The organism is Streptomyces sp. NPDC049879, assembly GCF_044461265.1.
Lineage (GTDB): Bacteria > Actinomycetota > Actinomycetes > Streptomycetales > Streptomycetaceae > Streptomyces.
The window spans coordinates 56,685-107,714 of record NZ_JBITKT010000013.1; the positions used below are offsets into that span (position 1 = coordinate 56,685).

Consider the following 51,030-nt stretch of genomic DNA (forward strand, 5'->3'; position numbering starts at 1 on the left):
TCGCGTACCAGGCGGGGAACCGGGAGTTCAACGAGCGCAGCGTCGGCATCGAGCACGAGGGCTGGGCCGACGACCCGTCGTATCTCACGGACACGATGTACGAGTCGTCGGCCCGCCTGGTGGCCGGTATCTGCGCCCGGTACGGCATACCGGTGGACCGGCAGCACATCGTGGGGCACAACGAGGTGCCGGACGTGGTGCGGATCTGCCCGGGGCCGCACTGGGACTGGGACCGGTACATGGCGATGGTCCGGTCGGCGGCGGGCGTCAGCTGAGGGTGCCGAGCCTGCTCAGTTCCTGGGCGCAGCGCTCGGCGTCCGCCTCGCGTTCGAAGATCGCCGCCCGGAGGTGGTGGGTGTCCGGGTCGGGGACGTGGGCGAGGTGCCCCTCGTCGGAGACGACATACCAGCCGCGCTCCTCGTTGTGCCGTGCCTCGTAGCGCATGGGCCCACGGTAGCCGCAGTGCTACTCCCAGATGCCGTCGGCGGGCACGATCACACACTGGGGGCCACGGTCGTGGAAGAACAGGTAGTCCACGCTGTCCATGTCCTCGTTGTTCATGATGGCGATCGAGTCGTCGGGCCCGAGGTCGATGGTGAACGGATCGCCCGCCTCCAGGGGGAAAGGGTTCCCCTCCGGACTTTCCTGGTAGTACGGGTACGGCGGGCTGGCGGCCATTCCGGACTCGTCGGTCGTCGGCACCCACGTCGCGATGCCGAAGATGACGTCGTAGTAGGGGTTCTCTCCCGTCCTTTCGAGCCTCTCCATTTCCGACGGCGACCCGCCGAGGCCGCAGACCTCCCGCCCCGTGGGGAACACGACTTCGATCCCGACTTCCGTCATCTCGGTGGCGAACGCCTGCTGCTCCGCCCTGTCCACCGTCATCTCCTCGGTCATCACCAGGGTGACGCGGCCTTCGTCGTCCTGCTCCACCGCGTAGGCGGGGGACGTGGTGCCGCCGGGGAAGGCGAGCGTGCTGCCCGCGATGGCGGCGGTGGCGGCCAGGCCGGTCGCGATGCGCAGCCGGGTGCGCCGCGCGCGGGGGGCGGGTGCGGGGTTCTCGGCGGTGGCGAGGTGGGCCTCGCGCTGGAGTTCGGTGAGGAGGCGGTCCTCGAAGGTGCTGGTCATGCGGCGCTCCCGGCGGCGAGTGAAGAGGTGTCGGGGACGGGGTGCGGCGGGTTGTCGGTCTCCCGCTCGGCGGTGGGGCGTGTCGCGCGGGCGAGGGACTTGCGCGCGCGGTGGAGGCGGACCCGCGCGGTGACCGGGCGGATGCCCAGGGCGCGCGCCGCCTCGGTGACGGTGAGCTGATCGACGGCGACCAGTTCGAGGACGGCCCGTTCGCCGTCCGGGAGTTCGGCCATCGCGAGGAGGGCGCGGCGGCCGTCGTTCTCGGCGACGAGCTTCTCCTCAAGGCGCGTGATGTCGTCCTGTTCGAGGAGCCTGCGGCCCGCGATGCGCGTGCTGAGCGCCGACTCCCGTGCGGCGCGGCGGCGTTCGGCCGAGACGGTGTTGCGCGCGATGCCGTACAGCCACGCGGTCTCGCTGCCGCGCGCGGCGTCGTACGTGTGGGCCGAGTCGATGACGGCGAGGAAGACCTCCGCCGTCAGGTCGGCCACGGTGTGCGGGTCGTCCACGCGCCGGGCGAGGAAGCGCGTCATCGCGTCCACATGCCGCCGGTAGAACTCCTCGAACAGCGCGGGGTCACGAACCACGGCGGCAGGACCGCCGCGGCTCGTGCTGGGTATCTTCACGTGCGGGACTCTCCCGTCCTCGTCCTGCTGAACACCTGTACTTGGCAGGGGGACGGGAGAACGTTACGGCCGCCGCTCAGGAGGGCCAGTACAGGGACTCGGCGCGCGCCCAGTCCACGGTGAGCGGGCCGTCGCCGTAGTGCATGACCTCGACACGGACGCGGCCCTTGTCGGTGGCGGAGATGAAGCCCGTCCAGGTGTACGTGAAGTGGCCGTCGCCGCCGTCGTGGACCGGGGAGTTGATCGGCATGCCGCCGGTGCGCTCGTACTTCCCGTCCGCGCCGGCCCGGTACTCGGCGAGCCTGATCTGGAACTCCTGGCCCTTCGCCAGCCCGACCACGCGCACGCCGACCGACGCCGTGTAGTGGCAGCTGCCGAACAGGATCGACGGCTCGGCCTCCTTGTCCACCCACTTCTTGCCGTCGTGCCGCCGGTTGAACTGGAGCGTGGTCCAGGCGCCCGGCGGGACGGTCCTGACGTAGTCGGTGGTGCCGTAGACGGACCACTGGGGCATCTCGTCCTCCTCCGCGGATGACGCCGGGCTCCACCCGGCGGAGTGCCTGAGACGTTCGGCCACCCGCGCCCGGACGTCCTTCATGGTGATGCCGGGGCCGCGCGGATCGATCTTGCCCGGCTGCCACTCCAGGTGGCCGATGACGCTGGTGTCGCCGTCCTTGCCCCAGCCGTGCGCCCGGCACAGCGCCGCCGACGCGCGCACGATCGCCTCGACCTGGGCGGCGGGCCAGGGGTCCTTGTTGTCGCCGAGGTTGACGGCCTCGAAGCCGTAGAAGTGCGTGTTGCCGTCGGCGTTCGTCTCGTTGTCGGCGGGCAGGGCCTTCTCGGCGACGACGGCGTTCAGGACGTCCTGGTCGCCCGCCCCCGCGTGGTTGGCCCTGCCGTGGCCGACGAGATAGACCGTGCCGTCCTTGGCGACCACCCCGTGGCACAGCGGCCCGGGGAGGTCGGACCTGCCCCCGTAGCAGAGATCGACGGTTCCGCTGGTCCCGGTGGTCACCGTGTGGTGCACCATCACTCCGTGGACGGGACCCCACGAACCGACCTTGTTCCGATTGTTCGTTCGCCAATTCTTGTGTTCGACGACTTTGACTCCCTCGTCCGTGAGGGCCTTCAGGAGTTTGTCGGCGGAAAGCGGAGTGGCCATGTCGCGTAATCCCCCGATCGTCCGGTGCGTGCCGCCGTACGAGATGTACGTCGTGGGCGCGCCGACGCGCAAGAGCGCCGGTCCGGCGGCCCTTGCGATGATTGTCCAATCAACCGTTCTTTACCGGTAGTTGGCACCGGGGACCGGAATGTGAAAACGCCTCGTGCGACCGGTGGATTCAACAGGCGACCGGTGCACGGGATTTCCGCGCGGGGCGCCATCGGTAATTCGTCCGCCGTTCGGCGCCGCGTCGCCCGCCCTCTCCGGGGGGCACACGGGCGGCCGCCAGAGTCGTCCGCGCGACAGACAGGCACCACACATGTGCGATCGAAGGGATGTACCCATGGCTGTGACACGACGGGGCGTACTGGGAGCGACGGGCGCGGCGGCCGGGCTGCTGGCGATGGCGGGCACGGCGGACGCGGCCGGGCCGCGCGCCGGGGAGCGTACCGGGGGGCGCGGCGGGCGCCCGCTGATCGGCCCGGCGACCGGCGACCGGCTGCACGTCATGTCGTTCAACATCCGGTACGACGCGAAGGCCGCGCCCGGCACGCCCGACTCCTGGACCGACCGCCGCCCGGTGCTCGCGGACTTCCTGAACCTGGAGCAGCCGACCGTGCTGGGCGTGCAGGAGGCGCTGTACCAGCAGGTCAAGCAGGTGGACGCCGACCTGCCCGACCGGTACGACTGGATCGGCCTGGGCCGGGAGGGCGGCGGGCGCGGCGAGTTCATGGCCGTGTACTACGACACGCGGCGTCTGGAACCGCTCGACTACGACCACTTCTGGCTGTCCGACACCCCGCTGGTGATCGGTTCCGCGTCCTGGGGCAACTCGGTGGTGCGGATGGTGACCTGGGTCCGCTTCCGCGACCTGCGCACCGGCCGGGAGTTCGTCCACGTCAACACCCACTTCGACCACCAGTCCGAGAACGCCAGGCAGCGTTCGGCCGCCCTCGTCAGGGACCGGATCGCCGGTTTCGACCCGGCGCTGCCGGTCGTGCTCACCGGCGACTTCAACACCCCGGCGGAGCGCTCCGAGTCGTACCGCCTCCTCGTCACGGACGGCGGCCTGACGGACGGCTGGACCGCCGCCGCGCGGCGGCTGACCCCGGCGTGGGGGACGTTCCCGAACTACCGCGAGCCGGTGGAGGGCGGCGACCGCATCGACTGGCTCCTCGTCGACGGCGGTGTGGAGGTGGAGCGCGCGGCGATCAACACGTACCGTTCGCGGGCGGGGCGCTACCCCTCGGACCACGCGCCGGTGCACGCGCTCGTACGCCTGCGCTGAGCGGCACGGCAGCGCGTGCGGAGGTCCGCGCGCTCCCTCGTCCGGGGGATTCGCTGGAGGAAAATGTTGTCTTCGGTCCAGCGCGGGTAGGCGATGGACACCCCCCACGGACCCCGGGCGGGCCGTCGGACCTGGATCTCCCCCACCGGCGGATCGCGCCCCGGTCCCGGTCCCCGCCGCGCGGCGGGCGCCGGGACCCCACGGGTTCCCCCGCCCGGCGGCCCCCACGGCCGCCGGGCGGTTTCGTGGTCACGCGGCGCCGGGACTTCAGGCGGTACGCGGGCGCAGACCGTCCATCAGCAGGTCGAGCAGCCTGCCCGCCGTCGCACGCCCGTCGGGGCCGGTCGCCAGCCCGACGCCGCTGACCGCCGTCAGCACGTCCACCGGGTCCACGTCGTCCCGCACCGTCCCCGCCGCCGCCCCCGCGCCGAGCAGCGCGCTGACGGCCTCGCCGAGGCGCGCGCGACTGGTGGCGAACGGGTCGCCGCCCGACGCGATCACCGCGCGCAGGGCGTCCGCCATGCCGTGCTTGGTGGCGGTGTAGTCGATGAAACGGTCCATCCACACGCGCAGGGCCCGGTCGGGCGGCAGCTCGGCGAGCAGGCCGGGGACGCCGTCGCACAGCCGGGCCAGCTCGTTGCGGTAGGCCGCCTCGATCAGCGCCTCGCGGGTCGGGAAGTGGCGGTAGAGCGTGCCGATGCCGACGCCCGCCTCGCGCGCGATGGCGTCGAGCGTCGCGTCGGGGCCCTGCTCGGAGAAGGCCTGGACCGCGCACTCCAGGAGGCGGGCACGGTTGCGCTGGGCGTCGGCGCGCATCGGGCGGGCGGCGTCTGGCGGCGGCGGCACGGCGGCACTCCTCGGGCGAGCTTGCTTACCGGAGCATCCTCCGCTTACAGTCGGAAGGCGGTAGCGGAGGGCCCTCCGGTTGAATACGCGTTCCATCGTACCGGCCGGACCGGCGCCCCGTACCGCCCCGCACCCCACGCCCCCGGAAGGACCCGCAGCGTGACCACCCCGCTCACCACCCCGTTCTCCGCCTCCTCCACCGCCGCCGAGGTCCTCGCCGGTACGGACCTCACCGGCCGCCGCGCCGTCGTCACCGGCGGCGCCTCCGGCATCGGCGTCGAGACCGCGCGCGCCCTGGCCGGCGCGGGCGCGGCCGTGACGCTCGCCGTCCGCGACACGGCGGCGGGCGACCGCACCGCCGACGACATCCACGCGACCACCGGCGCGCGGGACGTCACCGTCGCGCACCTCGACCTGGCCGACCCGTCGTCGGTCGCCGCGTTCACCTCCGCGTGGGAGGGGCCGCTGCACATCCTCGTCAACAACGCGGGCGTCATGGCCGCGCCCGAGACCAGGACCCCGCAGGGCTGGGAGCTGCAGTTCGCCACCAACCACCTCGGCCACTTCGCGCTGACGACCGGCCTGCACCGGGCGCTCGCGGCGGCTGACGGGGCGCGCGTGGTGTCGGTCAGTTCGAGCGCGCACCTGCGGTCGCCCGTGGTCTTCGAGGACATCCACTTCCGCGAGCGGCCGTACGAGCCGTGGGCGGCGTACGGCCAGTCGAAGACGGCGAACGTCCTGTTCGCGGTCGGCGCCACCGCCCGCTGGGCGGACGACGGCATCCTCGTCAACTCCCTGATGCCCGGCGGCATCAGGACCCGCCTCCAGCGGCATGTGAGCGACGAGACGCTGGAGCGGATGCGCGCCCGCGTGGGCGCCGGGGCCCCGAACTGGAAGTCCCCGGAACAGGGCGCCGCGACGTCCGTGCTGCTCGCGGCGTCCCCGCTGCTCGACGGGGTGTCCGGCCGGTACTTCGAGGACTGCAACGAGGCGGCGCACGCCGAGCCCGGCGCCGCGCGCGGGGTCGCGCCGTACGCCCTCGACCCGGAGGCGGCGGCCCTGCTGTGGCAGGTCTCGCTCGACACGCTCGCCGCGTAAGTCCCGTACGCGCGGGGCCCGGCACCCCTGCGGCTTCGTGCCCGGGCGGGTAACGTACCGTGCGGAAGCTGTGACGGACACCGCCGCGGCCTGGCTTCACCACCGCCCGCGGAGAGACCCTGAAGACGCCCGGCGGACCGCGCGAGCGAGGGAACAACTGGATGGCTGAGACGGCGGACGACTGCCCCGGACCGCACCGGCAGTGCCAGGCGTGCACGGGGCAGTGCGTCGAGTTCCGCGAGACGCTGTACGTGCCCGCGTCCGGGCCGGGGCAGGGAGTGGCCGCGCCGCACCTGTGCTGGCACTGCAAGGGACGCGGCCACCACTGCCAGGCGACGCCGCCCTGCACGGCGCCGCACGAGTGACCGTCAGACGGTGAGCCCCCGAACGACGTCGGGCGCCCACCCGGTGAGCCGCGCGACCTCCGCCTCGCCGTCCGGTCCTGGCTCCTCACGCAACAACCGGACGGCCTCGGCCCGCACGTCCTCACGCGCGGCGACGACACCTTCCTCGGCTTCACGGCACCGCTGCACGGCGAGTTCAAGCTTGGCACTGTCCATACGGACAACGTGCCCCGCCCTGCTGCGCCCAACCTGGGGCGACGGGCCGAAGGCCGGGGCCGTCCGTTCCCACGTAGCGGGGAGGCAGGTCGTCCGTGGCGTGGACGAACAGCACCCCCCGGAGCGACCCCCACGCGGGCGGGGAGCAGGGCATGACAAAGGCCCCTGTGGTGGGGGCTTGGGGGCCAACCCCGCGCATGCGGGGAGCAGAACAGCACGGACCGCAACAGCACGCTGGCGAAAGGGCCAACCCCGCGCGGGCGGGGAGCAGAGTCTTTGTACTGCGGGTTTGCTGGCGTCAGGGCCGATTTTGCTCAGCTTTGCCAAACGCCGCGCCAGCGTGCCGAGCTCCCGCCCCCTCGTGCGTGGTGCGCGTGGAGCAGCCCGTACATCCGCCCGTAGGGGGATGGGTGCAGTCGTGAGTGACCAGGTGACGTGCGGGCGCCCCTGCCGGGCTCCCCGAGGGGAGGCGGCAGGGGCGGGGGCACGCCGGGTGGGGTGGGTCAGGAGGCGTTCTCCGCTTGGAACATCCAGTGGTGCTTCTCCAAGTCCTGCGTCACCGCGATCAGGATGTCCTCCGTCACCCGGTCCGCCTCCGCGACCTCCGCCATCCGGTCCCGCATCCGCACGATGACCGCGCCCAGCGCGTCCACCATCGTGCCCACGGCCTCGGTGTCCCGCTGCCAGCTCTCGGGAGCCTGCGCGATCCCGGTCCCGGCGGCCACGGCGTGGGCCCGCCCGTCCGGCGAGATGCCCAGCGCCGCCGCGCGCTCGGCGACGGTGTCGGAGTGCGTACGGGCCGTGTCGACGACCTCGTCCAGCTGGAGGTGCACCGAGCGGAACCGGGGGCCGATGACGTTCCAGTGCGTCTGCTTCGCGACCAGCGACAGGTCGACCAGGTCGACGAGCGCACCCTGCAGCGCCTCCCCGACGGTCTTCCGAGCGGCGTCGGGCAGCGTGCTCTTCACGGCGTTCATACGGCGTCCCCTTTCATGTTGCTGTGTCCTACCTCGCTCCGGTTACCCCGGATGCGGGTGCGCAACCGGGGGCTCAGTGCGGGCGCGGGTAGCCGTAACCGCCGCCGCCCGGGGCGTCGCGGTCGTAGAACGGGCGTGCGTTCGCCCGCAGCCACATCGCCACCGGGTCGTAGCCGTCCGCCATGGCGACCGTGCCGACCGGCAGGCCGTCCGGGACGGAGCCGATCGCCTCCAGCATCATCTGCCGCACCGCCTCGGCGGTCCGCTCCCCCGGGTCGTCCACGTCGAGCCCGATGACGAGGTACGCCTCCCCCAGCGCGGGCCGCACCCAGCCGCGCCGCAGGCTGCGCACCACGGACGTGCGGCCCGCGAGGGCGACGAGCTGCGCGTAGAACGCGTCGGCGCGCACGGCCGGTTCGCCGATGCGCAGCGGCCCGGCGGGCAGCCGGTCCAGGCCGCCCGCTATGCGCCGCAGGTCCAGCCAGGGGACGCCGAGGCCGCCGCCGGGGGCGTGCGGGTTGAGCCACAGGCCCCAGTGGTCGGGGTAGAGGGCGGCGGCGATGTCGAGGCCGCCGACGACCTCGTGCTCGCGGTTCCAGCCGCTGGCGGCCAGTTCACGTTCCGAGGTGACGCAGGGGGCGTAGCCGTGCCCCGCGACCTCGATGCTGCCGTACTGTGCCTGCGGTTCGCCGGGGCGGCCGTGCCACAGCAGCATCCAGACGTCCCCGGCGGCCAGGGCGGCCAGCAGCTCCTCGTAGGCGTCCAGGCGGTCGGCCGTGATCCGGGGGAGCAGTTCCTCAACGCCTCGCACCGCACTCACCTGGGCCTGTCCTCCTCGCTCTCGACGGCGCCGCGCATGCCAGGCTCGGCAGCGTGCGAGGTGTGCCCCCGCGTGACCTGGTCCCCGGCGCCTCAGGCATCGCGGGTGTAGAACGGCTGCACGCACACCCGGAGCCAGTCCACCACAGGGTCGTCGGCCGCATCCAGAAGGACCAGTTGTACCGGCCAGACGACGGGCTGCCGCGCCAGGGCCCGGCCGAGCGCCTCGTGGACGACGGCGCGTGGCGCCTCCTCCAGGGTGTCCAGCTCTATGCCGACGAAGAGCGACGGCGCGCCGCCCTCGGCGCTCGCCAGGCCGCGGCGCGCGGACCGTACGGCGGGCAGGACGGCCAGCTCGCCCGTGACGGCGCGCAGGAAGTCGATGGGGTCGTCCTGCCAGTCCGGCTGGAAAAGGCGCATCCGCGCGCCGCTGGGCACGCCGGGCGTGCGCTCCCCCGGGGTGGCGCGGCACAGCTCGGCGACGGCGACGGGCGGCACGGGCACGCCGACGGTCCCGCCCGGGTTGAGGGCGACGCCGACGCCAGGCGGCAGGCCGCGCGCGAACTCCCAGGCGGGCGCGACGGCGAACGGGAGGTGCGAGGCGCCGCCCAGGTGCAGCTGCTCGGCGGAGCTGAAGACGGGGACGTACGGGCCGCCGTTCAGCTGGACCGTGGGGAGGTCCAGGTGCGTGCTCTCGCGGCTGCCGCCCTCGGGCAGCGGCACCCACAGGGCGCTGCGCGCGAGGACCTTCAGCAGTCTCGGGCCCGCGTCGGCGACGCCGAGCGACACGGCGAGCGTCTCTTCCAGCTCGTTGCTCGGCCACCCTCCGCCGAAGCCGGGCTGCTGCCTGGGTACGGTCATGCACGCACCCTAACGGCTGCGCCCGTCCGGCCGTGCCCGCAGGTTCGTGCGATGATGTGCCGACAACCGCATACCAGCCGTTCGACCGCGCGCGGGAGAGTTCCCGCCGCCGTGCGGGGCGCCGAAGGAGCAAGTCCTCCCTTGAATCTCTCAGGCCCCGATACCGCGTGCGGAAGGCGAATCTGAAAAGCGGACCGCGCCCCCGCCGGGCGCGTTCCCACCCACGGTGCAAGCCACCGGCCCCCGGCCGCGGCGAACCTCTCAGGTGCAGATGACAGATGGGGAGGACCGGGCCGTACGCCGTCCCGCCGTCCTCCACTCGCATCCGAGACCATCCGCCGACCGCAGCCGCACCCCGGGAGCCCGCCCATGACGGACGCCACCTCTGCCGCGCCTTCCCCGGCGCCCCTCAGGACCACCGCGCTCGACGCCGCGCACCGCGCGCTCGGCGCCACGATGACCGACTTCGCCGGCTGGTCCATGCCGCTGCGGTACGGGAGCGAGCGCGCCGAGCACGCGGCGGTGCGCGGGACCGCCGGCCTCTTCGACCTGTCGCACATGGGCGAGCTGACGGTGACGGGCCCGGAGGCGGGCGCGTTCCTCGACCACGCGCTCGTCGGGCACCTGTCGGCGCTGGCCGTGGGGCGCGCGCGGTACACCATGATCTGCGACGCGGCCGGGGGCATCCTGGACGACCTGATCGTCTACCGCCTCGCCGACGACCGCTACCTGGTCGTCGCCAACGCCTCGAACGCCGAGACGGTCCTCGCCGCCCTGACCGCCCGCACGGCCGGTTTCGGCGCCGAGGTGCGCGACGACCGCGACGCGTACGCCCTGATCGCCGTCCAGGGCCCCCGCTCCCCCGGCATCCTGGCGCGCCTCACGGACGCGGACCTGGCCGGGCTGAAGTACTACGCCGGGCTGCCCGGCACGGTCGCGGACCGCCCGGTCATGATCGCCCGCACCGGCTACACCGGCGAGGACGGCTTCGAGCTGTTCTGCGACCCCGCCGACGCCCCCGCCCTGTGGGCCGCGCTGCTCGCGGCGGGCGACGAGGACGGCCTCGTCCCCTGCGGCCTCGCCTGCCGCGACACGCTGCGCCTGGAGGCGGGCATGCCGCTGTACGGGCACGAGCTGACGACCGCCACCACCCCGTACGACGCCGGGCTCGGGCGGGTCGTGAAGCTCGCGAAGCCCGGCGACTTCGTGGGCCGCACCGCGCTCGCCAGGGCGGCGGAGGAGGCGGCCGCGCGCCCGCCGCGCGTGCTGACGGGCCTCGTCGCGCGCGGGCGGCGCGTGCCGCGCGCGGGGTACGCGGTGGTGGACGCGGCGGGCGCGGTCGTCGGCGAGGTGACCTCGGGCGCGCCCTCCCCGACGCTCGGCCGCCCGATCGCGATGGCGTACGTCGACCCCGCGCTCGCGGCGCCCGGCACCGAGGGCGTCCACGTGGACATCCGGGGCGCGCGGGAGCCGTACGACGTGGTCGCTCTGCCGTTCTACCAGCGCCAGAAGTAGTCCAGATCCAGGAGAATCACCCCATGAGCAACCCCGAGCAGCTCCGCTACAGCAAGGAGCACGAGTGGCTGTCGACCGCCGATGACGGCGTGGCGACGGTCGGCATCACCCAGTACGCGGCGAACCAGCTGGGCGATGTCGTGTACATCCAGCTTCCCGAGAACGGCGCGGCCGTCACGGCGGGCGAGCCGTGCGGCGAGCTGGAATCGACAAAGTCGGTCAGTGACCTCTACTCCCCGGTCAGCGGGACGATCACCGAAGTGAACCAGGAGGTCGTGGACGATCCGTCGCTGGTCAATTCCGAACCGTTCGGCGACGGCTGGCTGTTCCGCGTACGCGCCGGCGAGGCGGCGGGCGAACCGGCGGACCTGATGACGGCCGACGAGTACACCGCCTTCACGAACGAGTGAACGGCTGACCGCGGTGGCCCTCTCCGCCTTCGACCTGTTCTCCATCGGGATCGGCCCGTCCAGCTCGCACACGGTGGGCCCGATGCGCGCCGCGCGCCGCTTCGCACGGCGGCTGCGGAGCGAGGGGGCGCTCCCCGCGACCGCCTCGGTGCGCGCCGAGCTGTTCGGCTCGCTCGGCGCCACCGGGCACGGCCACGGCAGCCCGAACGCCGTCCTGCTCGGCCTCGCCGGGCACGCGCCGGACACGGTGGACGTGGACCGGGCGGACGCGGAGGTGGCCGCCGTGCGCGCGTCGGGCACGCTGCGGCTGCTCGGCGCGGAACCGGACGGCGGGCACCCCGTGCCGTTCGCCCCCGACACGGACCTGGTGCTGCACCGGCGGCGCTCGCTGCCGTACCACCCCAACGGCATGACGTTCCGCGCCGCCGACGCGGCCGGGCGCACGCTGCGGGAGGCGACGTACTACTCGGTGGGCGGCGGCTTCGTCGTGGACGAGGACGCGGCGGGCGCCGACCGCGTCGTGCCGGACGGCACCGACCTGCGCCACCCCTTCCGCACCGGCGCCGAACTCCTCGCCCGCGCCCGCGAGTCGGGCCTGTCCGTCTCCGGCCTGATGCTGGAGAACGAACGGGCCTGGCGCGACGACGCCGAGATCCGCGCCGGACTGCTGCGGATCTGGGAGGTGATGCGCCGCTGCGCCGAGGACGGCATGGCGCGCGAGGGCATCCTGCCGGGCGGGCTCAAGGTGCGCCGCCGGGCGGCGGCCTCGGCGCGGAAACTGCGCGGCGAGGGCGACGCGGCGGCGCGGGCCATGGAGTGGGTGACGCTCTACGCGATGGCGGTGAACGAGGAGAACGCCGCCGGGCGCCGCGTCGTCACCGCCCCGACCAACGGCGCGGCCGGGATCATCCCGGCGGTGCTCCTCTACTACGTCAACTTCGTGCCGGGCGCCGACGAGGACGGCGTCGTCCGCTTCCTGCTGGCGGCGAGCGCGGTGGGGATGCTCTTCAAGGAGAACGCGTCGATCAGCGGCGCCGAGGTCGGCTGCCAGGGCGAGGTGGGCTCGGCCTGCTCGATGGCCGCGGGCGGCCTCGCGGAGGTCCTGGGCGGCACGCCGGAACAGGTCGAGAACGCCGCCGAGATCGGCATCGAGCACAACCTCGGCCTGACGTGCGACCCGGTCGGCGGCCTGGTGCAGATCCCGTGCATCGAACGGAACGGCATGGCCGCCGTCAAGGCGATCACCGCCGCCCGCATGGCCCTGCGCGGCGACGGCCGCCACCACGTCTCCCTGGACCAGGCGATCCGCACGATGAAGCAGACGGGCGCCGACATGAGCGTCAAATACAAGGAGACGGCACGCGGCGGCCTCGCGGTGAACATCGTCGAGTGCTGAACCCAAGGCCCTGACCAGCACGTTCGGCTCGTCCCGCGCTGGTCGGGGCCCTTCCCTCCCGGCGGGTGTCAGCGCGCCGGGGTCGGCTGGGTGAGGTTGACCGGGTTGCCGTCGGGGTCCTTGATGTGGGCGACGCGCTGGCCCCACGGCATGTCGTTGGCACCGCCCCCGACCGAGCCGCCCAGCGCCTCCACCCGGCCGAGCGCCTCGTCGACGTCGGCGACGCCGATGCTGAGCAGGACTCGCGGCGCCGCCACGGTCCTCGCGTCCGCGTCGGCCACCAGCCCGAGGTCGGAGTCGCCGATGCGCAGGCCGAGGTAGAAGACCGGACCCTCCTCCGGTACGCGGAAGGTCTCCTCCGCGCCGAACAGCTGCGTGTAGAAGCGGAGCAGGACGCCGTGGTCGGCTGTCACGATCACCGGCTGGATGGTGGACATGGCACCCCTCTCGGGAACGGTCGTGTCGCCGGGTAGACCGTCCGGGGACGGTGAACTCATCGGCGCGACCGCCCCCGGGGGAAGGGGCGTCGCAGATCCGGACGGACCGTCATATGACGGGCCGGGCAACGGCGATCGCTGTCCCGCTGTGGGCGATCCGGCGGGATGGGCTGCGCGGAAAAGTTGGTTACTGCGTATTTACATCGATGTACTCCTGCGCGACTCTGCTTCGTGCTCACGTTTCCTCCCCCCGACCCGCAGGAGGACCGCTCGATGACCCTTCGCCGGCGCGGAGTCGCCTCCGCCGCCCTGGCGGCGGCGATAGCGCTGACCACGGGGGGCTTCGCCCCCCAGGACCGTGCGGCCCCCGAGGCCGCCGACCGCCTCGACCAGCCCCTCTTCGACCACTCCGACAAGATCGCGGGACTCCCCGAGCAGTCGTGGTTCGAGGAGTCGATCCCCTTCGTCGACCTCCCGGACCAGGGCGCCACCATCGAGGAGATCTACTACTACCGCTGGTCCGTGACCAAACGCATGCTCCGCTACGCCGGGCCCGAGAACGGCTGGTACGACGCGGTGTTCGTCTTCGGACCCTGGATGGGGCCCAACGCCATGCGCGACCTGCGCTGGCTGCGCCACCCCGGCATCGTCGAGAACGACGTGGCCACCCACCAGATCACCGAGGGCCTGCGCTACACCGACCCCACCGCCGACAACGTGTACCAGTACGCCCTGGCCACCGGCCGCACCGACCTGCTCACCGAGGCGCTGCCCGACCTCGTCGAGCAGTGGCACGCCCGCGACGCCTACTTCGACGAGGACACCGGCCTCTACTGGCACCAGCCCGTCTGGGACGCGACCGAGCACACCATCGCCGCCAAGAAGACCGACTTCACGGTCCCCCGGGACGTCCAGTTCCCCGACCCGGAGGACTTCCTGCTCCCGCTCAACGAGTTCTTCGGCGGCTGGGGCTACTCCACCCCGCTCAACACTGCCCAGGCCGCCGACGCCCGGGTCATCGCCGAAGCGGCGCGGATGGCCGGGGACGAGGAGCTGGCCGCCGAGTACCAGCGGCGTTCCGACGACCTGGCCGAGCGGATGGTCGACCAGCTGTGGGACGACGACCGCGACTTCTTCTACCACGTGATGCGCGACAACGAGGCGCAGGGCTACCGGGCGCCCGACGGCTCGGTGTACCCCGAGGGCACGAAGCTGTCCGGGCGCGAGATCTGGGGCTACTACCCGTGGCAGTTCGGGCTGGTGCCGGACGACGCGCGCTTCGCGGACGCCTGGAGCTTCCTGGAGGACCCCGAGGGCTTCGGCACCCCCTACGGCCCCTCCACCGCCGAGGTCCGCGACCCGGACACCGACACCTCGGGGGCCTACAGCCCCGACAAGGAGAACGGCAACTGCTGCCGCTGGGACGGCGCCGCCTGGCCGTACAGCCACGCCCGCACCCTCGTGGCGCTCGGCAACGCGCTGACCGACTACGACCACCTCACCCCCGAGGGCGCCGACGCCCCGGTCGTCACGGTCGACGACTACGTCGAACTGCTCGACCGCTACGCCCGGCTCCAGCACAAGGACGGCGAGCCGTACGTCGCCGAGGCCGCGGACTCCGTCACCGGCCAGTGGATCTACGACCAGCCGCAGCGTTCCGACCACTACAACGCCTACCCGTACACCGACCTGGTGCTCAACGGCCTGCTCGGCATCCGCCCGCAGGCCGACGACACCCTGGACCTCGCGCCCCTGATCCCGGCGGACTGGACCCACTTCGCCGCCGAGAACGTCCCGTACCACGGCCACGACCTGGCCCTGGCCTGGGACGAGGACGGCAGCCACTACGGCCGCGGCGCCGGTCTCTCCGTCTGGATCGACGGGGAACTCGCGGGCCACCGCGACGACCTCGGCGAACTGACCGTGGACGTCGGCCCGGTGCGCGTCCCCGAGGCCGCGCCGTACTCCACGGCCAGCCGCTACGACGGGTCCCGCGCCAACTGGGCCGCGGGCACCTCCGCGTCCTATCCGCGCTTCGACGCCTCCTACCCCGGCTACGACAACAGGCAGGACGGCGGCGAGTTCCGGCAGGCCGAGGAGGTCCGCAACGCCTTCGACGGCGCCGCGCTCTACGACGAGGACCTGGACTTCGCCAAGTGGTCCACCCGCGCCTCGCCCCACGGACAGGACTGGCTGTCCGTGGACTTCGGGACCGCGCGGCGCCTGGACGAGGTGCGCGTCGCGGTCTACGAGGACGCGCGGATCCAGGCGCCCGCGTCCCTGCGCCTCGAATATCTCGACGGCGAGGAGTGGCGCGAGGTCCAAACCGCGCCACCCGCCCCGATCGCCGGGGACGACGTGGTGTCGCTGCGCTTCGACCCGCTCGAGACCACCGCGCTGCGCCTGGTGGTGCCGGGCGGGGACGCTCCGGCGGGCATCGCGGAGTTCGAGGCGTGGGGCCCGTCCGACCAGCTCGCGGAGCCGGTCAACTGCCCGACGGCCGGGCCGCTGCACTACGAGGCGGAGGCCGCCGTCGTCAACCTCGGCGCGAAGCGCGGGAGCGACACCGCCTGCGGCTTCGGCTTCGTCGGCGGTCTCGACACCGAGCGGTCGTTCTTCGTGGACGACTGGTCGGCCGTCCGCCCGGGGGACTTCTCCGGCACGGTCACCGGCCCGCTGTGGCAGGGCTTCAACGGCACGAGCGAGGTCACCTTCCACGTGGACGTGCCCGAGGCGAGGGAGTGGACGGTCACCGTCCGCTACGCCAACGGCATCGCGGGCAGTGACGGCGCCTACTGGCTCTCGGCGAACGGCGGGGAGCGCACGGCCGTCCGGCTCCCGGACACCGGCGGCTGGAGCCAGAGCCCGGGGGCCATCGGCACCGCCGTCTTCACGGTGCCGCTGGAGGCGGGGGCCAACACCCTCACCTTCACCAAGGGCGGCGGATTCGCGGAGTTCGACGCCATCGACCTCAGCTGAACGGAACCGTCCGCGCCCGTCCGGGGGCCGCCGCCCCCGGACGGGCGCCTCGGCGTGCCCGCGGGCCGCCGAGTGGTGGTGCGCGAACCTGGTGGAAGGCTGCGTGAGAAAAAGTGGGAAAACCCTTTCCTATCTCTTGACGGCGGTAGAGGGTGCTCCTTACAACGATGGAACACATTCCAGCCGCCATCGAACAGCGCGTCCGATCCTCCGTCCCTCCCTCACCGGAGCCGGGAGACGCAGCCGCGGAACGGATCGAGAAGGCATGACCCACAGCAGAGACATCTCCAGACGGCGCGTGCTCGGCATGACCGGCGCCGCCGTCCTCGGCGCCGGCGTGCTCGCCGGCTGCTCCTCGGACGACGACGGGGCGGAGGCCGCCGCCGAGGCGCCGCCGGACCAGTACGCCGGGGAACGCGTCGACGGGCCCACGCTCGTCGTCTGGGCCGACAGCGCCCGCGTCCCGGCCATGGTCGAGGCGAGCGCGGCGTTCACCCGCGACTACCGCGTGAACGTCCGCTACCAGCCCCTGGCGTTCAACGACATCAACGCCAACTTCCAGAAGGCGGGCCCCGCCGGGGGCGGCCCCGACCTGCTCGACGGCAACATCGACTGGATGGGCACCCTGACGCGCTCCGGTCTGCTCGCCCCGGTCGAACTGGGCACCAGGGCCGCGACGTTCGACCCCAGGGCGCTGGGCGGCTGGACCCTGGACGAGACGCTGTGGGGCGTGCCGTACGCGGTGGAGAGCCTGGCGGTCTTCCGCAACCCGGCCGTGGTGCCCGAACCCGTCACCAGCTGGCAGCAGTTCCTGGAGCTGGCCCCTGAGCTGACCGACCAGGGCGTCGAGTACCCGCTGCTCATGGACGCGGGCAACGCCTACTTCTTCCCGGGCATCCTCACCGCCTTCGGCGGCTACGTGTTCGGCGAGAGGAACGGGCAGGCCGACGTGGACGACGTCGGCCTGGACAGCGAGGGCGGCCTGGCGGCCGGGCGCTTCATGGAGGAGCTGGTCCGCAACGGCTGGCTGCGCCCCGGTGTCACGGACGACGTCGCGGTGTCCGTCTTCCCCGAGAACAAGGGCGCGCTGCACCTGACCGGCCCGTGGATGGCGGCGCGCTACGCGGAGCTGGGCATCGAGTACGTGATCGACCCGCTGCCCGCCGGGCCCGCCGGTCCCGGCCGCCCCTGGCTGTCCGCCCGCGGCTTCATGGTCAACCGCAACTCCGAGAACCTCGCCCTGGCGCGGACGTTCCTCACCCAGTACCTCGCCGCCACCGAGCCGATGCGCACCATGGCCAGGTCCCTGGCCCAGGAGTCGTCCTGGCTGGAGGCGAGGACCGGTGAGGACAACCCGGACATCGCCGCGCTCAGCGAGGCGGGCGCCGAGGCCGAGCCCATTCCCTCCGCCCCCGAACTGGCCACCTACTGGGAGGCCATGGGCAACGCACTGACTTCGATCGTCAATCAGCAGCAGGGTTCCGACGACGCCATGCGAGGCGCCGCGCGGCGGATGCGCAACGCGATCGCCGAGAGCTGAGGAGCCGACATGTCCCTGACCACCTCACCGGAAGCCCCCGCCAGAGCCCCGGCGCCGCGGCGCCCCCGGAAGACGAACGGCTCGGCGGCCATGACGGCGGCCCGCACCCGTTCCCCGCTCGCGTGGGCGATCACCATCGCGGCGCTGGTCGTCGCCGACCTGATGACCCTGGCCGCCGTCACGAGCTTCTTCAGCGAGGGCACCTGGTACCTGGCCGCCGCCATCACGGTGACCGTGGCCGGCATCAACGTGGTCGCCCTGGTGCCCCGGCTGATGCCGATGCGCTGGCTGGCGCCTGGCATCGCCCTGCTGCTGCTCCTCACCATCGCGCCCCAGGCGTACAGCTTCTACATCGCGTTCACCAACTACAGCTCCGACCACCTGCTCACCAAGTCCCAGGCGATCGACGCCCTGGAGTCGGTGACCTACCTGCCCGAGGGCGCCGCCACGTACGACTGGCGCGCCTACGGGGACGGCGGCGAGGACACGCTGCTGGTCGTCCGGTCCGCCGAGGACGCGGCGGCGGCGCCGATGGTCGCGGAGGAGGGCGAGCCGCTGCGGCCGCTCGACGCGGGCGGCGCGGCCGGGGACGGCTTCCCGGCCGAGGTGGACGGCATGGCCCAGCTCGACACGGCCGCCACGGCCGCGGCCCTGGACGGCCTGGCGGGCACCGAGTTCGGCCCCGAGGACGCGCCGATCACCATCCAGTCCATGGGGCTGGCCGGGGAGTACGCCGACCGGTACGCGTACGAGGACGGCGTCCTCACCGACCAGCTCAACGGCCGCGAGTACCGGCCGGTGGAGGGCACGTTCACCACCGCCGACGGGCAGTTCGAGGTGTCCCCGTCCTTCCAGACGACCGTCGGCTGGGACAACTTCACCGAGGTCTTCAGCAACCCGAAGATCCGCGGACCGCTGCTGGAGATCTTCCTGTGGACGGTGGTCTTCGCCGTGGTGGTGGTCGTCGGCCAGCTCGTCATCGGCATGATCATCGCCCTCGCGCTCAACAGCCGCGACGTGCCCAGGCGGCTCGCCAAGTTCGTCCGCTCGCTGCTGCTGCTCCCCTACGTGGTGCCGATGTACCTGACGGTGCTGGTCTTCGCGTCGATGATGAACCCCAACCTGGGCATCCTCACCGAGCTGGGCGAGAACCTGTTCGGCCTCGACCGCAACTGGTTCGGCGATCCGACGATGTCCCGCATCGCCCTGGTGTGCGTCACCTTCTGGCTCGGCTTCCCGTACTTCCTGCTGATCGTCTCCGGCGCGCTCCAGGCCATCCCGGACGACCTGCTGGAGGCCGCCGAGGTCGAGGGCGCGGGCTGGTGGGCGCGCTTCCGGCTGGTCGTGTTCCCGCTGCTGATGCGGATGATCTCGCCGCTGATCGTGCTCGGCATGGTCGCCAACTTCAACAACTTCGTCGTGACCTTCCTGCTGAACAAGGGCGGTCCGCCCATGACCGACACCGACACCCCGGCGGGCTCCACGGACCTGCTCATCTCGTACACCTACAAACTCGCCTTCGTCTTCGGCAACGGCTCGGACTACGCCCAGGCCGCGGTGATCACGATGCTGATCTTCGTGGTGCTGATACCCGTCGTGGCCTCGCAGTTCCGCAGGTACGCCGTCTGGGCAGAGGAGAACTGACATGGCGACCCTCGCCAGATCCCGCCGTATCCGCGTCCCCGAGGCCCAGCGGGCCCGTATCCCCCGGAGCCCCCGGGCACGGATGCTGCGCCGCCTGCGGCTGACCGGCATCACCGCGCTGCTGCTCGGCGCGCTGGCCTTCGTCCTCTTCCCGCTCTGGTACGTGCTGGTCGCGGCCCTGGACAACAGCAACGCGCTGGGCACCTCGGGGCTGTGGCCGCGCTCCCTCTCGCTGGACAACTTCCGCGTGCTGGTGGACGACCCGACGTTCCCGTTCTTCCGCTGGCTGTGGAACACACTGCGGGTGTCGTTCCTGGTGGCCGGCATCTCCGTGGTGGTCACCACGATGGCCGCGTACGCCTTCTCCCGGTTCCGCTTCCGGGGCCGCCAGCAGCTGATGCGCGCGATCGTGCTGGTCCAGCTCTTCCCCAACCTGCTGGCCCTGATCGCCCTCTACCTGATGGTGCAGGAGGCCGGGCGCCTGCTGCCGGTGCTCGGGCTGAACAGCAACTGGACGCTGGTGCTGATCTACCTCGGCGGCGTGCTCGGCGGCAACGTCTGGCTGGTCAAGGGGTACATCGACTCGCTGCCCAGGGAACTGGACGAGTCCGCCATGGTGGACGGGGCGACCCACGCCCGGATCTTCTGGACGATCATCATCCCGCTGGCCCGCCCGATGCTGGCCGTCGTCGCCGTGCTGTCCTTCGTCGGCACCTACGGCGAACTGATCGTGGCCAGCGTCCTGATCACCGACTCGCCCGAGATGACGCTGCCGGTCGGCATGTGGAGCTACCTCACCGGCGAGTACACGAACCGCTGGGGCCCCTTCGCCGCCGGTGCCATCGTCGCCTCGATCCCCGCCCTCGTGTTCTTCTACCTGCTCCAGGACTGGCTGGTGCGGGGCCTCACCTCAGGAGCCGTCAAGTCATGACGCCCGCCCCCGGGCTGCGCCCGGCCGACCCGTCCCGCGTCCGGCTGCTGCCAGGACCCTTCGCCGAACGCGCCGCGCACGCCGCCGAGGTGTACGGCGGCCTCACCCCCGACGACCTGCTCAAGGGCTTCCGCCGCAACGCCGGCCTGCCCGCCCCCGGCACCGACCTGCCCGGCTGGGCCAGCCGCACCACCGAGGCCACCTTCGGCCAGTGGGTCGGCGGCCTGGCCCGCCTGGCGCACACGCTGGGCGACCCGGCGCTGTCCGCCCGCGCCGTGGAACTCGCCGACGGCTGGGCCGCCACCCTGCCCGCCGACGGCGACGCCCGGATGGCCACCTACGGCTGGGAGAAGGCCGCCTGCGGCCTGGTGGACGTCGCCGAGTACGCCGGGCACACGGACGCCCTGGGCACGCTGGCCAGGATCACCGAGGCGGCCGCCCGCACGTTCGACCGCAGCCGCAGCCCGGCCACCCGCACCGACCGGGACGGCCGCAAGCCGCACGGCACCCTGGAGTGGTACACCCTCGCCGAGAACCCCTACCGCGCCTACCGGCTCGGCGGCGATACGTCCTTCCGGGACTTCGCCGCCCTGTGGCACTACGACGCCTACTGGGACCACTTCGCCACGCGGCCCGCCCCCGGCGAGCGCTGGGACGTGCCGGTCTGGCTGCACGCGTACAGCCACGTCAACACGTTCTGCTCCGCCGCCGAGGCGCACGCCGCCACCGGCGACCCGCGCATGCTGGACATCGCCGTCAACGGCCTCGACTGGGTACGGGAGACCCAGGCGTACGCGACCGGCGGCTACGGCCCCGGCGAGTGGTCCGTCCCCGACGACGGCACGCTGGGCCGCGCGCTGGAGTGGCGCACCGACTCGGCCGAGATCCCGTGCGACACCTGGGCCGTCTTCAAGCTCTCCCGCCGCCTGCTGGCCGCCACCGGCGACGCCCGGCACGCCGAACTCGCCGAACGCCTGCTGTTCAACGGCATCGGCGCCAGCCTCCCCATCCAGGGCGACGGCCGCTCGTACTACTACGCCGACTACCGGCTCGGCAACGCCACCAAGCTGCGCCACTGGGACGCCTGGCCCTGCTGCTCCGGCACGTACCTCCAGGCCGTGGCCGCGATCCCCGACCTGGTCTACTGGCTCTCGGACGACGGCATCTCCGTCGCCCAGTACCTGCCCGCCGAGACCTCCTGGCGGCAGGGGGAGACCGAGGTGACGCTGCGCCAGCACACCGCGTTCCCCGAGACCGACCACACGGCGCTGACCGTGGAGACCGCCGCCCCCGTCCGGTTCACGCTCCGGCTCCGGGTGCCCTCCTGGAGCAGCGGCCTCGCCCTCACCCTGAACGGCGAGCGGCTCGACCCGCCCCCCGCCGCGGACGGCTGGGCCGCCGTCGAGCGCGAGTGGCGTACGGGCGACCGCCTGGAGGTCACCCTCGGCGCCGGGCTGCACGCCGAGGCCGCGGACCGTGAACACCCGCTGCGGGCGGCCCTGTTGCACGGGCCGGTCGTCCTGGCGCAGGAGGGGGTGTTCTCCGCGCCGTTCTCGCTGGACGGCCCCCCGTCCCCCGACGCGCTGGCCGCCGCGCTGCGGCGCACCGACCCGGACGGCGGCGACGGCCCCTTCGCCGCCCGCCTGCGCTACGAACCCACCGACCGCGGCCGGGAGGAGCAGCCGGTCGGCGCCTTCCGCGCCCTGTCCGGGGTACGCGAACGGGCGCCGCACCGGGTCTACCACGACCTGGACCGGCCGCGTTTCATCTGACCGCAGGAGAACCGCCATGCCGCAGCGCTTCCTGACCGACCTCCACTCCCCGACCCGCCTCGCCGCCTCCCTGCCCGCCCCGGGCACGTGGCGCCCCCTGCCCCAGGCCGCCGACCGCGCGGCCTGGGGCGGCCTCCCCGACGCCGAGCACGCCCGGCTGCGCGAGGCCGCCCACCGCGAACTCGCCCGCCCCTGGGCCGGCCTGCCGCCGGACGGCTTCACCGCCTACGGCACCACGGGCGACCGGGAGACCTACGAGGTGGCCTACTTCGCCCGCCGCACCCGGCTCATCGCGGCCGTCCTGCTCACCGTGCTGGACGGCCCGGGGAGCGCCGCGGCCGTCCTCGACGAGGGCGTGCGGCTGCTGTGCGAGGAGCGGACCTGGTGCCTCCCGGCGCACGAGCTGTCCCACGACGCCGACGGCATCCCCGCCCCCGACCCGGGGCGGCCCACGGTGGACCTGTTCGCGGCCGACACCGCCGCGCTGCTGGCCTTCACCGACCTGGTCGCGGGCGAGGAACTGGGCCCGCGGCGCCGCGCGGACCTGGGCGAGGCCGTGCGCGAACGGGTCCTGCGCCCGTTCCGCGAACGCGACGACTGGTGGTGGCTCGGGCTGCACGGCGAGGAGCTGAACAACTGGACCACCTGGATCCTCTCCAACGTGCTGCCCGCCTCCCTCCTGCTGGACACCGCGCCGCAGGACATGCTGGCCACCGCCACCCGGACCGTCGCCGCCCTGGACCGCTACGTGGAGTGCGCCCCGGCCGACGGCGGCTGCGACGAGGGCATCGCCTACTGGTGGCGCTCCGCCGCCTCGTACTTCGAGTGCCTGGAGCACCTGTCCTCCGCCACCGGCGAGGACGCGCCGCTGCGGCACCCGCTCACCGCCGCCATGGCCCGCTACCCGCTGGCCACCCACATCGGCGGCGACTGGTACGTGAACTTCGCCGACGGCCGCCCCCTGCTGCCCCAGGTGGAGCCGGGGCTGCTCCACCGCTTCGGCGCCCGCACGGGCGAGCCTGAGGTGTGCGCCCACGCCGCCGCGATGCCACCGGCCGCCGGACTCGCCTCGCCGGACGTCTCCCTCGCCCGGCTGCTGACTCCGCTGCTGGACACCGCCTGGCAGCGCGCCAGGACCACCCCGGGCGCCCCACCGCTGACCGCGCGCACCTGGCTCCCCGACACCGGCGTGCTGACCGCCCGCACACGCCCCGGAGAGGAACGCGGGCTGTTCCTCGCCGCGAAGGCCGGGCACAACGGCGAGTTCCACAACCACAACGACACCGGCTCGTTCATCGTCGCGCTCGACGGCCGCCCGGTCGTCATCGACCTGGGCGTGGGCACGTACAGCAAGGAGACGTTCGGCCCGGACCGCTACCGGATCTGGACCATGCGCTCCTCCTGGCACAACCTCCCCCTCGTCGGCGGCCACGAGCAGGCGACGGGGCACGAGCACGCCGCCCGCGACGTGTCCGCCCGCCTCGACGGCTCGGGCAGCTCGCTCACCATGGACCTCGCCCCGGCGTGGAACGCCGCCGCGGGCCTGCTCGCATGGCGCAGGACCTGCACCCTGGAGACGGCCCGCGTCACGGTGGACGACACGTGGCGGCTCGCCGCCGCGCCCACCGCGCTCGCACTGCACCTGGTCACGACCGGCCCGGTCACCGCGGGCAACACCCCGGGGACGCTGCTCCTCGGCCCGCCGGCACACCGGCTCCTCCTCCACTACGACGCCGGGGACTTCGACGCGGAGACGGACGAACAGCCCGTCACCGACCCCAAGCTGGCCGCCGTCTGGGGCACCGCCGTCCACCGGATCAGGCTGACCGCCCGCACCCCCGCCGCCACCGGCCACAGCACCCTCGCCCTCACCCCCGCACCGGACGCCGCCCATGACTGAACTCCCCGCCGACGACCGGACCCTCTCCCCCTACACCGGCTGGACCAGGGAACACCTCGCCCGGCACGCCGACGTGCTGCTGCGCGCCGTGCGCCCGTACGCGCGGGCCGGGCACGCCCTGATCGACCTGCCGGGCCCCGCGAGCGCCGCCGGACGCCGCAGCGACGGCCTGGAGGGCTACGCCCGCACGTTCCTCCTCGCCGCCTTCCGCCTCGCGGGCGAGGACGGCGACGACCCCCTCGGCCTGGCCGACTGGTACGCCCGTGGGCTGGCCGCCGGGACCGACCCGTCGCACCCCGGGCACTGGCCGCTGCTCACCGAGGTGCCGCAGGCCCGCGTCGAGGCCGCGTCCGTCGCCCTGGGCCTGCACCTGACGCGGCCCTGGATCTGGGACCGCCTCGACGAGGAGGTACGCGAACGCACCGTCGCCTGGCTCGGCGGCAGCGTCGGCCTGACGTACTACCGGACCAACTGGATCTGGTTCCAGAACATCACCGAGGCGTTTCTCGCCTCCGTCGGCGGCCCCTCCAGCGAGGACGACCTCCAGCGCAACCTCGCCACCCACGAGGAGTTCTGGATCGCGGACGGCTGGTACGGGGACGGCGGGCGCACCGCCCTCGACCACTACAACGGCTGGGCCCTGCACCTCTATCCCCTGTGGTGGTGCGCCATGGCCCCCGGGCACCCCGAGGCCGCCGCCCTGCGCGACACCTGGCGCGGACGGCTGCGGCGCCACCTGGAGGACCTCGTCCACCTGGTCTCCGCCGACGGCGCGCCGCTCCACCAGGGCCGTTCGCTGACGTACCGCTTCGCCGCCGCCGCGCCGTTCTGGACGGGCGCGCTGTTCGACGCCACCCCGCTGGAGCCGGGGCTCACCCGCCGCGCCGCCTGCGGCATCGTGCGGCACTTCGCCGACCACGGCGCCCCGGACGCGGACGGGCTGCTGACCCTCGGCTGGCACCGGGCGCTGCCCTCGATCCGGCAGGGCTACTCGGGCCCCGGATCGCCCTATTGGGCCAGCAAGGGCATGGCGGGCCTGCTGCTCCCGGCGGCGCATCCCGTGTGGACGGAGCCGGAACGCCCCCTGCCGGTGGAGCGCGCCGACACGTCCGTCACCATCGGGCCCGCCGGGTGGCTGGTCCGCGGCACGCGCGACGACGGCGTGGTCCGGGTCTACAACCACGGGACCGACCACACGCCGGAGGGCGCCGCCCGCTGCGACGACGCCGTCTACTCCGCCGTCGGCTACTCCGGCACGACCGCCCCCGGCACGCGCCGCGCGGCCCACACGGACCCCCTGGAGTCGGCGGTCTGCCTGCTGGACGCGTCCGGCCGGGCCTCGCACCGCCGCAGTTTCCGGGCGCTGTCGCTGACCGGGGACACCGCCGTGTCGGCCGGCCGCGCCCACTGGGTGCGGATGGCCGACGGCCAGGAGCTGCACGAGGAGCCCGTCGAGGTCGAGCCGGGGCCCGAGCTGTGCCTCGCCTCGGTGGCACGGGGCCCGTGGGAGGTGCGTCTCGCCCGGGTCGTCCCGGGGACGGGCGCGGCGGCCGGGCACCGGGTGCGCTTCGGCGGCTGGCCGCTCGCGGGGGAACGGCCGCCGCGTGAGCTGGTCTCCCGGCCGTCCGCCGCCGGGGAGGTACGGGCGGCGGCGGTACGCGCGGACGGCGCCGTCTCCGTGCTGCTGTCGCTGCGCGCCCTGGACCGGGCGGGCGTCACGGCGTTCACCGGGGACAACCCGCTGGGCGAGCACAGCGCGGTGCCCTGGCTGGCGACGGAACTCCCCCTGCGCCCCGGTGAGGTGGCCGCCGCCCTGGTCGGCCTCGGCGGCGCGGGCGGCTCGGTCGGCGCGGAGGAAGCGCCGCCGGTGTCCCTGGACGTCGAGGGCGCGCGCGTGGTGGTCCACTGGCCCGGCGGCGGAACCGACGCGGTGACGCTGGACACCGGGACGGGGTGAGCCGCCGCCCGTCGTGCACGCGGGAAGAACGCGGGAAGGGGGACCCGGATCGTCCGGGTCCCCCTTCCCGCGTCGCCGGGCGCCTCAGCGGGAGGGCGCCGCCTCCACGCCGTCCGCCAGCGGCAGCCACACCTGCATGGGACCGGGCTCGCGGTTCGCCCACAGGTAGTAGGGGACGGCCGTGACGTCCACCGGCCGCGCCTCCGGCCACGGTTCACCGGCCGGGCGGTACAGCGGCCCGTCCGCCGCCTCCGCAGGCGGGGCCCAGCCCGTGCCGCGCAGCGTCACCGTGCCGCCGAGCAGGTCGGGGCGCGGGTCGGCCGTCCAGTCGCCGTCGGCCGTCACCGCGATGTCGCGGACGTCGGCCGCCTCGTGGTCGGCCTGCTCCAGGCAGAAGACCAGCGGCCCGCGGGTGAGCGCGATCCTGCCGTGCGCGGCACGCACCCGGGGGTGGGCGGCCAGCGGGCGCACCGGCATCCGGTAGCCGCCCGTCAGCTTGTCCCCGGCCTGCCACCGGCGGTGCAGGACCGCGAAGCCGTCCGCCTCCTCGAAGGGGAGGTCCGCGCCGTCCAGCGACCAGGAGGCGCCGTCGGCCCAGTCGGGTATCGGGAGCGCGACACCGCACGGCTCCTCGGGCGCCCGCAGCACCTCCACGACGACCTCGCCGTCCAGCGGGTAGCGCGTGCTGATCCTCAACTCCAGCGCTCCGCCCGCGAGTTCGGTACGGACGGTGCCCTCCGTCAGCAGCAGCGTCCACAGCGTGTCGCCGCTCGTCGCGTACGTGTAGGCGGGCAGGGAGCCGACCAGCCGCGCGAGGTTGGGCGGGCAGCAGGCGGTGCCGAACCAGGGGCTGCGGCGATGGCGGCCGTTGTCGGCGAGCGGGTTGACGTAGAAGAAGTCCTCGCCGTTGTCGCCCAGGCCGGACAGCAGGCCGTTCCACAGCACCTGCTCCATCGCGTCGCGGAACTCGCCGCGGCCCGTCAGCAGGAACATGCGCCAGGCGAACTGGAAGTGCGCGACCGACGCGCAGCTCTCCGCGTAGGCGCGCTCGTCGCCCAGCTCCCACTCGGCGCCGAACGCCTCGTAGTCGTGCCGCGCACCGGCGCCGCCCGTCACATAGCGCTTGCGGTCGGCGAAGTTGCGCCACAGCCGCTCCAGCGCGGCCATCAGCCCGGCGTCCGGCTCCTCCGCCACCACGTCGGCGGCGCCCGTGTACAGGTACAGCGCGCGCACCGCGTGCCCGGTCACCTCGGGCTGCTCCGTCAGCGGCGCGTGGTCGAGGTGGTACTCCCGGCCGCCGATCGCGGCGGGCGTGCGGCCGTGCTGCTCGACGAACCAGCGGGCCTGCTCCAGGAACCGCCGCTCCCCCGTGGCCCTGGACAGCTCCACGAGCGCCGTCTCGTACCCGGGGTGGCCGTCGGCGCCCGGCCTGCGCCCGGGGCCGAAGACGGTCCAGACGTGGTCGGCGAAGCGGACGGCGACGTCGGTCAGCGTGCGCTCGCCGGTGGCCCGCAGATGCGCGACCGCGGCCTGGAGCAGGTGCCCGCCGCAGTACATCTCGTGCCGGTCGGTGATGTTCTGCCAGCGCTCGGCCGCGCGCTCGCCCATGAAGAAGGAGTTGAGGTAGCCGTCCGGCTGCTGGGCCGCGGCCAGCAGCTCCACGGTGGCGTCGATCCTGGCGCGCAGCGCCGGGTCGTCCGGCTCCTCGGCCAGGTGCCAGCAGGCGGCCTCCAGCCACTTGTGGACGTCCGAGTCGGCGAAGAACTCGCCCCGGAACTCCGCCACCGGGTCACCCGGCAGCAGACCGGCCGCCCGGCGCAGGTTGTCCAGGGCGCCGCACTCCTCGCAGCGCAGGTAGATCGTCTCCAGGGTCACCTCGCGGGTGCGCCGGCGCACCGAGGCCAGCGGGCCGCCGTCCACCGACGACATCCCCAGCGGCACCGGGATCCTGTGGACTCCCGGCGCGCCGCGCGGGTCGGCCGGGGCGCGGAAGGGCGTGGAAGGGGAAGCGGGCATGGGAGATCCGTCCTTGGCGTTCGGGGTGAGGGGCAGACGCGGGGCACGCCGTCGGAACCCGCGGGAAGATGGCGCCGGGCTCGGTGTCAGCTCGGCTCCGGCTTGGGGGCGAGCGGCCGGACGGCCTGCGGCTCAGGGGCGCGGACGCCGCTGGACTCGCGTACGACCAGCCGGCAGGGGAGCCGTACGAGGCCCGACTCGCGGTGCCCGTCGATCATGGACAGCAGGCGCCGGGCGGCGTGCGCCCCGAGGGCCTGCAGGTTCATGTCCACAGTGGTCAGCGGCGGCCGGGCGTCCAGGGCGAGCAGCTCCCAGTTGTCGAAGCCGACGATCGCGACGTCGTCCGGTACCCGCCGCCCCAGCTCGCGCAGCGCGTCCATCACGCCGCGGGCGAGGTGGTCGCTGCCGCAGAAGATGGCGTCCGTGTCGGGGTGCGCGGCCATCAGGTCGGTGGCGGCCCGCCGGGCGAACGCCTCGTTCCACGGGCCGGAGTACACCCGATCGTCGGGTAGTTCACGCCCGGCGTCGCGCAGCACGGCGCGGCAGCCCGCCAGCCGGTCGCGCACCGCCGAGAAGTCCATGGGGCCCGTGATGTGCGCGACGCGGGTGCGCCCGGCGGACAGCAGGTGCTCGGCAGCCAGGCGCCCGCCCTGCTCGTCGTCGGGCAGCACGGACAGGTCCGACGGGTCGGTGGACCTGGTGTACGCGTAGACCACCGGCACCGGCAGCGAGGTGAGCGACAGCGGCGGCCTGGTGTCCGTGCGCACGCCGGTCACCACGATGCCGTCCACCCGGCGGGCCAGCAGCGATTCGAGGTAGAAGCGCTCGCGCAGCGGGTCGGCGCGGCCGTCGCAGAGGAAGACCGAGATCCGGCCCGCGCCCAGCGCGTTCTCGATGCCGAGGTGCAGGGGGATGTTGAACCGGTCCGCGCTCTCGGTGGAGAGCAGGCCGACGGTGAAGCTGCGGCGCTGCACCAGGCTGCGCGCCAGCGCGTTCGGCTGATAGCCCAGCCGCTGGGCCGCCTCGAACACCTGCTCCCGGGTCTCGGGGCGCAGGCGGCCCCGGCCGTTGAGCGCCTTCGAGGCGGTACTGATCGCCACGCCGGCCTCGGCGGCCACTTCGGTGATGGTGACACTGCGGTGCTGCTCGGCCACGGGAAAACCCTTTCCTGCTTTCCCGCAAAGTCTTCCTGCTCACCCGCCGCAGGTCAAGCGATCGGCGGGGGCCGTGACCGGCTCCACCGAGGAAACTCAGGAAAACCACCCACCACCCGGCCGGTGATCCGGCCCCGCGCAGCAACGGCCGCGGGGCGACAGGGCCTTACTGGGAGCGCCACACAGAGCGCAAGACTGGGGCGCCGGTCACGCACCGGCGGGATCAGGCCCGTTCGGTGGGGATCCCACACGGCTTCGCCTCCCCGGGGCAGTAACCGGTCGGTCCACTGCGGGAGTCACCCGCAGCCGATTGCGACGGACGGAGATCCATGGTCACGGTGACCACATCCGCCACCTGGAGGCCCGAGCCCCGGAGCCGGGTGTTCGGCGACATGAGGGGGGCGGGCACCGACCGCATCGCCTGGGGAGCGCCTGACGCCGAGAACCGCGAGACCGGCTACACGTTCACGGGCAACACCACCGAAGCGCGCCTGGACGGGCACGAGTTCACGGTGGGCACGATCACCTACGACAACTACCTGCGCGAGCCGGGCAGCGGCCTGAGCTACCACACCAGCACCCTGCACCTGACCGTCCGGCTGTCCGTGCAGGACGGCCCGGAGACCGAGTTCCCCTTCGCCTTCACCCACTACTCCTTCGGCGACGAGGACCGCGACGTACCCGACACGCTGAGCGTGCCGCTGCCGTTCCCCGGCAACCAGACCGTCACCCTCGACGGCGTCCCGTACACCCTGGTCCTCGCCGGCTTCCCCGGCGTGGACGACGGGCCGCTCCGGAACACGTCGAGCAGCCCCGAGGGCCGGACGACCACGGTCGAGCTGCTCGGCATGCTGGTGCGCACCGACCGGCCCGACGTCGCCATCCGCTCCGTGCACCACAAGGGCGAGACCGGCCGCCCCCAGGACGGCGAGTACGTCGAGCTGGTCAACCGCAGCGGCGTGATCGTCCCGGTGAGGGGCTGGACGATCAACGCCGGTGACGCGGGGCAGGACTTCACCTTCACGGAGGACGGCTACCTCGCCCCCGCGATGACGATCCGGGTCTACACCTCCGACCAGCAGCAGCCGGCCGGCTGGTACGGCCTCACCTTCCGCAGCGGGCGTCCGATCTGGAACGACAAGGGCGACACCGCCGAACTCCGCGACAGCGGCGGCACCGTCCGCGCCCGTCACGCCTACGGCGACGCCGCCGGCTGACCGCACGGCCACGGCACGCGGCGCGCCGGTGATCCGGGCCCGTGAGCCAGGCCCCAGGGCCGGGCGGGTGAGCGGCCCCGCCGCACCTGTCCGGCCCCGGGAGCACTCAGGCGACGGTGCCCGGGGCCGTGTCCGTGTCCTGATCCGGGTCCGTGTCCGGGTCGAAGTCGCCGCCGAACGCCGCGCCGAGGGCCGTGGCGATCAGGCCGGGCAGGTCCTGGCGGCCGTCCTCCTGGGCCCAGCGTGTCAGGGCGGCGTGCAGCGCGGCCAGGCACGCGCCGGCCACGACCCAGGTGCGGAACCCGGCCTCCGCGTCGTCCGGTTCGGCGGGCAGGGCGGCGACGATGGCCCGCTGTGTGGCGAGCTGGCCGTCCAGGTGGCGGGCGCGCAGCGCCGGGGTGTCGGTCATCAGGCGCAGGCGGGCGAGGAGCAGGTCCACGCCGGGCCCGGTGAGGACACGGGCCGCCTCGACCAGGGCGAGACCGACGCGCCGCACCGGCGGCTCGCCCGCCGGGCGCGCGGCGACCCGGGCGGCGATCAGGGAGTCGTACCGGCCGTGCAGGACCAGGTCCTCCTTGGTCGGGAAGTGGCGGTAGACGGTCATGGCCGAGACGCCGCACGCGTGGGCGACGTCGTTGACCGTCGTCGCGTCGTAGCCGCGCTCGGCGAACAGCCGCATCGCGTGCGCCTGGATCGTGCGCTGGGTCTCCGCCCTGCGGCGCTCGCGCAGGTTCGGTCTTCCGTTCTCCACACGTGACACGGTACCGTCCTGGTAGTCACTCACAACTAGCGAGTGACTCACACAACCGAGGGTGGGCGTCATGGGAGAACGGGACGGCAGGACCGCGCTGGTCACGGGGGCGTCGCGCGGCATCGGGCGCGCGATCGCCGAACGCCTCGCCGCCGACGGGGCGGACGTGGCGGTGCACTACGGCGGCGGGGCGGAGGGGGCGGAGGAGACGGTCTCCCGGATCACGGCGGCGGGCGGCCGCGCGTTCGCCGTCCACGCGGAGCTGGGGACCGCCGGGGACGTGGACACGCTGATCACCGGACTCGAACGCGGCCTGGCCGGGCGCCCGTTGGACATCCTGGTCAACAACGCGGCGGCCCCGCCCGGCGGTCCGATCGAGACGGACACCCCGGAGGCGTTCGACCGGCTGTTCGCGGTGAACGTGCGCGCGCCGTACTTCCTGATCCAGCGGGCGCTGCCGCTGCTGCGCGACGGCGGCCGGATCATCACGCTGTCGTCGGTGGCCACGCGGATGGCCAATCCGGGCCAGACGTCGTTCGCCATGGGCAAGGGCGCGCTGGAGACGATGACGCTGACGCTGGCCAGCGCGCTCGGCGCGCGCGGGATCACGGTCAACGCGGTCGCGCCCGGCGCGACCAGGACCGACGCGAACGCGGCCTTCTTCGAGGCGCCGGGCCTCCGGGAGTTCATCGAAGCGGGCACCGCGCTCGGCCGCCTCGGGCGCGCCGAGGACGTCGCCGACGCCGTGGCCTTCCTGGCCTCCGACGCCGGCCGCTGGATCACCGGCCAGACGCTGGACGCCAGCGGCGGCGTCCACCTGGGCCTGCGCGCCTGAGCGGCGCGGGAGGGGCGTTCACCGGGCGCCGCCGCGTGCGCGCTCCTGCCGGGCCAGGGCGTCGAGGTCGCGGGCCATCCCGGGATCGCGTGCCTCGAACAGCTCCATCACCCAGGCCCGCATCACCTCGTGGATGCCGTGGAGGCTCACGGTCTCCACCGCCTCGGTGAACTCGGCGCGGCGGTCGGGCGGGAGCGCGTCGCGGATGCCCCGGATCGTCGACGGCAGGGTGATCTCCTTGCCGTCCCCGGTGACGGTGCGCAGGGGTTCGCCGCTCATGGTCCCTCCTCGGCTCGGGTGCGGGCCATGACGTCAACGACCGCGACCGGGGCGGCGACACGTTCCGGGTCAGGCGAGCGGGAACGTGGTGCCCGGAGTCGCGAAGGCGGTGGGGCCGTCGAAGCGGGCCGACGCGCGGGCCACCGCCTGCTCCGGGGTGAGGGAGCGCCCGACATGCGTCACCACGAGGCGCCCCGCCCCGGCGGCGCGCGCGGTGTCGCCGGTGTCCTCGGGCGTGTGGTGCACCTGGCCGCCGTCGGCGGGCGCCAGGTCGCTCTCCGCCTCGCACAGCAGCACGTCGCACCCTTCCGCGAGTTCGGTCAGGGCGTCGCACGGCGCGGTGTCCCCTGAGTACACCAGCGAACGGCCGCCCCCCTCGACGCGCAGGGCGAAGGCCGGGATGCCGTGCGCCACGGCGCGGCTTGTCAGCGTCAGGGCACCGGCCTCCGCCCGGTGCCCGTCGTGCAACTCCCTGACCGCGAAGGCGGATTCGACGGGGCTGCGGTCCGGGCCGTTGGTGAGGTAGTGGGCCAGCCGGTCGGCGATGCCGGGCGGGCCGTACAGGGGGATCGGTGCTTCGAGCCTGATGTCGGCGTAGAGCAGGCCGTAGTAGGCGGTGAGGAGGTCGGCGCTGTGGTCGGCGTGCAGGTGCGAGATCCAGATGGCGTCCAACCGGTCGAGCCGGACGTGCTGTTGCAGCGGCCCCAGTGTGCCGCTGCCCGCGTCCACCCACACGCGGGCGCCGCCGCCCGACACCAGGTAGCCGGAGCAGGGGTTGTCGGCGGCCGGGTACGGCGTCGCGCTGCCGAGCACCGTGAAACGGAGGGGATCACCGGTGTGGCGTTCGCTCGGGGTGCTCATGCTGATCTCTTGTGCGTCCGTCGTGTCATCGGCCGAGGCTGCCACATCCGGGCCGTCCACCCCAATCGGATGCGGTCCGCCCGCTGGTGAGTAGTGTGCGGAAATGACGAGAAGCGAACGGCTCGCGGAGCAGCTGGACTGGTACTGGCACAGGAATCTGCGGCCGCGGCTGGACGGGCTTGCCGACGAGGAGTACTTCTGGGAGCCGGTGCGCGGCTGCTGGAGCGTCCGCCCCCGTGGCACGTCGGCCGCGCCGATGCCGGCGGGTTCCGGTGAGTGGACGATGGACTTCGCCGCCCCCGACCCGGTGCCCGCGCCGGTGACCACGATCGCGTGGCGGCTGGCGCACGTCATCGTCTCGTGCCTGGGCTACCGGGTCGGATGGTACTTCGGCGGCGGGGACGTCGACGCCCGGACATTCGCCTACGCGGGAACCGCCGCCGAGGCGCTGGACCAGCTCGACGGGATGTACGCGCGATGGAACGCGGGGGTCCGCGGGCTCTCGGACGCCGACCTGGAGAATCCGCCCGCGGCGGGTCCCGAGCGGTTCCCGATGGAGAACCGGGTCCTGCACGTCAACAGGGAGCTGATCCACCACGGCGCCGAGATCTCCCTACTGCGCGACCTCTACCGCTGGCGGGACGGAGCGGCACCGGGCGGGATATGACGTCCCCGTGACCCGCGACCGGGCCGCGCTCAGTCGGGGAGGCGTTCGACCGGCTGCCGCAGGACCGTCTTCAGCTTCTCGGGCGCGGTCCTGCGCGGGTCGTTGAGGTAGACCTCGTGGTGCTTGCCGGTCGGCCGCAGGGAGTTGGCGGCGAGCCAGGCGTCGTGGAGTTCGGCGAGGACCGGGGTCTCGTCGTCGTAGGAGCCGGTGTGCAGGATCTGCGCGCTGAGGCCCTCGTGCAGCGTGCGGTGCTCCACGCGGGAGATGGCAGGCTGCTTCTTCTTGGCCAGCGCGGCGGTCTTCGCGTCCTCGATCATCGTCCCGGTGATCCAGGGCGGCAGGACCAGGAGCATCGTCCAGTTCCACGTGTCCTTGGCGCGTGCGGTGAAGGCGCTCCACTCGTCGGCCCACCACAGCCCCTCCAGCGGGCCGACGACGAAGTCGCCGCCGTCCGTGCGCTTCGCCGCGAACTTGAGGGTGTACGCGACGGCGTACAGCGCCTCGACCGCGCTCGCGTAGGCGGGGGCGCTGTTCGGGTTCCCGGTGCCGTCGACGGCGAGGAACCGCTGCTCGGGCACGTCCACCAGCCCCCAGGCGGTGTTCTTCGGCGCGTACAGCTCCTTGCGCTCGCGCTTCACGTCGTACGGGGCCATGGGTTTCTCGCTTCCTGGGGCGCGCGCCGGGGAGAGCGACGCGCGGTAACGGGTCAGCCAGTCCTGTTCCGCCGAGAGCTGGCCGAGTGCGTGGTCGAAGATGGCGCGGACGAACGGCGGCGCGTCCCGGTCCGCCTCGGCCGCGCGGCGTACGTGCCCGACGCGTTCGGCGAGCGCCTCGGCGCGCCGGTCGAGCGCGGCGAGCAGGCGTGCGTGGTCGAGGGCGGGCTGGTTGGCCAGGCCCACGAGGAGCGGCGGGAAGACGGGGCGCACCTCGGCGATGGCCGCCTCCGCCGCGTCCGCGCAGGCGCGGTGGCCCTCGGCGGTGGCGGCGTACACCGTGCGGGACCTGCCGCCCGCCGCCGGGTCGGCGCGGGCGATCAGGCCGCGTTCCTGGAGCTTCTTGAGCAGGTAGTAGATCGAGCTGAAGCCGATCTCCGTCCACTCGCGCATGCCGCGCTCGGTGAGCACGGCCTCCAGCTCGTAGCCGTGGCGGGGCCGTTCGGCGAGCAGGCCGAGCAGGGTCAGCTCGGCCGGGGTGAGACCTGAGGGCATGGCCGGTATTCTAGTACTAGAATAAGAGGCCGCGCGACGCGCCACCGGGGTGGGCCGGTGGCGCGCCGGGAGGGGTCAGATCCAGGTGGGCGTGGGGCGGTTGGGCGTCAGGGGGATCTGCCCCTTCAGCATCCGGCCGCCGTCGCCGGTGAGGCGCAGGTAGTAGTCGGACGAGCAGGGCGTGCCGTCCTCGTCGAGCGCCCACAGGCCGGAACCGGCCGGGACCTGGGAGGCGTTCTCGGCGGTCTTGGCGATCTGGTTGCCCTCGTTGTACTCGTCGAACATCGAGATGTAGATGCCCTGCACGCCGATGCGGCACATGTTGTAGAACTGGCGCCACATGAAGTCGCCGTGCGCGCGGTCGCGGTCCTGGAGGTTGCCCGGCAGGACGCAGGGCTGGTAGTCCACGCCGTTCTCGTTGCACCACGCCTGGTCGGGCGTGTTGACGTTCTGGTAGAAGTTGTCGGCGCCCGCGATGTCGCCGATGCGGCCGACCATCCACGGCGAGAGCATGTCCAGCGCGCGCCACACCGCGTCGTAGCCGGGCCGCGCGTCCTCGATGCCGCGCCGCCAGTGGGTGGGGACGCCGCCCATGACGTACACGCCCTGCGCCTTGAACCAGTCGACGACGTCGAGGCAGACGTCGGCCGGCCAGGCCTTGTTGGCCTCGTTGAAGCCGAGGCCCCAGATGCCGACGACGGGCTTGCCGTTCTGCCGCGCGTAGGCGGGCGACGCGGTGTACTGCCGCATCTTCTCCACCCAGTCCGCCTTGGTCTCCGGCTGCATGTTCACCCAGGCGGTGACGTCGTACATGATGTAGAACTTGCGGCCGTACCGCTCCGCCGCGTCGCGGACGCGCGGGACCATCGCGTCGCGGATGGGGCCCTCGCCGCCGTTCGGGTTGAAGCGCTGGAGCGCGGCGGTGTCGATCGCGTTCTCCTGCATCCACCGGAAGTGGGTGTCGATGGTCTGCTGGTCGTACGAGGAGAACAGGTCCGCCGTACCGCCGCCGCCCAGGTTCGGGTACGCGCTGGGGTACGTGCGGGTGTAGTCGCGCACGTCGGGCCAGCTGATGATCGCGGTGTTGGACGGGGACGGCGGCTGGCCCCAGTTCTGCGACCAATGCCACCAGTTGCCGTTCATGGGCGAGCCGTCGCCCGCGCAGGCGAACCACCCCTGGTAGCCGACGGTGATCTTGCCGACCACGTCGCCCGGGGGGCTGGCGGCGACGGCGGCGGTGGTGAGCGATGGGAGCGCGGCGGCGGCCGGTGCGGCGGCCAGGGCCGTGCCGACGAACGCGCGGCGGGATAGCGCCATGCTGACCTCTCAGTGTGGGGGGCTGTTGCGGTCTGCGCGGCGCAGCGTAATGAAGCTGTCATGCACGCGCAATAATCTGCGCGAGATCCGGAAAAAACCGACGTGGCGACAAAGCGGTGGACGCTCTGGCGACGCGCGTAGAGATTGCGGCACCATGCTGCGTGCACCGACTGCACGGCCAACCCCACAGGCACGACCGGCTCTCGCCGTCCGGCGGGCCGGCCACCAGCAGGAGGGTCCCCTCACATGACCGACACCACCACCGCGCCCCCCACCGCGCGGCGGCGCGGACGGATACGGGCCGCGCTCGCCGCGTCCGCCACGCTCGTGCTGACCGGCGCCGCGCTGACCGCCGGGGCGGGCGCCGCGGCCGCCGCCCCGGCCGCGGACGCGGACGGCGGGTACGCGCCCGCCGTCACCAAGATCACGCACACGCGGGCGACCGACATGTTCCGCGCGTCCGGCATCACCTGGTCGTCGTCCGGCGGCTGTTCGAACCGCAACGTGGCAACATGCACCTCGTTCGACCAGCTCAACCTGGAGTCGGCGCAGGGCGCCCAGACGCTCCGCTCGGCCAGCGGCTGCGCGCTCAACATCACCGGCGGCACCGAGACCGGGCACGCGAGCGGCACGTACAGCCACTGGAACGGCTACAAGCTCGACTTCGGCCTCAACAGTTGCATCAACGGCTACGTGACGGGCGCCTTCACCTACATCGGGCAGCGCGGCGACGGCGCGGCACAGTACCAGTCCGCCTCGGGCAACATCTACGCGCGCGAGGGCAACCACTGGGACGTGACGTACTACAACTGCGGCGGCTGCTGAGCCGCCGCCCCGCCAGGAGCCAGGACCGTGCCGCGCGTCCACCGGAGCCCTTCGGGGCGCGCGGCACGGTCCGTGGCCGTCCTCAGGGGCGCTTGACGTCGGCCGCCCGCGAGCCGTTGACGACGCAGTCGCGCAGCTCGTGCGCGGGCTGCGTGCCCTCCCAGCGGAAGAAGGAGTCCGTGTCGGTGCCGCTGGCCTTCGTCTCGTCCATGATGCGGCAGCCGTCGTAGAGGACCTTGCCGGTCGCGGTCGAGCCCGAGGTGACCACCTTGTGGTAGCCGAGCAGGGCGCAGTCCTGGTAACGGACCATCGGGCCGCCGCCGTTGAACGCGTACAGGTGCGAGTTGGACTCGGCGGCCCAGCCCTGGAACGAGTGCGCCGTGTCGTCGCAGGAGACGAACGTGATGTGGCCGCGCGTCCACTTGCTGTCGATGATCTTCTGGTTCTTGCCGCGCAGCTCGAAGCGGACACCGGCCGCGTACAGCCGCAGCACCGAGTCGGCGCGCCCCGAGGCGTCGCCGGTGAGCTGGAAGAACGTGCCGGAGTTCTCCGCCGTGCTGGTGAGGATGTAGGAGCCGCCGATGAAGTTCATCGAGCCGCCGCGCTTGTTCTTCACGAAGACGCCGGACGTGTACTCGATCTTGCAGTCGCGGAACCAGTAGTTGAGGAACTGGTCCTGCTGCGAGACCCCCGGCGTCATGCCGGTGACGAGGAAGGCGTCCGAGTACGTGCCGCCGACCTGGCAGTGGTCCCAGCCCATCTCGCTGTTGAGGTTCGAGTTGGGGCTCGGGCCGTCGAGGCCGATGCCGCGCTTCCACGCGCCGCGCCACTCGACGTCGGTGTACCAGGTGTCCTGGACGCCGTGGGTGTCGGAGGAGTAGGCGTAGTTGAAGCTGGAGGTGGCGTTGGTGCTGGTGAACGTGAGGCCGCTGATGCGGATGTTCTTGTACCGCTGGTTGTTCGTCCACAGCGTCGTGTCGTTGGCGGACGGCGAGTACGTGATGCGGGACAGCCGCTTGCCGTAGCCGACGATCGCGATGCCGTCCACGATGCCGCCGCCCCCGTTGCCGTTGACGTTCGGCAGCAGCGAGTCGGGCTGGTTGAGCAGGTAGTTGCCCGGCGGGACGAGGATCGTCTTCTTCGGGATGGCGCCCGATATCGGCCCCGCCTGGAACGAGCCGAGGACCTCGGCGGCCGCCGCGCGGAACGCCGCGTCGCTGGAGCGCGCGCCGGTCGGGTCCGCGCCCTTGGCGACGACGTCCACCGCGTACGCGCTCGTGTCGGCCGCCGACGCCTGGCCGCCGATGGCCATGCCGCCGGCGATGCCGCCCGCACCGGCCGCACCGACCAGCAGGGCGCGCCTGCCGGGGTTGCCGACACCCTGGTCGCGGTGCCGGTTCCCGGGGCTCTTCGATCTGCCGAACATGCTCAACTCCTGGTGTGTACGCATGACTTGGTTCCCCCCGGCACCGAGCGGTCGTGCCTCGGCGGATCCGGAGCCTATCCCGGGGGACCCGCCTCCCGGCCAGGCGTTTCGGCCAGGAGGCAACCATGGGAAACACCGCGGAGGTGTGTCAGGCGGCGGCCGGGGGCACCGCCCGCAGCAGCAGGACGGAGCGCGGCTGCAGCTCCAGGGCGCTGCCGGCCGGGTGCAGCGTGCCCGGCTCCGCCTCCTGATCCTCCAGCGCGGTGTCGATGAGCAGTTCGTAGCTGTCGGCCCAGGGCGGTCCCGGCAGCGGGAAGCTCAGCGGCTCCTCACCGGCATGCAGCAGCACGAGGAAGCTGTCGTCCGCGATCGGGCGGCCCCGGGAGTCGCGCTGCGGGATGTCCCGGCCGGACAGGAACATGCCGAGCGTGCGGCTGGGCGCGTACCAGTCCTCCTCGGTCATCTCGGTGCCGTCGGCGGCGAACCAGCCCAGGTCCCTTATCCCCTCGGGCCCCTGGCGGCGGCCGGAGAAGAACGCGCGGCGGCGCAGCACGGGGTGGTCGCGGCGCGTGCGGATCAGGCGGCGGGTCAGGTCGAGCAGCGGGCGCCAGGCGGGGTCGGACACGAGGTCCCAGTCCATCCAGCCGGTCTCGTTGTCCTGGCAGTAGCCGTTGTTGTTGCCGCCCTGGGTGCGGCCCGTCTCGTCACCGGCGACGATCATGGGGACGCCGGTGGACAGCAGCAGGGTCGTCAGCATGTTGCGCAGCTGGCGGCGGCGCAGGGCGTTGACGCCGGGGTCGTCGGTCTCGCCCTCGGCGCCGCAGTTCCACGAGCGGTTGTCGTCGCTGCCGTCGCGGTTGTCCTCGCCGTTGGCCTCGTTGTGCTTGCGCTCGTAGGAGACGAGGTCGCGGAGGGTGAAGCCGTCGTGGGCGGTGATGAAGTTGACGGACGCGTACGGGCGGCGGCCGCCCCAGGCGTACAGGTCGCTGGAGCCGGAGAGGCGGTAGCCGAGGTCGCGGACGTCGGGCAGGGCGCCGCGCCAGTAGTCGCGGACGGTGTCGCGGTAGCGGTCGTTCCACTCGGTCCACAGCGGGGGGAACGCGCCCACCTGGTAGCCCCCCGTGCCGACGTCCCAGGGCTCGGCGATCAGTTTCACGCGGCGCAGCACCGGGTCCTGGGCGATGACGGCAAGGAACGGCGACAGCATGTCCACGTCGTGGAACGAGCGGGCCAGTGCGGCGGCCAGGTCGAAGCGGAAGCCGTCCACGCCCATCTCCTGCACCCAGTAGCGCAGGGAGTCGGTGATCAGGCGCAGGACCTGGGGCTGGACGACGTGCAGGGTGTTGCCGCAGCCGGTGTAGTCGGCGTAGCGGCGCGGGTCGTCGGTGAGGCGGTAGTAGCCGGGGTTGGCGATGCCGCGCAGGGACAGGGTGGGGCCGAACTCGTTGGCCTCCGCCGTGTGGTTGTAGACGACGTCGAGGATCACCTCGAGTCCGGCCTGGTGCAGGGCGCGCACCATGTTCTTGAACTCGCCGACCTGCTGGCCGCGGCTGCCGGACGCGCTGTACGCGGCGTGCGGCGCGAAGTAGCCGATGGAGTTGTAGCCCCAGTAGTTGTGCATGCCGCGCCGCAGCAGGTGGTCCTCGTGCGCGAACTGGTGGACGGGCAGCAGCTCGACGGCGGTGACGCCGAGGCTGGTGAGGTGCTCGATGGCGGCCGGGTGGCCGAGACCGGCGTACGTGCCGCGCAGTTCGGGCGGGATGCCGGGGTGGCGCATGGTGAAGCCGCGGACGTGCAGCTCGTAGATCACGGAGTCGGCCCACGTGGTGCCCGGCCTGATGTCGTCGGCCCAGGACTCGGTGTCGTGGACGACGACGCCCTTGGGGACGAACGGGGCGGAGTCGCGCTCGTCGCGGACGGTGTCGGCCAGTTCCTGCTTGGGCCAGTCCCTGACGTGGCCATACACCTCGGGCGGCAGCGGGCCGTCCGTGGCGTAGTCGCCGTCCACGGCGCGGGCGTACGGGTCGAGGAGGAGCTTCGCCGCGTTCCAGCGCGCGCCGGTCGGCGGGTCCCAGCGCCCGTGGACGCGGTAGCCGTACCGCTGCCCGGGGCGGACCCCGGGCAGGAAGCCGTGCCAGATCTCGTGCGTCAGCTCTTCGAGCGCGCAGCGGGTCTCCTCGCCGCTGTCGTCGAAGAGGCAGACCTCGACGGCCTCGGCGCCGCCCGCCCACAGGGCGAAGTTGGTGCCTTCCACGCCGTCCGGACCGGCGTGGAAGCGGGCGCCGAGCGGCTGGGGGCCACCGGGCCATACCTCGGTCCTCACGCGCTCGGGTGCCTGTGACACGCGCCCTCCCTGGAGTCTTCTTCGCTTGATGCTTCCCGCGCTCGGGCCTCCGCTCACGCGCCGAGGCGCATGACATGACGGTGGGTCACTGTGACGGGAATCTGACATTTTGTCACGGCCTGGGGCGGCTCGGCCGGGCGACGCCCGCCCGAACTGCAGCAGAACGGTGACGTTTACCCACCGCCCCCACCCGTACCGGTGTGATTACCTGGCCGCAAAAAACCGCGCGGTACGCCCGCGCGTGAGGGGAGAGAGCCGGACGTGGCGACGAGTTCGGGTCGTGGGCGGGCCGTCAGGGCGGCAGCGGCACTGGTGGGGGTACTGGCGCTGGCGGTGACCGGGTGCAGCGGATCCGGCGGGACGGAGGAACGCCGGGAGGAGGCCGCCGCCGTGCAGGAACCGGAGACACCGCCGGTCCGCATAGCGATCGCGCCGGGTGACGGCGCACAGGACGTGGCGACCTGGGGGGAACTGGCCGTGTCCGCGGAGGACGGCACCCTCACCGCGGTCACCGTCACGGGCGAGGACGGCGAGGAGGTCCCCGGCGAGCTGTCGGACGACGGCAGCGGCTGGACACCGCGGGAGCATCTGGCCAACGGCGCCCGCTACACCGTCGCCGCAGCCGGGAAGAACGCCGAGGGCGCGGAGGGCGAGGCGGAAGCCGCGTTCACCACCGTGGAGGCCGGGGACACCTTCGGCACCGAGTGGAACATCTCGGACGGCGCCGAGGTCGGCGTCGGCATGGAACTGTCGGTCACCTTCGACACCCCCGTGGAGGACACCGCCGCCGTACGCGACGCGATACGGGTCACGGCCGACCCGGACGTGGAGGTGCGCGGGCACTGGTTCGGCACGCAGCGGCTCGACTTCAGGCCGGAGGAGTACTGGGAGCCGGGCACCGAGGTGTCCGTGGCGTTCCGGCTGCGCGGCGTGGAGGGCGCGCCGGGCGTGTACGGCACACTGCGCGAGGACGTCACGTTCACCATCGGGCGTTCCCAGATCAGCACCGTAGACGTGGACACGCTGACGATGGAGGTCGTCAGGGACGGGGAGACGCTGCGCACCCTCCCGGTGACGACGGGCGCGGCCGAGACGCCGACCTGGAACGGCCGCATGGTCATCACCGAGAAGTTCGTCGAGACCCGCATGGACGGCGCGACGGTCGGCTTCGACGGCGAGTACGACATCGAGGACGTCCCGCACGCGATGCGGCTGTCCACGTCGGGCACGTTCATCCACGGCAACTACTGGGCGCCGTCCTCCACGTTCGGCGAGACCAACGCGAGCCACGGCTGCGTGGGCCTGGAGGACGAGCAGGGCGCGGACGACCCTGACACGCCGGGCGCCTGGTTCTTCGGGGAGTCGATGATCGGGGACGTGGTCGAGGTGGTCAACTCCGCCGACGACGTGATCGCGCCCGACAACGGCCTGAACGGCTGGAACATGGACTGGGACGAGTGGGGCGCGGGGCAGTGATCCCCGCATAACCTGGCGCGCATGACTGTGCACCTGGAGGTGACCGACGACGGCGTCGGCACCCTGCGCCTGGACCGCCCGCCGCTCAACGCGCTGGACGCCGCCCTGCAGGACCGGCTGCGCGACCTCGCCCACGAGGCCGCCGGGCGGGACGACGTGCGGGCCGTCGTGCTGTGGGGCGGTGAGCGGGTGTTCGCGGCCGGCGCGGACATCAAGGAGATGCGGGCCATGGACCACGCCGCGATGGTCGCGCGGGCGCGGGGGCTGCAGGAGGCGTTCACCGCCGTCGCCCGCATCCCCAAGCCCGTGGTGGCGGCCGTGACGGGGTATGCGCTGGGCGGCGGCTGCGAACTGGCGCTGTGCGCGGACGTGCGGTTCGCCGCGTCGGACGCGAGGCTCGGCCAGCCGGAGATCCTCCTCGGGCTGATCCCCGGCGCGGGCGGCACGCAGCGGCTGCCCCGGCTGATCGGCCCCTCGCGGGCGAAGGAGCTGATCTTCACCGGGCGGCAGGTCGGCGCGGACGAGGCGCTGGCGATGGGCCTGGTGGACCGCGTGCTCCCCGCCGGGGAGGTGTACGGCGCCGCCCGCGCGTGGGCGGCGCGGCTGGCGGCGGGGCCCGCCATCGCGCTGCGGGCGGCCAAGGAGTCCGTGGACGTGGGCCTCGACGCCGGGGTGGACGCGGGGCTCGCGCTGGAACGCAGCTGGTTCGCCGGGCTGTTCGCGACGGACGACCGGGCGTACGGCATGGACAGCTTCATGACGGAAGGACCGGGCCACGCCCGCTTCTGGCCCCGCCCCTGACGGCACCCGGTGCGCGGGGGGCGTCGGGAAACGGCGGCCCCTTCCCGCCGTCGGGGGGCGACCGGTCGGCGGGAACCACGGACGAGCCGCGGCGCTCCGCGCCACCGCCGGTTGGCCGAACACGCCGGACGGGCACGGCCCGTACCGGCGGGGGCTCGTGCCGCCTGCGCGGCCGGGGGTGCCCGCTCGCGGGGGGCCTGCCCGGTCCGGCCGACCGGCGGCGGCACCGTGCACGGAACGGTGCGGTTCAGGCGCGCCAAGCGGCTCGCCGGTGCCCCCCGGCAGTACGGGGTTCCCGCTGGACTTCCACTCGGCCGGGCGCGGTTCTCCGTACCGGCGCAGGACGGGACTTCCTGCCCCCGCCCGCCGGGTTCTGCCGGGTCCGGCCGACCGGCGGCGGCACCGTGCGCGGAGCACTGCCGCTCGTCCGCGGCCCGGCTGCTCAGTGGTGTCGCCCGGCAGGGGGAGTCCGCCGGATCGCGAGCGTTCCGGGCCTCCCGGCTCCGTCGTGCCGGCCGGAGCCGGGAGTCCTGCCGCCGGGCCGGTTGGATCACCGTCAGGGGGAGTTCGCCGCCGCCGGGGAACACCGGTGAGCAGGACGGCCGCCGACGCCGCGCGGCGGGCGGAAGGGCGGGTGGTGCGGCGGGTGTTCGGGGCGGGACCTGGCCGAGGGCATATGCGGGCCGTCACAGCCGCACCTGTCACCCCGGGGAGTGCCGTTCGCCCCCGATACCCCGGAAGCGCCCACGCGTCCGGCATATGCGGGCCATGATGGGGCGCATGACAGCGATGGCGGATGCCCGGGACATCAGGGAGGCGGGACCTGCCGCCTGTGACGACCCGTCGGCGGGCGAAGTGGTCTTCCCCTCGCTGCCCGAGTCCGCCGGGCACGCGCGGCGGCTCACGCGCAGGCTCCTCGGCGGGCGCTGGCTGCTGCCGCCTGAACTGACGGACAACGCCGTGCTGCTCGTCTCGGAACTGGTCGGGAACGCGGTCAGGCACGCGGGCGCGCCCTCGTTCGGCCTGCGCGTCCGCCGCCGGAGGGGCTGGGTGCGCGTCGAGGTCAGCGACCCGTCACGCGCCCTGCCGTGCCTGCTGCCCGTCCGGGAACTCGACGTCAGCGGGCGGGGGCTGTTCCTGGTGAACCACCTGTCGGACCGGTGGGGCGTCGATCTGCTGCCGGAGGGCAAGGCCACCTGGTTCGAGATGCGCGTGCCGCCGCGCTGAAGCCCCCCGCCGGGTCAGCGGCCGATCAACGGCGCCCCGCGAGACCGCGGGACGCGCGGCGGCGCCGGTCGTTGCACAGCAGGCACTTGCCCCAGCCGGGCGGCAGGGGGTCGTCCTTGTCGCCGTACAACGGGTCCACCGCGCCGCGCGGATGCAGCCGGCAGCCGGTCTCGCCCGGCCCGTCGCCGAGCGCCTGCGCCGCCGAGAGGGCGCGGCGCAGCGCGTCCACGAGGACGTCGGCCTGCTCCCCCGACGGCATCTCCTGGTCGAAGGCGATGTCCGAAGCGGTCCGCAGGGCCGCCTGGAGATCCCGCAACTCGCTCTGCTGACTCATGCCCGCCACCCTAGGCCCTGCCTCTGACAGCGGCCCCGGGCGTGTTTCTTTCTGTTCTTCTGCGCGCACCATTGACCAGAACCGATCAGAGCAGCACGCTGCGGCACAGAATCCCCCACCGAAGGGAGTCCGGCTCCGATGCGCACCGGACAATCTCCTCCCGGGCCACGCCGACGCACGCGCCGCCCGGTCTTACGCACCCTCCTCACCCTCGCCGTGGCCGCCGTCGGCCTGCACGCGGGCCCCGCCACCGCCGCCACCGGCACCACCACCACCGCCGACGCCCCCGGCGCTGCCGCCCAGACCTGGACGGTCACCGGCCCGTCCGGCACCTCCGCCGTCGCCGCCCGCGTCACCCTGGCGGATGCCGGAACCCTGAGCTTCGCCGTCGACAGGGGCGGGGCCGCCGTCCTCTCCCCCTCCCCCATCGGCATCAGGACCAGTGCCGCCGACCTGACGCGCGACCTCTCCTTCGTCCGCCGCGCCGACCGCACCGTCACCGAGTCCTACACCCAGCCCACCGGCAGGCAGCGGGAGCACCGCACCGTCTACACCGAGACCACCCTCTCGTTCACCGGCACCGGCGGCACCCCGCTGGACATCGTCGTGCGCGCCTCCGACAACGGCGCCGCGTACCGCTACGTCCTGGGCGGCTCGGGCCAGGTCACCATCACCGGCGAGGCGTCGTCGTGGAACGTGCCGGGCTCCGCCACCGCCTGGCTCGTGCCGCCCCACTCCGAGGACCAGGGCCAGTGGTTCCAGACCACGGCGGGCGGCGCTCCCGCGAACAACTACGCCGTCCCCGCCCTGTTCGAGGTCAACGGGGTCTTCGCGCTGCTCGCCGAGACCGACCTCGACGGCCGCTACTCCGGGGCACGCCTCGCCCACCAGGCGGGCTCCGGCACGTACACGACGGTCCTGCACGACAGCTCCGTGACCGCCACCCGCCCGTTCGCCACCCCCTGGCGCACCGCCGCCGTGGGCAGCCTGGGCAGCGTCACGTCGTCCACCCTCGTGAACGACCTCGCACCGCCGTCCCGCGTGCAGGACACCTCCTGGGTCAGGCCCGGCGCGGTCGCCTGGTCCTGGCTCACCGAGCACGCCAGCCCGCGCGACCCGGCGCGGCAGCGCGAGTACATCGACTTCGCCCGCCGCAACGGCTGGGAGTACGTCCTGATCGACGAGGGCTGGGACCAGTCCTGGACGCCCGGCGTGGTCGACTACGCCAGGCAGCGGGGCGTGGGCGTGATCCTCTGGTTCCACTCCGACAACCTCGACACGGCGCAGGAGCGCGCGAACTGGCTGCCGCTGGTGAGGAGCTGGGGCGTGGCCGGGCTGAAGATCGACTTCGCGTTCGAGTTCGACCGGCAGACGCTCCAGTGGTACGACGCGATCCTCGCCGAGACGGCGGCGCAGCGGCTGATGGTCAACTTCCACGGCAGCGGCACCCCGCGCGGCATGCAGCGCACCTGGCCGCACGTCATGACGGCCGAGGCGGTGTACGGGGCCGAGCAGCAGCGCAACCGGGCCGCGCTCAACACGATGCTGCCCTTCACGCGCAACGTCGTCTCCAGCATGGACTACACGCCGGTGACGTTCAGCGTCACCAACAGGGACACCACCGACGCCCACGAGGTGGCCACCGCCCTGGTCTTCGAGTCCGGCTGGCAGCACCTCGCCGACAACCCCGAGACCTACCAGCTGCGGCCCCCGGCACTGCGCGTCCTGAACCAGCTGCCGACCGCGTGGGACGAGTCCCGGCTGCTCGACGGCCGCCCCGGCCGTGACGCGTACGTCGCCAGGCGCGCCGGGCAGAACTGGTACGTCGGCGGCATCTCCGCCACCGACGCGCGGACGTTCACGACACCGCTCGGCTTCCTCGGCTCCGGCTCCTGGCTGGTCGAGACACTGCGGGACGGCACCGGCGGCCTGGTGGTCGAGACCCGCACCGTGACCAGCGGCAGCACCCTGTCCGTCCCGGTCGCGACCCGGGGCGGCTTCCTCTCGGTCATCTGCCCGGCCACGGCGGGCCGCACCAGCTGCGGCACGGACCACGGCGGCCTGCTGCGCGGCGCCGGGTCGGGGCTGTGCGCGGACGTCCCGGGCCTCGCCCGCGACCCGGGCACCGAGATCGCCCTGTGGTCCTGCAACGGCGGCGCCAACCAGGTGTGGACACCGGACACGCGGGGCGCGCTGACCGTCTACGGCGACCGGTGCCTCGAACCGGCCGGCACCGGAACGGGCGCGTCCGTCCGCATCCAGGACTGCACCGGCGCCGCGGCCCAGGTCTGGCAGCGCGGGAGCAACGGGTCGCTGGTCCACCAGGCCACCGGCCAGTGCCTCGACGCGTACGACCGCGGCACGGTGAACGGCACCCGGATCATCGTCTGGCCGTGCAACGGCGCCGACAACCAGAGCTGGACCCTCGGCTGACATACCGGGGCATCCCACCCCGCGGCGTCCGCGCGCGGACGCCGCGGGGTGACACGTCTCACGTCCCCCACAGGTCCCACGACCTGCGAACTAGGACGAAAACCCATAGGAAGTGCCGGTCCCGGTCCGTACTCTCGATCTGATGTCTGCCTCAGCCGAACCCAGCGCCGCCCCCGCCCACAGTCCCCCTCCCGCCCGCAAGCGTTCCGTCGTCCGCGCTCTCCTCCGGCTGTGGCCCTATGTCCGGCCCGTCCGCGCCCGCGTGTTCGGCGCCGCGGTCGTCGCCATCGTCGCCTCGTCCCTCGGCCTCGCCATGCCGCTGATCCTCAAGTGGATCGTGGACGGCCCGGTCGCCGACGGCGACTCGGCGGGGGTGTGGCTCGGCGGCATCGTCCTGCTGTGCGTGGGCCTCACCGAGGCGATGCTGTTCGGCCTGCGCCGCTTCCTGGTGGCACGCCCCCTCGCGGGCGTCGAGGCGACGATGCGCTCGGTGCTGTACCGGCACATCCAGCGGCTCCCCGTCGCGTTCCACGACAAGTGGGCCACCGGGCAGCTGCTCTCGCGCGCCACAGGCGACCTCCAGCTGCTGCGGATGTTCCTCGCGTTCGGCCTGACGTTCCTCATCGTGAACAGCGCGACGATCGTAATCGGCTTCGGCGTCCTCCTCGCGCAGGACTGGACGCTCGGCCTGGTGCTGATCGGCCCGGTCGTCCCGCTGATCGTGCTGTGCGCCGTCTTCGAGCACCGCTTCAGCGTCGTGGCGCGCCGCGCGCAGGACCAGATGGGCGACCTGACGACGGTCGTCGAGGAGTCCATCCTCGGCATCCGCATCATCAAGGGCTTCGGGCGGCACCGCAGCCAGGCGGAGGCGTTCCACGCGCTCTCGGGACGCCTGCGCGACACCGAGATGCACAAGGCGCGGCTGCTCGCCGGGATCTGGCTGGTGATCATGGCCATCCCGGAGATCTTCCTCGGCGCCGCGCTGGTCCTCGGCGTCATACAGGTCTCGGACGGCGACCTGACGGCGGGCACGCTGGTCGCCTTCATGACGACCGCCATGGCGCTGCGCTGGCCCGTCGAGTCGATGGGCTTCCTGCTGGCGCTGTGCAACGAGGCGGCCACCGCCACCGACCGGTTCTTCGACGTCATGGACACGCCGCTGCCCGACGAGTACGCGGGCGCGCCGTCCACCGGCGGCGAGGCGGACGGCCTGCGCTTCGACAACGTCGTCTTCCGCTTCCCCGACGCCGCGCCCGGCACGCGGCCCGTGCTCGACGGCATCGACCTGCACATCAGGCCGGGCGAGACGATGGCCCTGGTCGGCGGCACCGGCAGCGGCAAGACGACGCTGATCGGCCTCGTCCCCCGGCTGCACGAGGCGACCGCGGGCCGCATCACCCTCGACGGCGTGGACACCGCCACGCTCCCCCGCGACGCCGTACGGGCGCAGGTCGCCGTCGCGTTCGAGGAGCCGACGCTCTTCTCGGCCACCGTGCACGAGAACGTCGCGATGGGCACCGAGGACGCCACCCCCGACGACCTGGACCGCGCCCTGCGCGTCGCCCAGGCCGACGGCTTCGTGCACGCCCTGCCGCAGGGCGCCGCGACCGAGGTCGGCGAACAGGGCCTCAGCCTCTCCGGCGGCCAGCGGCAGCGCCTCGCGCTGGCCCGCGCGGTCGTCGGCAGCCCGCGCTTCCTGGTCCTGGACGACCCGCTGTCCGCCCTGGACGTGCACACCGAGGCACGCGTCGAGGCGGCGCTGCGCGAGGTCCTGGCCACGACGACGGCCCTGGTCGTCGCGCACCGGCCCTCGACCGTGCAGCTGGCCGACCGGGTGGCGCTGCTGTCCGGCGGCCGGATCACGGCCGTCGGCACCCACGCCGAACTGCTCCGCGACAACGCCGAGTACCGGCACCTCATGACCGGCGAGCCGGTCCCCCACGAGCAGCGGCCGGAGGTCACCGCGTCATGACGACCACCGTCGAGGACGACGTCGAGGACAACCCAGACAACAGGGAACTCCCCGAGCAGGCCGCCGCAGAGGCGGCGGGACCGGCCGGGGACCCGTTCGACCAGGACACGCTGCCCGCGCCGCCGGACGCCTCGCGGCGGCTGCTCGGCTCGCTGGTGCGCCCGTACCGGCTGCGCGTGGCGGTCGCCGCCGTCGTGCTGCTGGTGCAGCAGGCGGCGGTGCAGGCCGGACCGCTGCTGGTCGCCTACGCGATCGACAACGCCGTGCCCGCGCTGCGCGACGACGACAACGGGCCGCTGATCGCCGTGGCCGTCGCGTACTTCCTGTGCGCGGCGTGCGGCGGCCTGCTCCAGGCGCTCTTCATCCGGCTCACGGCCCGGATCAACCAGGGCATCCTGCTGGAGCTGCGCGGCCGGATCTACCGGCACGCGCAGGCGCTCAGCCTGGACTTCCACGACCGCTACACGTCGGGGCGCCTCATCTCGCGCTCGACCAGCGACGTCCAGTCGCTGCGCGAGCTGCTGAACGAGGGGCTCCAGGAGCTGCTGATCATCTGCGTGTCGGTGGTGTACATCGGCGGGCTGCTGTTCTACCTGGACGTGGGGCTCGGCGTCGCGGCGGTGGCGTCCTTCGTGCCGGTGTGGTTCCTGGTGCGCGGCTACCGGCGGCGGTCGGCGGAGCGGTTCAGCAAGCGGTCCACGGCGATCGCCGCCGTCATCGTGAAGTTCACCGAGACGGTCGGCGGCATCAGGCCCGTCAAGGCGTTCCGCCGCGAGCGGGCCAACGACGAGGAGTTCGAGCGGCTCAACCGCAGGCACGAGCGGATCAACGGGGACACCATCCTGGAGATGGCGCGCTTCGTCGTCACGTCGCGCTGCATCGCCGCGATCGCCATCGCGGCGATCGTCCTGTGGGGCGCGCAGCGGGTGGCGGCGGGCGAGCTGGAGCTGGGCGCGCTGGCGGCCGGCGCCCTGTACATCAGGCGGCTGTACGAGCCGCTCGACCAGTTCGCGATGGTGCTGAACAACTACCAGTCGGCCGTGGCGTCGCTGGACAAGATCGCCGGTCTGCTGGCGCAGCGGCCCGACGTGCCGGAGCCGGAGCGCCCGGTGGAACTGCCCGCGCGCACGACCGGGACGCCGGGGCGCGAGGTGGTCTTCGACGACGTGCGGTTCGCGTACCGCACGGGCGGCGAGGTGCTGCCGCGCTTCCGGCTGACGCTGGCGGCCGGGGAGACGACGGCGCTGGTCGGCGCGACCGGCGCGGGCAAGTCCACGCTGGTGAAGCTGCTGGCGCGGTTCTACGACCCGACCGAGGGGCGCGTGCTGCTCGACGGCACCGACGTGCGCGACCTGCCGACCGCCGAGCTGCGGCGCGGCGTCGTGATGGTGACGCAGGAGGCGTTCCTCTTCTCGGGGACGGTCGCCGAGAACATCTCGATCGGCAAGCCGGACGCGACGCCCGAGGAGATCGAGGAGGCGGCGCGCGCCATCGGGGCGCACGACTTCATCGCCGCGCTGCCCGACGGGTACGGCACGGACGTCCGCAAGCGCGGCGGCCGGATCTCGGCGGGCCAGCGGCAGCTGGTGGCGTTCGCCCGCGTCCTGCTGGCCGACCCGTCGGTGGTGATCCTGGACGAGGCGACGTCGTCGCTGGACATCCCGGGCGAGAAGGCGGTGCAGGACGCGATGGTGACGGTGCTGCGCGGCCGTACCGCCGTGCTGATCGCGCACCGGCTCTCGACGGTCGAGATCGCGGACCGCGTGCTGGTGATGGAGGCGGGGCACGTGGTCGAGGACGGCCGCCCGGCCGACCTGATCGCGGGCACGGGCCGCTTCTCCGACCTGCACCGCGCCTGGCGCGACAGCCTGGTCTGACCCCGCGGCGTCCGGCAGGGAGGACGCTCCGGCCATGGCGCCGGGGGGGGGGGGGGGGCCGCCCCCCCCCCCGCCCCCCCCCCCCCCGCGCCCCCCCGGCGGGAAAACACACGGGGCGGCGCGGGGCGGGGGGGGTAGGGGCCCGGGGGGGTCCCAAATTGGCCCCC

44 protein-coding genes and 1 riboswitch (1 of these 45 cut by a window edge) are annotated in these 51,030 nt (G+C 73.3%); of the genes, 24 read left to right on the plus strand and 20 right to left on the minus strand.

The annotated features are described in order from the left end of the window. Nucleotides 1-275, plus strand: partial view of an N-acetylmuramoyl-L-alanine amidase gene (locus ACIBPC_RS30805; RefSeq protein WP_398849202.1) — the end only. It extends 406 nt beyond the left edge of the window; 275 of the gene's 681 nt are visible here — the last part of the coding sequence; its start codon lies off the left edge, out of view; the stop codon is at nt 273-275. Here ACIBPC_RS30805 and ACIBPC_RS30810 read toward each other — a convergent pair. From ACIBPC_RS30810 to ACIBPC_RS30825, 4 genes are all read right to left on the minus strand, one after another. After that, nucleotides 268-444: a hypothetical protein gene (locus ACIBPC_RS30810; RefSeq protein WP_362964544.1), complete on the minus strand. Its 177-nt coding sequence runs from the start codon at nt 442-444 to the stop codon at nt 268-270. The genes ACIBPC_RS30805 and ACIBPC_RS30810 overlap by 8 nt on opposite strands. 21 nt (nt 445-465) lie before the next feature. Beyond that, entirely contained in the window at nt 466-1,128 is a 663-nt protein-coding gene (locus ACIBPC_RS30815) for a hypothetical protein (RefSeq protein WP_398849204.1), read from the minus strand. Next, a complete protein-coding gene (locus tag ACIBPC_RS30820) occupies nt 1,125-1,751 on the minus strand; it encodes an RNA polymerase sigma factor (RefSeq protein ID WP_398849206.1) in 627 nt (208 codons plus the stop codon). Before ACIBPC_RS30820 ends, ACIBPC_RS30815 begins: the two co-directional genes overlap by 4 nt. Nucleotides 1,752-1,827: 76 nt before the next feature. Continuing rightward, nucleotides 1,828-2,913: an N-acetylmuramoyl-L-alanine amidase gene (locus ACIBPC_RS30825; RefSeq protein WP_398849207.1), complete on the minus strand. Its 1,086-nt coding sequence runs from the start codon at nt 2,911-2,913 to the stop codon at nt 1,828-1,830. Between the two features lie 343 nt (nt 2,914-3,256). Between ACIBPC_RS30825 and ACIBPC_RS30830 the strand changes: the two genes are divergently transcribed. Continuing rightward, on the plus strand, nt 3,257-4,201 hold the full coding sequence (locus tag ACIBPC_RS30830; RefSeq protein ID WP_398849209.1) for an endonuclease/exonuclease/phosphatase family protein: 945 nt from the start codon (nt 3,257-3,259) through the stop codon (nt 4,199-4,201). Between the two features lie 267 nt (nt 4,202-4,468). Here the strand turns inward: ACIBPC_RS30830 and ACIBPC_RS30835 are convergent, their stop codons facing one another. Further along, a complete protein-coding gene (locus ACIBPC_RS30835) occupies nt 4,469-5,017 on the minus strand; it encodes a helix-turn-helix domain-containing protein (RefSeq protein WP_362964593.1) in 549 nt (182 codons plus the stop codon). Between the two features lie 189 nt (nt 5,018-5,206). Between ACIBPC_RS30835 and ACIBPC_RS30840 the strand changes: the two genes are divergently transcribed. Further along, nucleotides 5,207-6,145, plus strand: coding sequence for an SDR family NAD(P)-dependent oxidoreductase (locus tag ACIBPC_RS30840; RefSeq protein ID WP_398849211.1), 939 nt, complete (start codon nt 5,207-5,209; stop codon nt 6,143-6,145). Nucleotides 6,146-6,306: 161 nt separating this feature from the next. Next, nucleotides 6,307-6,510 (plus strand): hypothetical protein, encoded by a 204-nt coding sequence (locus tag ACIBPC_RS30845; protein ID WP_362964530.1) that lies wholly within the window; start codon nt 6,307-6,309, stop codon nt 6,508-6,510. 3 nt (nt 6,511-6,513) lie between these two features. Here the strand turns inward: ACIBPC_RS30845 and ACIBPC_RS30850 are convergent, their stop codons facing one another. The 4 genes from ACIBPC_RS30850 to ACIBPC_RS30865 all read right to left on the minus strand — a co-directional run bounded on the left by ACIBPC_RS30850 (nt 6,514) and on the right by ACIBPC_RS30865 (nt 9,362). After that, complete coding sequence (locus ACIBPC_RS30850) at nt 6,514-6,705, minus strand: hypothetical protein (RefSeq protein WP_362964528.1); 192 nt, start codon at nt 6,703-6,705, stop codon at nt 6,514-6,516. 503 nt (nt 6,706-7,208) lie between these two features. Next, the gene (locus ACIBPC_RS30855; RefSeq protein WP_398849212.1) at nt 7,209-7,682 is read right to left on the minus strand and encodes a Dps family protein; all 474 of its coding nucleotides are present in this window, start codon (nt 7,680-7,682) and stop codon (nt 7,209-7,211) included. Between the two features lie 73 nt (nt 7,683-7,755). Then, nucleotides 7,756-8,502 (minus strand): enhanced serine sensitivity protein SseB C-terminal domain-containing protein, encoded by a 747-nt coding sequence (locus tag ACIBPC_RS30860; RefSeq protein ID WP_398849214.1) that lies wholly within the window; start codon nt 8,500-8,502, stop codon nt 7,756-7,758. 92 nt (nt 8,503-8,594) lie between these two features. Further along, a complete protein-coding gene (locus ACIBPC_RS30865) occupies nt 8,595-9,362 on the minus strand; it encodes an enhanced serine sensitivity protein SseB (protein ID WP_398849216.1) in 768 nt (255 codons plus the stop codon). A gap of 82 nt (nt 9,363-9,444) precedes the next feature. After that, a riboswitch (glycine riboswitch) is annotated at nt 9,445-9,538 on the plus strand. Between the two features lie 193 nt (nt 9,539-9,731). On the opposite strand from ACIBPC_RS30865, the gene gcvT reads away from it, so the two are divergent. From gcvT to ACIBPC_RS30880, 3 genes are read left to right on the plus strand one after another with little or no spacing between them, the layout of a single operon-like run. Then, entirely contained in the window at nt 9,732-10,877 is a 1,146-nt protein-coding gene (gcvT, locus tag ACIBPC_RS30870; RefSeq protein WP_398849218.1) for a glycine cleavage system aminomethyltransferase GcvT, read from the plus strand. A gap of 23 nt (nt 10,878-10,900) precedes the next feature. Continuing rightward, the gene (gcvH, locus tag ACIBPC_RS30875; protein ID WP_362964518.1) at nt 10,901-11,287 is read left to right on the plus strand and encodes a glycine cleavage system protein GcvH; all 387 of its coding nucleotides are present in this window, start codon (nt 10,901-10,903) and stop codon (nt 11,285-11,287) included. A gap of 13 nt (nt 11,288-11,300) precedes the next feature. Next, complete coding sequence (locus ACIBPC_RS30880; protein ID WP_398849220.1) at nt 11,301-12,683, plus strand: L-serine ammonia-lyase; 1,383 nt, start codon at nt 11,301-11,303, stop codon at nt 12,681-12,683. A gap of 68 nt (nt 12,684-12,751) precedes the next feature. Here ACIBPC_RS30880 and ACIBPC_RS30885 read toward each other — a convergent pair whose 3' ends face one another. After that, the gene (locus ACIBPC_RS30885) at nt 12,752-13,120 is read right to left on the minus strand and encodes a VOC family protein (protein ID WP_398849221.1); all 369 of its coding nucleotides are present in this window, start codon (nt 13,118-13,120) and stop codon (nt 12,752-12,754) included. Between the two features lie 273 nt (nt 13,121-13,393). Here ACIBPC_RS30885 and ACIBPC_RS30890 point away from each other — a divergent pair, with 273 nt between their 5' ends. The 7 genes from ACIBPC_RS30890 to ACIBPC_RS30920 all read left to right on the plus strand — a co-directional run bounded on the left by ACIBPC_RS30890 (nt 13,394) and on the right by ACIBPC_RS30920 (nt 25,843). Next, complete coding sequence (locus ACIBPC_RS30890; protein WP_398849223.1) at nt 13,394-16,099, plus strand: MGH1-like glycoside hydrolase domain-containing protein; 2,706 nt, start codon at nt 13,394-13,396, stop codon at nt 16,097-16,099. 265 nt (nt 16,100-16,364) lie between these two features. Further along, complete coding sequence (locus ACIBPC_RS30895) at nt 16,365-17,639, plus strand: extracellular solute-binding protein (protein ID WP_398849225.1); 1,275 nt, start codon at nt 16,365-16,367, stop codon at nt 17,637-17,639. Nucleotides 17,640-17,648: 9 nt separating this feature from the next. Continuing rightward, nucleotides 17,649-19,283, plus strand: a complete 1,635-nt coding sequence (locus tag ACIBPC_RS30900) for an ABC transporter permease subunit (RefSeq protein WP_398849227.1) — start codon at nt 17,649-17,651, stop codon at nt 19,281-19,283. A gap of 1 nt (nt 19,284) precedes the next feature. After that, nucleotides 19,285-20,214, plus strand: coding sequence for a sugar ABC transporter permease (locus tag ACIBPC_RS30905; protein ID WP_398849229.1), 930 nt, complete (start codon nt 19,285-19,287; stop codon nt 20,212-20,214). Continuing rightward, on the plus strand, nt 20,211-21,986 hold the full coding sequence (locus ACIBPC_RS30910) for a beta-L-arabinofuranosidase domain-containing protein (RefSeq protein ID WP_398849231.1): 1,776 nt from the start codon (nt 20,211-20,213) through the stop codon (nt 21,984-21,986). Before ACIBPC_RS30905 ends, ACIBPC_RS30910 begins: the two co-directional genes overlap by 4 nt. Nucleotides 21,987-22,002: 16 nt before the next feature. Then, nucleotides 22,003-23,886, plus strand: coding sequence for a heparinase II/III family protein (locus ACIBPC_RS30915; RefSeq protein ID WP_398849232.1), 1,884 nt, complete (start codon nt 22,003-22,005; stop codon nt 23,884-23,886). Then, complete coding sequence (locus tag ACIBPC_RS30920; RefSeq protein WP_398849234.1) at nt 23,879-25,843, plus strand: DUF2264 domain-containing protein; 1,965 nt, start codon at nt 23,879-23,881, stop codon at nt 25,841-25,843. The genes ACIBPC_RS30915 and ACIBPC_RS30920 overlap by 8 nt, the downstream gene beginning before the upstream one ends. Nucleotides 25,844-25,927: 84 nt before the next feature. Here the strand turns inward: ACIBPC_RS30920 and ACIBPC_RS30925 are convergent, their stop codons facing one another. Further along, nucleotides 25,928-27,859: a glycoside hydrolase family 127 protein gene (locus ACIBPC_RS30925; RefSeq protein ID WP_398849236.1), complete on the minus strand. Its 1,932-nt coding sequence runs from the start codon at nt 27,857-27,859 to the stop codon at nt 25,928-25,930. 86 nt (nt 27,860-27,945) lie between these two features. Continuing rightward, a complete protein-coding gene (locus ACIBPC_RS30930; RefSeq protein ID WP_362964495.1) occupies nt 27,946-29,013 on the minus strand; it encodes a LacI family DNA-binding transcriptional regulator in 1,068 nt (355 codons plus the stop codon). Nucleotides 29,014-29,351: 338 nt separating this feature from the next. On the opposite strand from ACIBPC_RS30930, the gene ACIBPC_RS30935 reads away from it, so the two are divergent. Beyond that, nucleotides 29,352-30,230, plus strand: coding sequence for a choice-of-anchor K domain-containing protein (locus tag ACIBPC_RS30935; RefSeq protein ID WP_398849238.1), 879 nt, complete (start codon nt 29,352-29,354; stop codon nt 30,228-30,230). A gap of 106 nt (nt 30,231-30,336) precedes the next feature. Here ACIBPC_RS30935 and ACIBPC_RS30940 read toward each other — a convergent pair whose 3' ends face one another. Next, nucleotides 30,337-30,981: a TetR/AcrR family transcriptional regulator gene (locus ACIBPC_RS30940; protein ID WP_398849240.1), complete on the minus strand. Its 645-nt coding sequence runs from the start codon at nt 30,979-30,981 to the stop codon at nt 30,337-30,339. A 70-nt stretch (nt 30,982-31,051) separates the two neighbouring features. Here ACIBPC_RS30940 and ACIBPC_RS30945 point away from each other — a divergent pair, with 70 nt between their 5' ends. Then, entirely contained in the window at nt 31,052-31,816 is a 765-nt protein-coding gene (locus ACIBPC_RS30945; protein WP_398849242.1) for an SDR family oxidoreductase, read from the plus strand. Between the two features lie 18 nt (nt 31,817-31,834). On the opposite strand, the gene ACIBPC_RS30950 is transcribed toward ACIBPC_RS30945, so the two are convergent. After that, on the minus strand, nt 31,835-32,095 hold the full coding sequence (locus ACIBPC_RS30950) for a hypothetical protein (protein WP_398849244.1): 261 nt from the start codon (nt 32,093-32,095) through the stop codon (nt 31,835-31,837). 69 nt (nt 32,096-32,164) lie between these two features. After that, a complete protein-coding gene (locus ACIBPC_RS30955) occupies nt 32,165-32,956 on the minus strand; it encodes an MBL fold metallo-hydrolase (protein ID WP_398849245.1) in 792 nt (263 codons plus the stop codon). Nucleotides 32,957-33,059: 103 nt separating this feature from the next. Between ACIBPC_RS30955 and ACIBPC_RS30960 the strand changes: the two genes are divergently transcribed. Further along, complete coding sequence (locus tag ACIBPC_RS30960) at nt 33,060-33,623, plus strand: DinB family protein (protein ID WP_398849247.1); 564 nt, start codon at nt 33,060-33,062, stop codon at nt 33,621-33,623. A gap of 29 nt (nt 33,624-33,652) precedes the next feature. Here ACIBPC_RS30960 and ACIBPC_RS30965 read toward each other — a convergent pair whose 3' ends face one another. Both ACIBPC_RS30965 and ACIBPC_RS30970 read right to left on the minus strand, forming a co-directional pair. Then, entirely contained in the window at nt 33,653-34,831 is a 1,179-nt protein-coding gene (locus ACIBPC_RS30965; protein ID WP_398849249.1) for a GyrI-like domain-containing protein, read from the minus strand. 75 nt (nt 34,832-34,906) lie between these two features. Continuing rightward, nucleotides 34,907-36,148 (minus strand): glycoside hydrolase family 71/99-like protein, encoded by a 1,242-nt coding sequence (locus tag ACIBPC_RS30970; protein ID WP_398849251.1) that lies wholly within the window; start codon nt 36,146-36,148, stop codon nt 34,907-34,909. 246 nt (nt 36,149-36,394) lie between these two features. On the opposite strand from ACIBPC_RS30970, the gene ACIBPC_RS30975 reads away from it, so the two are divergent. Beyond that, a complete protein-coding gene (locus ACIBPC_RS30975) occupies nt 36,395-36,973 on the plus strand; it encodes a hypothetical protein (RefSeq protein WP_398849252.1) in 579 nt (192 codons plus the stop codon). An 82-nt stretch (nt 36,974-37,055) separates the two neighbouring features. Here the strand turns inward: ACIBPC_RS30975 and ACIBPC_RS30980 are convergent, their stop codons facing one another. Together ACIBPC_RS30980 and glgX are read right to left on the minus strand one after the other, a co-directional pair. Continuing rightward, a complete protein-coding gene (locus ACIBPC_RS30980) occupies nt 37,056-38,399 on the minus strand; it encodes a hypothetical protein (protein WP_362964473.1) in 1,344 nt (447 codons plus the stop codon). A gap of 148 nt (nt 38,400-38,547) precedes the next feature. Beyond that, entirely contained in the window at nt 38,548-40,851 is a 2,304-nt protein-coding gene (gene glgX, locus ACIBPC_RS30985) for a glycogen debranching protein GlgX (protein ID WP_398849254.1), read from the minus strand. A gap of 282 nt (nt 40,852-41,133) precedes the next feature. On the opposite strand from glgX, the gene ACIBPC_RS30990 reads away from it, so the two are divergent. From ACIBPC_RS30990 to ACIBPC_RS31000, 3 genes are all read left to right on the plus strand, one after another. Further along, nucleotides 41,134-42,219, plus strand: coding sequence for an Ig-like domain-containing protein (locus ACIBPC_RS30990; RefSeq protein WP_398849256.1), 1,086 nt, complete (start codon nt 41,134-41,136; stop codon nt 42,217-42,219). A gap of 21 nt (nt 42,220-42,240) precedes the next feature. Next, nucleotides 42,241-43,020 (plus strand): enoyl-CoA hydratase/isomerase family protein, encoded by a 780-nt coding sequence (locus ACIBPC_RS30995; protein WP_398849258.1) that lies wholly within the window; start codon nt 42,241-42,243, stop codon nt 43,018-43,020. A 780-nt stretch (nt 43,021-43,800) separates the two neighbouring features. Further along, a complete protein-coding gene (locus tag ACIBPC_RS31000) occupies nt 43,801-44,247 on the plus strand; it encodes an ATP-binding protein (RefSeq protein WP_398849260.1) in 447 nt (148 codons plus the stop codon). Nucleotides 44,248-44,272: 25 nt separating this feature from the next. Here the strand turns inward: ACIBPC_RS31000 and ACIBPC_RS31005 are convergent, their stop codons facing one another. Further along, nucleotides 44,273-44,581 carry a hypothetical protein gene (locus ACIBPC_RS31005; RefSeq protein ID WP_362964463.1) on the minus strand — a complete coding sequence of 103 codons (309 nt, stop codon included), beginning with the start codon at nt 44,579-44,581 and terminating at the stop codon, nt 44,273-44,275. A 216-nt stretch (nt 44,582-44,797) separates the two neighbouring features. Between ACIBPC_RS31005 and ACIBPC_RS31010 the strand changes: the two genes are divergently transcribed. The 3 genes from ACIBPC_RS31010 to ACIBPC_RS31020 all read left to right on the plus strand — a co-directional run bounded on the left by ACIBPC_RS31010 (nt 44,798) and on the right by ACIBPC_RS31020 (nt 50,863). Continuing rightward, complete coding sequence (locus ACIBPC_RS31010; protein WP_398849262.1) at nt 44,798-47,014, plus strand: glycoside hydrolase family 97 catalytic domain-containing protein; 2,217 nt, start codon at nt 44,798-44,800, stop codon at nt 47,012-47,014. Nucleotides 47,015-47,156: 142 nt separating this feature from the next. Further along, a complete protein-coding gene (locus ACIBPC_RS31015; protein ID WP_398849263.1) occupies nt 47,157-48,986 on the plus strand; it encodes an ABC transporter ATP-binding protein in 1,830 nt (609 codons plus the stop codon). After that, nucleotides 48,983-50,863, plus strand: a complete 1,881-nt coding sequence (locus ACIBPC_RS31020) for an ABC transporter ATP-binding protein (protein ID WP_398849265.1) — start codon at nt 48,983-48,985, stop codon at nt 50,861-50,863. Before ACIBPC_RS31015 ends, ACIBPC_RS31020 begins: the two co-directional genes overlap by 4 nt. The last annotated feature ends 167 nt before the right edge of the window (nt 50,864-51,030 follow it).

Bases quoted from the DNA above. Each gene is read 5' to 3' on its own strand.
- glgX (WP_398849254.1), bottom strand. From the start codon at position 40,851: ATGTCAGATTCCCGTCACAGTGACCCACCGTCATGTCATGCGCCTCGG.
- ACIBPC_RS30885 (WP_398849221.1), bottom strand. From the start codon at position 13,120: ATGTCCACCATCCAGCCGGTGATCGTGACAGCCGACCACGGCGTCCTG.
- ACIBPC_RS30890 (WP_398849223.1), top strand. From the start codon at position 13,394: ATGACCCTTCGCCGGCGCGGAGTCGCCTCCGCCGCCCTGGCGGCGGCG.
- ACIBPC_RS31015 (WP_398849263.1), top strand. From the start codon at position 47,157: ATGTCTGCCTCAGCCGAACCCAGCGCCGCCCCCGCCCACAGTCCCCCT.
- ACIBPC_RS30915 (WP_398849232.1), top strand. From the start codon at position 22,003: ATGCCGCAGCGCTTCCTGACCGACCTCCACTCCCCGACCCGCCTCGCC.
- ACIBPC_RS30850 (WP_362964528.1), bottom strand. From the start codon at position 6,705: ATGGACAGTGCCAAGCTTGAACTCGCCGTGCAGCGGTGCCGTGAAGCC.
- ACIBPC_RS30830 (WP_398849209.1), top strand. From the start codon at position 3,257: ATGGCTGTGACACGACGGGGCGTACTGGGAGCGACGGGCGCGGCGGCC.
- ACIBPC_RS30950 (WP_398849244.1), bottom strand. From the start codon at position 32,095: ATGAGCGGCGAACCCCTGCGCACCGTCACCGGGGACGGCAAGGAGATC.
- gcvT (WP_398849218.1), top strand. From the start codon at position 9,732: ATGACGGACGCCACCTCTGCCGCGCCTTCCCCGGCGCCCCTCAGGACC.
- ACIBPC_RS30965 (WP_398849249.1), bottom strand. From the start codon at position 34,831: ATGCCCTCAGGTCTCACCCCGGCCGAGCTGACCCTGCTCGGCCTGCTC.
- ACIBPC_RS30910 (WP_398849231.1), top strand. From the start codon at position 20,211: ATGACGCCCGCCCCCGGGCTGCGCCCGGCCGACCCGTCCCGCGTCCGG.
- ACIBPC_RS30960 (WP_398849247.1), top strand. From the start codon at position 33,060: ATGACGAGAAGCGAACGGCTCGCGGAGCAGCTGGACTGGTACTGGCAC.
- ACIBPC_RS30815 (WP_398849204.1), bottom strand. From the start codon at position 1,128: ATGACCAGCACCTTCGAGGACCGCCTCCTCACCGAACTCCAGCGCGAG.
- ACIBPC_RS30895 (WP_398849225.1), top strand. From the start codon at position 16,365: ATGACCCACAGCAGAGACATCTCCAGACGGCGCGTGCTCGGCATGACC.
- ACIBPC_RS30900 (WP_398849227.1), top strand. From the start codon at position 17,649: ATGTCCCTGACCACCTCACCGGAAGCCCCCGCCAGAGCCCCGGCGCCG.
- ACIBPC_RS31020 (WP_398849265.1), top strand. From the start codon at position 48,983: ATGACGACCACCGTCGAGGACGACGTCGAGGACAACCCAGACAACAGG.
- ACIBPC_RS30955 (WP_398849245.1), bottom strand. From the start codon at position 32,956: ATGAGCACCCCGAGCGAACGCCACACCGGTGATCCCCTCCGTTTCACG.
- ACIBPC_RS30925 (WP_398849236.1), bottom strand. From the start codon at position 27,859: ATGCCCGCTTCCCCTTCCACGCCCTTCCGCGCCCCGGCCGACCCGCGC.
- gcvH (WP_362964518.1), top strand. From the start codon at position 10,901: ATGAGCAACCCCGAGCAGCTCCGCTACAGCAAGGAGCACGAGTGGCTG.
- ACIBPC_RS31005 (WP_362964463.1), bottom strand. From the start codon at position 44,581: ATGAGTCAGCAGAGCGAGTTGCGGGATCTCCAGGCGGCCCTGCGGACC.
- ACIBPC_RS30845 (WP_362964530.1), top strand. From the start codon at position 6,307: ATGGCTGAGACGGCGGACGACTGCCCCGGACCGCACCGGCAGTGCCAG.
- ACIBPC_RS30920 (WP_398849234.1), top strand. From the start codon at position 23,879: ATGACTGAACTCCCCGCCGACGACCGGACCCTCTCCCCCTACACCGGC.
- ACIBPC_RS30810 (WP_362964544.1), bottom strand. From the start codon at position 444: ATGCGCTACGAGGCACGGCACAACGAGGAGCGCGGCTGGTATGTCGTC.
- ACIBPC_RS30980 (WP_362964473.1), bottom strand. From the start codon at position 38,399: ATGTTCGGCAGATCGAAGAGCCCCGGGAACCGGCACCGCGACCAGGGT.
- ACIBPC_RS30975 (WP_398849252.1), top strand. From the start codon at position 36,395: ATGACCGACACCACCACCGCGCCCCCCACCGCGCGGCGGCGCGGACGG.
- ACIBPC_RS30835 (WP_362964593.1), bottom strand. From the start codon at position 5,017: ATGCGCGCCGACGCCCAGCGCAACCGTGCCCGCCTCCTGGAGTGCGCG.
- ACIBPC_RS31000 (WP_398849260.1), top strand. From the start codon at position 43,801: ATGACAGCGATGGCGGATGCCCGGGACATCAGGGAGGCGGGACCTGCC.
- ACIBPC_RS30905 (WP_398849229.1), top strand. From the start codon at position 19,285: ATGGCGACCCTCGCCAGATCCCGCCGTATCCGCGTCCCCGAGGCCCAG.
- ACIBPC_RS30865 (WP_398849216.1), bottom strand. From the start codon at position 9,362: ATGACCGTACCCAGGCAGCAGCCCGGCTTCGGCGGAGGGTGGCCGAGC.
- ACIBPC_RS30995 (WP_398849258.1), top strand. From the start codon at position 42,241: ATGACTGTGCACCTGGAGGTGACCGACGACGGCGTCGGCACCCTGCGC.
- ACIBPC_RS30855 (WP_398849212.1), bottom strand. From the start codon at position 7,682: ATGAACGCCGTGAAGAGCACGCTGCCCGACGCCGCTCGGAAGACCGTC.
- ACIBPC_RS30945 (WP_398849242.1), top strand. From the start codon at position 31,052: ATGGGAGAACGGGACGGCAGGACCGCGCTGGTCACGGGGGCGTCGCGC.
- ACIBPC_RS30970 (WP_398849251.1), bottom strand. From the start codon at position 36,148: ATGGCGCTATCCCGCCGCGCGTTCGTCGGCACGGCCCTGGCCGCCGCA.
- ACIBPC_RS30825 (WP_398849207.1), bottom strand. From the start codon at position 2,913: ATGGCCACTCCGCTTTCCGCCGACAAACTCCTGAAGGCCCTCACGGAC.